58 protein-coding genes are annotated in these 56,135 nt (G+C 69.3%); 33 read left to right on the forward strand and 25 right to left on the reverse strand.

Translation table 11 applies throughout. The features are described 5' to 3' along the window. Positions 1-146 precede the first annotated feature (146 nt). Both ON21_RS27390 and ON21_RS27395 read left to right on the forward strand, forming a co-directional pair. Positions 147-545, forward strand: coding sequence for a winged helix-turn-helix transcriptional regulator (locus tag ON21_RS27390; protein ID WP_039802460.1), 399 nt, complete (start codon positions 147-149; stop codon positions 543-545). Positions 546-585: 40 nt separating this feature from the next. Next, on the forward strand, positions 586-1,014 hold the full coding sequence (locus ON21_RS27395; protein WP_039802463.1) for a PPOX class F420-dependent oxidoreductase: 429 nt from the start codon (positions 586-588) through the stop codon (positions 1,012-1,014). Between the two features lie 164 nt (positions 1,015-1,178). On the opposite strand, the gene ON21_RS27400 is transcribed toward ON21_RS27395, so the two are convergent. From ON21_RS27400 to ON21_RS27410, 3 genes are all read right to left on the reverse strand, one after another. Further along, positions 1,179-1,886, reverse strand: a complete 708-nt coding sequence (locus tag ON21_RS27400) for a polysaccharide deacetylase family protein (RefSeq protein ID WP_039802465.1) — start codon at positions 1,884-1,886, stop codon at positions 1,179-1,181. Between the two features lie 126 nt (positions 1,887-2,012). Beyond that, the gene (gene lpdA / locus ON21_RS27405; protein WP_039802467.1) at positions 2,013-3,416 is read right to left on the reverse strand and encodes a dihydrolipoyl dehydrogenase; all 1,404 of its coding nucleotides are present in this window, start codon (positions 3,414-3,416) and stop codon (positions 2,013-2,015) included. Between the two features lie 121 nt (positions 3,417-3,537). Next, positions 3,538-4,512: a dipeptidase gene (locus tag ON21_RS27410; protein ID WP_039802469.1), complete on the reverse strand. Its 975-nt coding sequence runs from the start codon at positions 4,510-4,512 to the stop codon at positions 3,538-3,540. Between the two features lie 210 nt (positions 4,513-4,722). Here ON21_RS27410 and ON21_RS27415 point away from each other — a divergent pair, with 210 nt between their 5' ends. Together ON21_RS27415 and ON21_RS27420 are read left to right on the forward strand one after the other, a co-directional pair. Next, on the forward strand, positions 4,723-5,265 hold the full coding sequence (locus tag ON21_RS27415; RefSeq protein WP_039802631.1) for an AMIN-like domain-containing (lipo)protein: 543 nt from the start codon (positions 4,723-4,725) through the stop codon (positions 5,263-5,265). A 33-nt stretch (positions 5,266-5,298) separates the two neighbouring features. Further along, a complete protein-coding gene (locus ON21_RS27420) occupies positions 5,299-7,356 on the forward strand; it encodes a prolyl oligopeptidase family serine peptidase (RefSeq protein WP_039802471.1) in 2,058 nt (685 codons plus the stop codon). Between the two features lie 49 nt (positions 7,357-7,405). Here ON21_RS27420 and ON21_RS27425 read toward each other — a convergent pair whose 3' ends face one another. The 3 genes from ON21_RS27425 to ON21_RS27435 form a co-directional block, all read right to left on the reverse strand. Continuing rightward, positions 7,406-8,263: an alpha/beta hydrolase family protein gene (locus tag ON21_RS27425; protein WP_039802473.1), complete on the reverse strand. Its 858-nt coding sequence runs from the start codon at positions 8,261-8,263 to the stop codon at positions 7,406-7,408. 50 nt (positions 8,264-8,313) lie between these two features. Next, on the reverse strand, positions 8,314-8,946 hold the full coding sequence (locus ON21_RS27430) for a TetR/AcrR family transcriptional regulator (protein ID WP_245562756.1): 633 nt from the start codon (positions 8,944-8,946) through the stop codon (positions 8,314-8,316). Positions 8,947-9,253: 307 nt separating this feature from the next. Continuing rightward, the gene (locus ON21_RS27435) at positions 9,254-10,078 is read right to left on the reverse strand and encodes an HAD-IIA family hydrolase (RefSeq protein ID WP_051021404.1); all 825 of its coding nucleotides are present in this window, start codon (positions 10,076-10,078) and stop codon (positions 9,254-9,256) included. 54 nt (positions 10,079-10,132) lie between these two features. Here ON21_RS27435 and ON21_RS27440 point away from each other — a divergent pair, with 54 nt between their 5' ends. After that, a complete protein-coding gene (locus tag ON21_RS27440) occupies positions 10,133-10,816 on the forward strand; it encodes a ZIP family metal transporter (RefSeq protein WP_039802478.1) in 684 nt (227 codons plus the stop codon). 21 nt (positions 10,817-10,837) lie between these two features. Here ON21_RS27440 and ON21_RS27445 read toward each other — a convergent pair whose 3' ends face one another. After that, positions 10,838-11,158, reverse strand: coding sequence for an ArsR/SmtB family transcription factor (locus ON21_RS27445; RefSeq protein ID WP_218004156.1), 321 nt, complete (start codon positions 11,156-11,158; stop codon positions 10,838-10,840). A gap of 46 nt (positions 11,159-11,204) precedes the next feature. Between ON21_RS27445 and ON21_RS27450 the strand changes: the two genes are divergently transcribed. After that, complete coding sequence (locus ON21_RS27450; RefSeq protein ID WP_051021405.1) at positions 11,205-12,377, forward strand: MFS transporter; 1,173 nt, start codon at positions 11,205-11,207, stop codon at positions 12,375-12,377. A gap of 258 nt (positions 12,378-12,635) precedes the next feature. On the opposite strand, the gene ON21_RS27455 is transcribed toward ON21_RS27450, so the two are convergent. Then, a complete protein-coding gene (locus ON21_RS27455; RefSeq protein WP_245562757.1) occupies positions 12,636-13,088 on the reverse strand; it encodes a MarR family winged helix-turn-helix transcriptional regulator in 453 nt (150 codons plus the stop codon). Positions 13,089-13,210: 122 nt separating this feature from the next. On the opposite strand from ON21_RS27455, the gene ON21_RS27460 reads away from it, so the two are divergent. Continuing rightward, positions 13,211-14,209 (forward strand): SMP-30/gluconolactonase/LRE family protein, encoded by a 999-nt coding sequence (locus ON21_RS27460; RefSeq protein ID WP_039802480.1) that lies wholly within the window; start codon positions 13,211-13,213, stop codon positions 14,207-14,209. Positions 14,210-14,285: 76 nt separating this feature from the next. Here the strand turns inward: ON21_RS27460 and groL are convergent, their stop codons facing one another. Beyond that, entirely contained in the window at positions 14,286-15,911 is a 1,626-nt protein-coding gene (gene groL / locus ON21_RS27465; protein WP_039802641.1) for a chaperonin GroEL, read from the reverse strand. Positions 15,912-16,123: 212 nt separating this feature from the next. Then, on the reverse strand, positions 16,124-16,417 hold the full coding sequence (locus ON21_RS27470) for a hypothetical protein (protein WP_039802482.1): 294 nt from the start codon (positions 16,415-16,417) through the stop codon (positions 16,124-16,126). Between the two features lie 189 nt (positions 16,418-16,606). Between ON21_RS27470 and ON21_RS27475 the strand changes: the two genes are divergently transcribed. Together ON21_RS27475 and ON21_RS27480 are read left to right on the forward strand one after the other, a co-directional pair. Then, positions 16,607-18,664 (forward strand): NAD(+) synthase, encoded by a 2,058-nt coding sequence (locus tag ON21_RS27475; RefSeq protein WP_083880930.1) that lies wholly within the window; start codon positions 16,607-16,609, stop codon positions 18,662-18,664. Positions 18,665-18,724: 60 nt separating this feature from the next. Beyond that, the gene (locus ON21_RS27480; RefSeq protein ID WP_039802484.1) at positions 18,725-19,399 is read left to right on the forward strand and encodes a suppressor of fused domain protein; all 675 of its coding nucleotides are present in this window, start codon (positions 18,725-18,727) and stop codon (positions 19,397-19,399) included. Here ON21_RS27480 and ON21_RS27485 read toward each other — a convergent pair whose 3' ends face one another. The 7 genes from ON21_RS27485 to ON21_RS27515 all read right to left on the reverse strand — a co-directional run bounded on the left by ON21_RS27485 (position 19,400) and on the right by ON21_RS27515 (position 24,705). Further along, the gene (locus ON21_RS27485; RefSeq protein WP_039802486.1) at positions 19,400-19,636 is read right to left on the reverse strand and encodes a hypothetical protein; all 237 of its coding nucleotides are present in this window, start codon (positions 19,634-19,636) and stop codon (positions 19,400-19,402) included. Between the two features lie 5 nt (positions 19,637-19,641). Beyond that, positions 19,642-20,367, reverse strand: coding sequence for a Clp protease N-terminal domain-containing protein (locus ON21_RS27490; RefSeq protein WP_039802488.1), 726 nt, complete (start codon positions 20,365-20,367; stop codon positions 19,642-19,644). A 55-nt stretch (positions 20,368-20,422) separates the two neighbouring features. Beyond that, entirely contained in the window at positions 20,423-21,511 is a 1,089-nt protein-coding gene (locus ON21_RS27495) for an NAD(P)/FAD-dependent oxidoreductase (protein WP_039802490.1), read from the reverse strand. An 81-nt stretch (positions 21,512-21,592) separates the two neighbouring features. Further along, the gene (locus ON21_RS27500) at positions 21,593-22,522 is read right to left on the reverse strand and encodes an RNA polymerase sigma-70 factor (RefSeq protein ID WP_051021406.1); all 930 of its coding nucleotides are present in this window, start codon (positions 22,520-22,522) and stop codon (positions 21,593-21,595) included. 135 nt (positions 22,523-22,657) lie between these two features. Then, the gene (locus tag ON21_RS27505; protein WP_051021407.1) at positions 22,658-23,602 is read right to left on the reverse strand and encodes a CDP-alcohol phosphatidyltransferase family protein; all 945 of its coding nucleotides are present in this window, start codon (positions 23,600-23,602) and stop codon (positions 22,658-22,660) included. Then, positions 23,602-24,330 carry a phosphatidylserine decarboxylase gene (locus ON21_RS27510; RefSeq protein ID WP_039802492.1) on the reverse strand — a complete coding sequence of 243 codons (729 nt, stop codon included), beginning with the start codon at positions 24,328-24,330 and terminating at the stop codon, positions 23,602-23,604. Before ON21_RS27510 ends, ON21_RS27505 begins: the two co-directional genes overlap by 1 nt. Before the next feature lie 102 nt (positions 24,331-24,432). After that, positions 24,433-24,705, reverse strand: coding sequence for a GlsB/YeaQ/YmgE family stress response membrane protein (locus ON21_RS27515; RefSeq protein WP_039802494.1), 273 nt, complete (start codon positions 24,703-24,705; stop codon positions 24,433-24,435). A 219-nt stretch (positions 24,706-24,924) separates the two neighbouring features. Between ON21_RS27515 and ON21_RS27520 the strand changes: the two genes are divergently transcribed. Next, positions 24,925-25,953, forward strand: a complete 1,029-nt coding sequence (locus tag ON21_RS27520) for a beta-ketoacyl-ACP synthase III (protein WP_039802496.1) — start codon at positions 24,925-24,927, stop codon at positions 25,951-25,953. A 64-nt stretch (positions 25,954-26,017) separates the two neighbouring features. Here the strand turns inward: ON21_RS27520 and ON21_RS27525 are convergent, their stop codons facing one another. Beyond that, complete coding sequence (locus ON21_RS27525; RefSeq protein WP_039802498.1) at positions 26,018-26,473, reverse strand: SRPBCC family protein; 456 nt, start codon at positions 26,471-26,473, stop codon at positions 26,018-26,020. Positions 26,474-26,681: 208 nt separating this feature from the next. Between ON21_RS27525 and ON21_RS27530 the strand changes: the two genes are divergently transcribed. The 13 genes from ON21_RS27530 (at position 26,682) to mnhG (ending at position 40,855) form a co-directional block, all read left to right on the forward strand. Beyond that, a complete protein-coding gene (locus ON21_RS27530; RefSeq protein WP_039802500.1) occupies positions 26,682-26,882 on the forward strand; it encodes a hypothetical protein in 201 nt (66 codons plus the stop codon). A 53-nt stretch (positions 26,883-26,935) separates the two neighbouring features. After that, positions 26,936-28,603, forward strand: coding sequence for an NAD(P)/FAD-dependent oxidoreductase (locus tag ON21_RS27535; RefSeq protein WP_039802502.1), 1,668 nt, complete (start codon positions 26,936-26,938; stop codon positions 28,601-28,603). A gap of 13 nt (positions 28,604-28,616) precedes the next feature. After that, positions 28,617-30,119, forward strand: a complete 1,503-nt coding sequence (locus tag ON21_RS27540; protein ID WP_039802504.1) for an ATP-binding protein — start codon at positions 28,617-28,619, stop codon at positions 30,117-30,119. Further along, positions 30,116-30,469 carry a UBP-type zinc finger domain-containing protein gene (locus tag ON21_RS27545; RefSeq protein WP_039802506.1) on the forward strand — a complete coding sequence of 118 codons (354 nt, stop codon included), beginning with the start codon at positions 30,116-30,118 and terminating at the stop codon, positions 30,467-30,469. The genes ON21_RS27540 and ON21_RS27545 overlap by 4 nt, the downstream gene beginning before the upstream one ends. 71 nt (positions 30,470-30,540) lie before the next feature. Next, positions 30,541-30,981 carry a hypothetical protein gene (locus tag ON21_RS27550; RefSeq protein ID WP_039802508.1) on the forward strand — a complete coding sequence of 147 codons (441 nt, stop codon included), beginning with the start codon at positions 30,541-30,543 and terminating at the stop codon, positions 30,979-30,981. Between the two features lie 75 nt (positions 30,982-31,056). Continuing rightward, positions 31,057-33,321 carry an AAA family ATPase gene (locus tag ON21_RS27555; RefSeq protein WP_039802510.1) on the forward strand — a complete coding sequence of 755 codons (2,265 nt, stop codon included), beginning with the start codon at positions 31,057-31,059 and terminating at the stop codon, positions 33,319-33,321. A gap of 92 nt (positions 33,322-33,413) precedes the next feature. Beyond that, complete coding sequence (locus ON21_RS27560; RefSeq protein WP_039802512.1) at positions 33,414-34,715, forward strand: hypothetical protein; 1,302 nt, start codon at positions 33,414-33,416, stop codon at positions 34,713-34,715. A 109-nt stretch (positions 34,716-34,824) separates the two neighbouring features. Next, complete coding sequence (locus tag ON21_RS27565; RefSeq protein WP_039802648.1) at positions 34,825-37,728, forward strand: Na+/H+ antiporter subunit A; 2,904 nt, start codon at positions 34,825-34,827, stop codon at positions 37,726-37,728. Then, positions 37,725-38,102 carry a Na(+)/H(+) antiporter subunit C gene (locus tag ON21_RS27570; RefSeq protein ID WP_039802514.1) on the forward strand — a complete coding sequence of 126 codons (378 nt, stop codon included), beginning with the start codon at positions 37,725-37,727 and terminating at the stop codon, positions 38,100-38,102. Before ON21_RS27565 ends, ON21_RS27570 begins: the two co-directional genes overlap by 4 nt. Further along, positions 38,099-39,703: a Na+/H+ antiporter subunit D gene (locus ON21_RS27575; protein WP_039802516.1), complete on the forward strand. Its 1,605-nt coding sequence runs from the start codon at positions 38,099-38,101 to the stop codon at positions 39,701-39,703. Before ON21_RS27570 ends, ON21_RS27575 begins: the two co-directional genes overlap by 4 nt. Then, on the forward strand, positions 39,700-40,266 hold the full coding sequence (locus tag ON21_RS27580; RefSeq protein ID WP_051021408.1) for a Na+/H+ antiporter subunit E: 567 nt from the start codon (positions 39,700-39,702) through the stop codon (positions 40,264-40,266). The genes ON21_RS27575 and ON21_RS27580 overlap by 4 nt, the downstream gene beginning before the upstream one ends. After that, positions 40,263-40,523 (forward strand): monovalent cation/H+ antiporter complex subunit F, encoded by a 261-nt coding sequence (locus ON21_RS27585; protein WP_039802652.1) that lies wholly within the window; start codon positions 40,263-40,265, stop codon positions 40,521-40,523. The genes ON21_RS27580 and ON21_RS27585 overlap by 4 nt, the downstream gene beginning before the upstream one ends. Beyond that, on the forward strand, positions 40,520-40,855 hold the full coding sequence (mnhG, locus tag ON21_RS27590) for a monovalent cation/H(+) antiporter subunit G (RefSeq protein WP_039802518.1): 336 nt from the start codon (positions 40,520-40,522) through the stop codon (positions 40,853-40,855). The genes ON21_RS27585 and mnhG overlap by 4 nt, the downstream gene beginning before the upstream one ends. 14 nt (positions 40,856-40,869) lie before the next feature. Here the strand turns inward: mnhG and ON21_RS27595 are convergent, their stop codons facing one another. From ON21_RS27595 to napA, 5 genes are all read right to left on the reverse strand, one after another. Continuing rightward, entirely contained in the window at positions 40,870-42,228 is a 1,359-nt protein-coding gene (locus ON21_RS27595) for a phosphatase PAP2 family protein (protein WP_039802520.1), read from the reverse strand. A 76-nt stretch (positions 42,229-42,304) separates the two neighbouring features. Then, positions 42,305-43,450: a glutamate--cysteine ligase gene (locus tag ON21_RS27600; RefSeq protein ID WP_039802522.1), complete on the reverse strand. Its 1,146-nt coding sequence runs from the start codon at positions 43,448-43,450 to the stop codon at positions 42,305-42,307. A gap of 12 nt (positions 43,451-43,462) precedes the next feature. Then, positions 43,463-44,149 (reverse strand): superoxide dismutase[Cu-Zn], encoded by a 687-nt coding sequence (gene sodC, locus ON21_RS27605; protein ID WP_039802524.1) that lies wholly within the window; start codon positions 44,147-44,149, stop codon positions 43,463-43,465. 160 nt (positions 44,150-44,309) lie between these two features. Further along, a complete protein-coding gene (locus ON21_RS27610) occupies positions 44,310-44,867 on the reverse strand; it encodes a LytR C-terminal domain-containing protein (protein WP_039802526.1) in 558 nt (185 codons plus the stop codon). Positions 44,868-44,915: 48 nt separating this feature from the next. Then, on the reverse strand, positions 44,916-45,260 hold the full coding sequence (napA, locus tag ON21_RS27615) for a nucleoid-associated protein NapA (RefSeq protein ID WP_039802528.1): 345 nt from the start codon (positions 45,258-45,260) through the stop codon (positions 44,916-44,918). 182 nt (positions 45,261-45,442) lie between these two features. Here napA and ON21_RS27620 point away from each other — a divergent pair, with 182 nt between their 5' ends. From ON21_RS27620 to ON21_RS27660, 9 genes are all read left to right on the forward strand, one after another. After that, positions 45,443-46,033, forward strand: a complete 591-nt coding sequence (locus ON21_RS27620; protein WP_039802530.1) for a peptide deformylase — start codon at positions 45,443-45,445, stop codon at positions 46,031-46,033. Beyond that, positions 46,023-47,024 (forward strand): N-acetylglutamate synthase, CG3035 family, encoded by a 1,002-nt coding sequence (locus tag ON21_RS27625; protein ID WP_039802532.1) that lies wholly within the window; start codon positions 46,023-46,025, stop codon positions 47,022-47,024. Before ON21_RS27620 ends, ON21_RS27625 begins: the two co-directional genes overlap by 11 nt. 32 nt (positions 47,025-47,056) lie before the next feature. Beyond that, the gene (locus ON21_RS27630; RefSeq protein ID WP_039802534.1) at positions 47,057-47,887 is read left to right on the forward strand and encodes an exodeoxyribonuclease III; all 831 of its coding nucleotides are present in this window, start codon (positions 47,057-47,059) and stop codon (positions 47,885-47,887) included. Between the two features lie 71 nt (positions 47,888-47,958). Further along, positions 47,959-48,585, forward strand: a complete 627-nt coding sequence (locus ON21_RS27635; protein WP_039802536.1) for a TetR/AcrR family transcriptional regulator — start codon at positions 47,959-47,961, stop codon at positions 48,583-48,585. A 65-nt stretch (positions 48,586-48,650) separates the two neighbouring features. Beyond that, the gene (locus tag ON21_RS27640; RefSeq protein ID WP_039802538.1) at positions 48,651-49,847 is read left to right on the forward strand and encodes a homogentisate 1,2-dioxygenase; all 1,197 of its coding nucleotides are present in this window, start codon (positions 48,651-48,653) and stop codon (positions 49,845-49,847) included. Continuing rightward, on the forward strand, positions 49,844-51,022 hold the full coding sequence (gene fahA, locus ON21_RS27645; RefSeq protein ID WP_039802654.1) for a fumarylacetoacetase: 1,179 nt from the start codon (positions 49,844-49,846) through the stop codon (positions 51,020-51,022). The genes ON21_RS27640 and fahA overlap by 4 nt, the downstream gene beginning before the upstream one ends. A gap of 134 nt (positions 51,023-51,156) precedes the next feature. Beyond that, on the forward strand, positions 51,157-51,603 hold the full coding sequence (locus ON21_RS27650) for a hypothetical protein (protein WP_039802540.1): 447 nt from the start codon (positions 51,157-51,159) through the stop codon (positions 51,601-51,603). Positions 51,604-51,885: 282 nt separating this feature from the next. Then, positions 51,886-53,538: a phosphomethylpyrimidine synthase ThiC gene (gene thiC / locus ON21_RS27655; protein ID WP_039802542.1), complete on the forward strand. Its 1,653-nt coding sequence runs from the start codon at positions 51,886-51,888 to the stop codon at positions 53,536-53,538. 312 nt (positions 53,539-53,850) lie between these two features. Continuing rightward, positions 53,851-54,336, forward strand: a complete 486-nt coding sequence (locus ON21_RS27660; protein WP_218004157.1) for a nitroreductase/quinone reductase family protein — start codon at positions 53,851-53,853, stop codon at positions 54,334-54,336. A gap of 94 nt (positions 54,337-54,430) precedes the next feature. Here the strand turns inward: ON21_RS27660 and ON21_RS27665 are convergent, their stop codons facing one another. Continuing rightward, positions 54,431-54,838 carry a VOC family protein gene (locus ON21_RS27665; protein ID WP_039802544.1) on the reverse strand — a complete coding sequence of 136 codons (408 nt, stop codon included), beginning with the start codon at positions 54,836-54,838 and terminating at the stop codon, positions 54,431-54,433. 57 nt (positions 54,839-54,895) lie between these two features. On the opposite strand from ON21_RS27665, the gene ON21_RS27670 reads away from it, so the two are divergent. Next, the gene (locus ON21_RS27670; RefSeq protein ID WP_039802546.1) at positions 54,896-55,357 is read left to right on the forward strand and encodes a MarR family winged helix-turn-helix transcriptional regulator; all 462 of its coding nucleotides are present in this window, start codon (positions 54,896-54,898) and stop codon (positions 55,355-55,357) included. Between the two features lie 202 nt (positions 55,358-55,559). On the opposite strand, the gene ON21_RS27675 is transcribed toward ON21_RS27670, so the two are convergent. Then, positions 55,560-56,117: a TetR/AcrR family transcriptional regulator gene (locus ON21_RS27675; RefSeq protein WP_039802549.1), complete on the reverse strand. Its 558-nt coding sequence runs from the start codon at positions 56,115-56,117 to the stop codon at positions 55,560-55,562. Between the last annotated feature and the right edge of the window lie 18 nt (positions 56,118-56,135).

Here is a 56,135-nt window from a genome sequence, read left to right on the forward strand (position 1 = left end):
ACAACGAGTCGGCCCAGCTGTCCACTGGCTCCGGTCACCGCGACGGTCATGACTACCTCCAAGTTCGGCATCTACGAATAGTACTAACTATTCGTAAGCACTATGCATTCCGCGGCCACTTTGGTCAAGTTGGGTACCATCAAGGTATGTCCACCCAGCGCATTGCCTCGGCGGACGGCGACGATCCCACGCTGGAAGCCGACGTCTTCGCCCGGAACTGCACCTCGCGGCCGGTTCTGCAGAACGTCGCCAGTCGCTGGGGCACGCTGGCGCTGGTCGCGCTGCGGGAGGGGCCGTACCGGTTCAGCGCGTTGCGGCGGCGGGTCGACGGCGTGAGCGAGCGCATGCTGTCGCAGACCCTGCAGGCACTGGAACGCGACGGCATGGTGCACCGGGAGGTGCAGGAGACCATCCCGCCCCGGGTCGAATACACCCTCACCGACCTGGGCGCCGAGGTGGCCGACCGCCTGGAGGGGCTGATCCGGGTGCTGGAAACCAACATGCCGCGCGTGCGCGCGGCGCAAGCCGCCTACCACCGCGACTGACCGGCGGGAAGAGACCAGCGCGGGCCGGAGTTACACGAGCATGGAACTCGCCGCCGCAGTCGATTTCGCCCGCGACCACAGCAGGTCCGTACTCACCACCATCCGGCGCAACGGACGCCCGCAACTGTCCAACGTGCTGCACGTCGTCGGCGCCGACGGCCGCATCCGCATCTCCATCACCGCCGACCGGGCGAAATATCACAACCTCGTCCGCGACCCGTGGGCGGCGCTGCACGTGACCCGCGACGACTTCTTCGCCTACGCCGTGCTCGAAGGCACGGTGGAACTCACTCCCGTCGCCGCCGCGCCCGACGACCCCACCGTCGACGCGCTCGTCGAGTACTACCGCACCGCCAACGGCGAACACCCCGACTGGGACGAGTACCGCAACGCGATGGTCACCGACCGCCGCGCCTTGGTGCTGTTCACCCCGACCAACGCCTACGGCATGCTCCCGGCTGCCGGTTAGCCGAACGAATCTCGCGCCGCGAACACAAACCTCCGGCGCATCATCCCTGAGGTCGCCTTGGACACGGCCCGCTCGCCGCTGGCTCCATTTCGCCCGACCGACCACGCTCAGTCCGCCCCGCGCCCGACCACCGTCGATGACGCCCGCGCGCCGGGCCGGTCGGATCAGCGCGACATCAAATCGGACACCGTGACGAATTGGTATCCCGCGGCGCGCAATTCGCCGACGATGCGAGGGATGGCGGCGATCGAGGGCTCGGCGTTGCCGTGCATGACGTGCAGCAGGATGATCGAACCCGGACGGACCTTGCCGAGCGTCTCGGCGACGATGTCGTCCGCGGTGACGTCCGCCCGGCCGGAATCGGGCTCGACGTCCCAGGTCACGGTGACGCGGTTGTGTTCGGCGAGGTAGTGCGGCAGCACCCACAGCTTCTTGCCGTAAGGCGGACGGAAGGTGATCGGGCCGACGTATCCGGTCTTCATGATCTCGGCGTCCGTGCGCTCCACTTCGTCGCGCACCGTGCCGGGCGTGACGAAGACCATCCGGCGATGCGAATAGGTGTGATTGCCGATCTCGTGGCCCGCCGCGGCGATCGCCCTGCCGTACTCCGGGTGTTCGGCGAGATCACGCCCGTTCAGGTAGAAGGTGGCCGGAACCTGCGCGTCGGCGAGCACTCGCAGCACCTCGGGCGCACGATCGGACGGCCCGTCGTCCAAGGTCAGCGCGACCACCCGCGCGTCGGTGTCCACCCGGCTGACCACATGACCGGCCAACTGGAAGGTGCGCGCCTTCATCAGATAGAAGGTGCCCGTCCCCAGCAGCACCACCACGACGAGCACCGGCACACTTCCGATCAGCCACCTGCGAAACATGCACGCTGTATAGCAGAACGCTTGCCCCCATGCCGACCACCGGCGGACCTACCGGCGCGGAAACCCTTGCCGGACAGACGAAAAGGGCGTGCGATCGCAGACCGCACGCCCTTCTACGCGACAGGATCAGAAGTTGATCATGTGGCCGGCCAAGCCGTGGAAGGCTTCCTGAAGGGCCTCGCTGAGCGTCGGGTGGGTGTGCACGTTGCGGGTCAGCTCGTTGACCGTCAGATCCCACTTCTGCGCGAGGGTGAGTTCGGGCAGCAGTTCGGAGACGTCCGGGCCGATGAGGTGCCCGCCGATCAGCTCGCCGTACTTGGCGTCGGCGACGAGCTTGACGAAACCGGTCGGGTCGCCGAGGCCGTGCGCCTTGCCGTTGGCGGTGAACGGGAAGGTCGCGACCTTCACGTCGTAGCCCTCGTCGCGGGCCTGCTGCTCGGTCAGGCCGAAGCTGGCGACCTGCGGCTGACAGAAGGTGGCGCGCGGCATCATCCGGTAGTCGCCGAGGGGGACGGTCTCCGCGCCGGCGATGGTCTCGGCCGCGACCACGCCCTGCGCCTCCGCGACGTGGGCGAGCTGCAGCTTGCCGGTGACGTCACCGATCGCGTAGATGTGCGGAACGTTCGTGCGCATGTAGTCGTCGATCCCGATCGCGCCGCGGTCGGTGACCTGCACGCCGGTGGTCTCCAGGCCGTAGCCGTCGATGCGCGGGGCGAAGCCGACGGCCTGGAGCACCTTGTCGACGGTGACGGTCTCGATCGAGCCGGTCTTGTTGTCCTTGATCGAGACGGTGACCTTGGCGCCGTCGTCCTCGATGGACTGCACGGCCGCACCGGTGGTGATGGTGATGCCGAGCTTCTTGTACTGCTTGGTGATCTCCTTGGAGACGTCCGCGTCCTCGTTCGGCAGCGCCCGGTCGAGGAACTCCACGATGCGCACGTCGACGCCGTAGTTCTTCAGGACGTAGCCGAACTCCATGCCGATCGCGCCCGCGCCCACGATGAGGATGGAGCCGGGCAGGTCACGGGTGAGGATCTGCTCCTCGTAGGTGACCACGTTGGCGCTGAGCTGGGTGCCGGGCAGCAGTTTGGTGACGGTACCCGCCGCGATGATCGCGTTGTCGAAGGTGATCGTCTCGGTGCCGCCCTTGGTGAGCTCGACCGAGAGCGAGTTCGGGCCGGTGAAGGTGCCCTTGCCGTCGAACTCGTCGATCTTGTTCTTCTTCATCAGGAAGTGGACGCCCTTGACCCGGCCGTCGGCGACCTTTCGGCTGCGGTCGAAGGCGACTCCGAAGTCGAAGTTCACCTCACCGGAGATGCCGAAGGTCTTCGCCTCCTTGGTGAAGATGTGGGCGAGTTCGGCGTTGCGCAGCAGCGCCTTGGACGGGATGCAGCCGACGTTGAGGCACACACCACCCCAGTATTTCTGCTCGACGATCGCTGTTCGCAGGCCGAGTTGAGCGGCGCGGATCGCGGCGACGTATCCGCCGGGACCAGCACCGAGAACGACGACATCGTAGTGGGAAGTCACGCCTCGAGCCTAACTCCGTACCGCAAACTCCACGCACCCGTCCCCCTGTGATATCTCGCGGGTGGCACGTGGCTGCGGCAAAACGCGAGTAGCCCCTCCATGGTGTGCCACTCGCGGAGGGTCAGGGGCGCCAGACCTGGGTGGCGACGCGGCGGAAGTTGGCGCCGAAGATCGCGGCTCGGTCGGCGGGGGTGAATCCGCGCTGGGAGAGGACTTGGTCGAGGGTGGGGGTGTCCGAGGGGCCGAGGAGGTCTTCGGGTGGGGTCCAGTGGAGAGGGCCCCATTGGGTGTAGGCCTCGGAGAAGGCGTGGGGGTTCTGTTGGAGCTCGGCGTTGAAGTCCTCGGCGTCGAAGGAGTAGTCCGAACCTATGCCGATGTGGTCTATTCCGACCAGTTCCGCGCCGTATTCGAGGTGGCGGGCCATTGCCGCGATTCGCTCGGCGCGCTCGTGCGGTGCGTTGCGGCCGAGGAAGATGCCGACGCCGTTGATCCCGATGACGCCGCCGGTCGCGGCGCAGGCGCGTGCCTGGTCGTCGGTGATGTTGCGCGGATGGTCCCACAGCGCGGCGAAGTTGGAGTGGCTGTAGATCATCGGGACGACGCTCAGTTCGGCCAGCTCGAGCCCGGTGCGCCGGGAGCAGTGCGAGCCGTCGGCGAACATGCCGACTTCGTTGAGCGCGTGGACCAGATCGCGACCGTAACCGGTGAGCCCGGTGTCCTCGGTGTCCAGGCAGCCGCAGCCCGCGGCGTTGGCGTGGTTGTAGGTGGGCAGCAGCGAACGCACGCCGAGCTGGTAGAACCGCGCGACGTTGTCCAGGTCGCCGCCCAGCGGCCCGGCGTCCTCGAGATCGAAGGCCAGCGCGATGGTGTCCGCGGCACCGATGTCGGCCACGGTCTCGACCAGACGGAACCGACCGTCGGCCAAGGCGTCTCGGCGGAATCGATCCAGCAGCGCCAGGGAGTCCGCGGTCGACTGCCGGGAGTAGCCGACGTTCACCGACAAGTACGATCCGGCCGGGTAGCGCGCGAGGTCGCCGATGCGGGCGGCGGGCGACAGCGGCAGACAACAGTGCTGCTCCCACAGAAACGGTGGCAACCTCGAACCTCCTGATCGGATCGGCCTCGCCGGCAGCGATCCTACTGTCCACGCCGGGCGGGCATCCGGACGCGGCGAACGGCGAGCCACCGGGCGCCGCGCCGTGGCCGAGTTGCCGCGACAGCCAACACTTTTCGCCGTAACAGGGCACCCACCTGGACCGATGCACGTTATACATCAATCCCTCCCGTGCCCGAAGGCGGTGCGACCATGCGTCGCTTGCTTCTCCTGTTCGTTTCGTTCGTGACCCTCGCCGGCCTCTTCATCGCCCCCGCCCCGGCGTCCGCCGCCCCGGAGTGCGCCTCCGGCTGGGGTTCGATGCCCAAGGTGAACCGAGCCAGGACGCTCGCGCCGCTGACCGGTGTGCGCGCCGGGCGGCACGACTGCTTCGACCGTTTGGTGCTCGATATCGCCGGGCCGGTGACCGGCTATCACGTCGGCTACGTCGAGCGAGTGGTCATGGACGGCTCCGGCGCACCCGTCCCGCTGCGCGGCGGGGCGTTCCTGAGCATCGCCGTCTACGCCCCCGCCTACGACGACGCGTACCACCCCACCTACACCCCCGCGAACCGGGCCGAGCTCACCGACGTGCGGGACTATCGGACCTTCCGCCAGGTGGCCTGGGCCGGTTCCTTCGAAGGACAGACCACCATCGGCGTGGGCACACGCGCGCGATTGCCGTTCCAGGTGTCCACCCTCGACGGGCCGGGCAGCGGATCGCGCATCGTGATCGACGTAGCGCACTCCTGGTGACCCCGCGCCGCGCGGCTCGGCAACAATGTGGGGATGAGCGGCGTTGAGCGGAATGTGACCGATCCCTACCTCTGGCTGGAAGAAGTGACCGGCGAGCGCGCTCTGGACTGGGCTCGCGCGCACAACACGGTCGTACACGCCCGGTTCGCCGACTCCGATCGCTTCCGCGACCTGGAGCGGCGCATCCTCGACATGCTCGACACCGATACCAAGATCGCCTATCCGTCCCGCCGCGGCCCCTGGCTCTACAACTTCTGGCGCGACGCCGAGCACCCGCGCGGCCTCTGGCGGCGCACCACGTTCGCCGAGTACGCCGAGGACGCGCCGGACTGGGACGTGCTGATCGATCTGGACGCGGTGGCCGCCGACGAGGACGAGAACTGGGTGTGGGGCGGGGCGACGGTGCTGCGCCCGGAACAGTCCCGCGCGCTGATCAGCCTGTCGCGCGGCGGTGCGGACGCGAAGGTGGTCCGCGAGTTCGACCTGGAGCGCAGGGTGTTCCTCGACCCGGCCGACGGCGGGTTCTTCCTGCCCGAGGCGAAGTCGGAGATCCGTTGGATCGATATCGACTCGGTGTACGTGGGCACCGACTTCGGCCCCGGCTCACTGACCGATTCGGGCTATCCGCGGATCGCGAAACGCTGGCGGCGCGGTACCGCGCTGGCGGAGGCGACCACCGTCTTCGAGGGCGAGAGCAGCGATGTCGCGGTCTCCGCGGGCTACGACCGCACGCCCGGTTACGAACGGCACTACGTCGGGCGCGCCACCGACTTCTTCAACGAAGAGGTCTATCTGCTGGAGGACGACGGCGCCCTGCGGCACCTCGACATCCCCAGCGACGCCAGTGAGTCCTGGTACAAGGACTGGCTGCTGGTGCGGCTGAAGTCGCCGTGGGAGGTCGGCGGCACGAGCTATCCCGCGGGCGCGCTGCTGGCCACCGACTTCGAGAAGTTCCTCTCCGGCGCACGGGAATTCGAGGTCGTCTTCACCCCGGACGCGCACACCTCGCTGCACGGCTACGGCTGGACCGAGAACCACCTGTTGCTGATCACGCTCGAGGACGTGCAGACCAAGCTCTACGTGCTGACGCCGGGATCGGACGGCTGGCGCCGCGAGCCGCTGGCCGACACCCCGCCGATGGCCACCACCAGCGTGCTGAATCTCGACCCGCTGGAGAGCGGCGACGAGTTCATGCTCAGCACCAGCGGCTTCACCACCCCGGCGACGCTGCTGGCCGGCGCGGTCGGCGGACGCACCGAGCGGCTCAAGCAGGAGCCCGGGTTCTTCGATGCCGACGGGGTGGAGACCGAGCAGTTCTTCGCCACGTCCGACGACGGCACCCAGGTGCCGTACTTCGTGATCCGCCATCGCGACCGGAAGGACGTGCCCGGTCCGACGGTGATGTCCGGCTACGGCGGTTTCGAAGTGTCGCGCACCCCCGCGTACAGCGGCGCGTCGGGCATGGGCTGGCTGGAGCGCGGCGGGACCTGGGTGATGACGAACATCCGCGGCGGCGGCGAGTACGGGCCGCAGTGGCACACCTCGGTGCAGAAAGCCAACCGGCACAAGGTGTACGAGGACTTCTCCTCGATCGCGAAAGACCTCGTCGCGCGCGGCATCACCACCGCCGACCAGCTCGGCGCGGTGGGCGGCAGCAACGGCGGCCTGCTCATGGGCGTGATGCTGACCCGCTACCCCGAATTGTTCGGCGCGATCGTCTGCCAGGTGCCGCTGCTGGACATGAAGCGCTACCACCTGCTGCTCGCGGGCGCCTCCTGGATGGCCGAGTACGGCGACCCGGACAAGCCGGAGGAATGGGAGTACATCGGCAAGTACTCGCCCTACCAGAACGCTCGCGCCGACCGGCCCTACCCTCCGATCCTGCTCACCACCTCGACCAGGGACGACCGGGTGCATCCCGGCCACGCCCGCAAGATGGCCGCGCTGCTGGAGGAGCAGGGCCACGAGTTCTGGTACCACGAGAACATCGAAGGCGGCCACGGCGGCGCGGCCGACAACAAGCAGTCGGCCTTCCAGGCGGCGCTGATCTACGAGTTCTTCACCCAGATGCTCATCGAACGACGGGCCTGACCCGGGAGACGCGGAGTACGCACAACGCGCGGCCGTGGCGGAGTCACGCTCAACGGTCGCGCAACCACTTCTCGATCTGGTCGACGGTGCTGGTGTACTGCCGGATCCAGCCGTTGTGGCCCAGCGGCTCCGGCTGACGCCAGCGCGTCACCTCCGCGTTGGGCAACTTCTCCAGCAGGTGCTCCGCGGAGCTGGGCGGGGTCAGGTCGTCGCCGGCGATCGTGATGGACAGCACCGGGAGTTTCAGCCGCGCGATGCGCTCCTCGTAATCGATGTCCGCGCCGACCGGAACGAACCGGCCGGTGCGCGCCAGCCGCGCCCAGTCGGAGATCAGCACCTTGGACTGGCGACCGAAACCCATCGAGACCCGGTCGCCTGGCCAGAAGCCGGCCAGGTTGGCCGTCAGCGAGACCGCCGCGGTGCCGACCAGCATGCCGGGACCCGAAAGTCCCCGGTAGCCACGGTAATACGGGGTGCCGGAAGCGACCAGGATCAGCCCGCCGAGTCTGCCACGGACGCGCGCGGCGTACATGACGCCGAGCTGGCCGCCCATGCTGTGACCGAGCAGGTACGGCGTGCTGTCCGGGAACTGCTCGCGCACCACCTCGAAGATCGCCGGGAAGTCCACCGAGACCAGCTCGTGGTAGCCGAAAGTGCTGGCGGAGCTCGGCTTCGGCCTGCTGTCGCCGTTGCCGCGCAGCTCGCCGATGGCCACGTCGAACCCGCGCGCGGCCAGGCCCGAGGCGAACAGTTCGTAGTAACCCCCCGGAACGCCGAGCCCGGGCACGATCACCAGCACCGGCCGCGGCGCGTCCGGAGTGACCGTGTGCCGGTGCGGACCCCCGGCGGGGATCAAGCGCACCGGAACCGTGGTGCCGTCCGGCATCTGGATCGGAACTGTCTGCATCCCCGCACGTTACCGCGCTGATCGTCCCCGGTCTCGCAGGCCGGAGACGCTTATGCGCGGACCGCGCCGATGATCACCCTGCTGAGCACCCGGATCACGTCGTCGAGCGGCGGACGCGGATCCGCACCGCTCCACGAGTCGACCACGTAGTTGACGCCGCCGATGATGGCGAGCATCCGCATCTCGTAGTCGCCCGCGGGTATCTCGCCGTGCAGGGCGGCGTCCTCGGCGGCGCCGGCCAGCAGCGAACCCCACTCCCGGCGCACCGCGAGGCGGAACTTCTCCACCTTCGGTCCCGCGCCGACCACTTCCACCAGGGCGACGCGCGCCTTGCGCGGGTCGGAACCGATGGATTCGACGTAGGCGCGCACGGCGGCGTCGATGACGTCCAGCGCCTTCGCGCCGGACTTCGCGTCCAACGCCTTCTTCACGGCGTCCCGCGACTCCCGGTCGATCTGCTCGTACAGCTCTAGGAGCAGGGACTCGCGACCGGTGAACTCCTCGTAGAACTGTCGGGAGGAGAGTCCGGCGTCCTTGCATATGGCGCCGACCGAACTGTTGGCGTAGCCGTCCCGCGCGAAGACCGTCAGGCCTGACTCCAGAAAACGCGCACGCCGCTGACGTTGCCGGTCCTCCACGGGTTGCCCGGCATACATTCGACCCGTATTCGCATCCTGTGACATTGGGGCAGACAATACAGAAGGGCCCGAACTCATCGTCATCGATCGGGCCCTTCGTTACAACCCTCGGCCGACTGCGGGTTAGCCGAAAGTTGGCTGAGCAGTTGCTACCTCATCAAATGGTCGCCGGACAGAAGCCCGGCGACCATAGTAGCTTGCGCGCAAGCACACTTTTCCACGGATCGAGCATTCGGCAACTCCGATCTGGCCGTAGGAGATTCTCTGTCACTGGCTATTTGCCGGAACAGACGATACCTAGCGACTCTACGCTTGCGGGCAATTTTAGAGGGAAACTGTAGAATTTTTTGTTTCATTCCGATTCGTCGGTTACGGCGGATTCGCCCGCTCCCCCGGAACCGGCCAGCAATTCCGGCAGATCGGCCACGGAATCGATGAGGTGATCGGGCGCGCGATCGGCCGACGCCAGCACGCCGGACCGGAATTTTCCGGTGCGCACCAGGACGCCGGTCAGCCCGACATCTTGCGCGGCAAGCACATCGGAGTACAGATCGTCACCGATCATCATGACCTCCGCGGGCTCCAACCGCATCAGCGCCGCGGCGGTCCGGAAACCGGGGGCCGCGGGCTTGCCCACCACCTCGATGCGGGCGTTGCCCGCCGCCTCCAGGCCGGGCAGATACGCGCCGGCGTCGATGCGCAAACCGTCCGCGGTCGCCCAGGTCAGCCCGCTGTGCATGGCGACGACGGGCACGCCGTCCAGCATCAGTTCCACCACCCGGCTCAGCGCAGCATGGGTGAATTCCGCTCCGGCACCGCCGATCACGACCACATCCGGATGATCCTCGTCGAGCCGGAGGCCGGCGAGGTCGGCTTCGATGTCGCCGTGGTTGAGCACCCAGACCGCGGCGTCGGGGTATCGCCCGCGCACGAACTCCACGGTGAGCCTTGCGGCGGTGACGATCTCGGCGGGTTCGACCTCGATGCCGGTGCCGCACAGGCGTTCCGCGATCTCGGCGCAGGTGCGCGAGGTGGTGTTGGTCAGGAACGCCCGGCGCAGTCCCCTCTCCCGGATCCGGCGCACCGCGGCGGCAGCGCCCGCGATCTCCCGCCAGGAGGTCACCAGGACGCCGTCGATGTCGTAGAGCACGCCTCGGATCCGACCGCGGTCAGGCATGGCTTCAGCCTACGGCCGACGCGCGAACCGGGCAGGCCGACTTAAGGTGTTCCCATGACGGAGGCGCTGCTCTACGGACTCGGCACGGCCGTGCCGCTGATCCTTGGCGCCGCCATCGGATTGCGGTGGCGACTGCCCAAGGCGGTGCTCGCCTCCCTGATGGCCTTCGGCGCGGGCACGATGATCGCCGCGGTGTCCAGTGAGCTCTTCGAGCCCGCCTTCCGCCAGAACGCGACCATCGCGGCGATCGCGCTGTTCGCGGGCGCGGGGGTCTACGTGGTCGCCAACCATCTCATCGAGAACAAGCTCGGCCCCCGCGCGCTCGGCTGGGCGCTGATGCTCGGCGCGGTGCTGGACGGCGTCCCGGAGAACACGGCGCTCGGCGTCACACTGGCCGGTGGCGGCGGACTGGTCCTGCTGGTGGCGGTGGCCGTGGGCAACGTGCCCGAGGCGATCAGCGGCGCCGCGCTGATGCGCGACCAGCATGGTGTGGCGCGGCACCGCACCCTATGGCTGTGGACCGCGACCGGCGCGGTGCTCGTCCTGGTCACGGTGCTCGGTAACGCGTTGTCGGACAACTTGTCCCAGACCCATATCGGCGCGGTGCAAGCGTTCGCGGGCGGCGCCACGATCGCGGTGCTGGCCGACTCGCTGATGCCCGAGGCCTACCGGGAAGGCGGTTGGTGGGTCGGAATGGCCACGGCGGCCGGGTTTCTCGTGGCCTTCATACTGCATTGACGCCGCGCATCGGCGGCCTGCTCAGCGCCGCGCGCCGCTGATGACCGCGTCCAGCAGGCCGGGGAAGCGCTGATTCAGATCCTCGCGCCGCAATTGGACCAGCCGGTTGCGGCCGGAGACGAAGGTCGTCGTCACGCCCGCGTCTCGCAGCACCTTCCAGTGGTGCGAAGCGGTCGCCGCCGTGATCTCCACGTCGAACTCTCTGACGTTGCAGCTCAACGGTTCTCGCTCCCCGGCGAGCGCGCGCACCAGTTCCAGCCGCACGGGGTCGGCGAGCGCGCTCAGCACGCGGACCAGATCGATGTCGGCGGTACTCGGCTGCGGCAGCGGGCGCATCTCCATTCTCCGATCGTTTGACAACGATCGAATTATATCCCACCCTCATCCTATGATGCTTCGACAACCATCGAACAATCTCTACCGATCGCTCCTACCGCTCGCCGTGGGCACTTTCGTGCTCGGCACCGACGGCTTCGTGCTCAGCGGACTCCTGCCACTGATCGCCGCCGACCTGCACGTCTCCGTATCTACGGCAGGGCAGCTGACCACGATGTTCGCTTGGACCTACGCCATCGCCTCGCCACTGATCGCCGCGGCGACCGGATCCTGGGATCGGCGCGTGCTACTCGGCGGCGGCGCCGCGCTCTTCGTGATCGGCATGATCGGTCAGGCCGCCGGGGAGAGTTTCGGCGTCATGGCCGCGGCACGCGTCGTGGCGGCCATCGGGGCGGCGGCCTTCCAGGCCAACGCGTTCGCCGTCGCGGGTGTCGTCGCCGATGACGCCCACCGGGGGCGGGCCCTGTCGATCGTGACCGCGGGCATCACGCTGTCCAGCGTCGCGGGCGTGCCGATCGGCATCTTCGCCGAGCGCTGGATCGGCTGGCGCGGCGTGCTGTGGGGCATCGCGCTCGGCGGGGCGGTAGCGGCGTTGCTGATCTTGCTGCTACCCCGGGTGACGCTGCCCAGCACGGGACTGCGCGCCCGGATCGGCGTGCTGATCCGGCCGCCGGTGCTGCGGGTGCTGATCGTGACGACAACGCAGATCACCGCCGTCTACACCACCATCGTCTACCTGCCCGTTGTGGTCGCGGCATCGGTGCCGCAGAGCATGCTCGCCTGGCTGCTGCTGGCCATGGGCGTCGGCCAGGTGATCGGCAACGCGCAGGCCGGACGGGCGGTCGACCGCTACGGCCCGCAGCGCACGCTGACCGTGGGACTCACGGGCGCCTTGGCCGGCCTCGCACTGCTGGGCGTGGCCGTCCATGCCGCGTGGGCGGTGTTCGTGGTGCTCGCCCTGACCGGGCTGTTCGGCTCGGCGATCCTGGTTCCGCAGCAGCATCGCCTGTTCGGCATCGCCTCGGACGCGCCCACCGTCGCCCTCGGCCTGAATGGATCGGCCATCTACCTCGGTGCGGGAATCGGTTCGATAGTCGGTGGGACCGTGCTGGATTCCTCCGGCAGCCAGTGGCTCCCGTGGACCTCTACGCTCATCGCCTGCCTGGCCCTGGCGCTCGCGCTGCAGAAGGCCCCGTCCTCCGCCAAGAGTCCGGTCCCGGCATGACCTACCCGCCGGCGGCGCGGCATCGACCCGCGCCGCCGGCGATTCGCTCGTCGCCGGACCGTAGCACTGAGATCCGGTTATCGATGACGATGGCGCACAGGCCACTTCACTCCGCCGACGAGGCCACTGGTGACTCACCGACAGACGTGAGCCGCAGCCGACCGGGCGTCCTGGTGGCGACTCCGATATCCCGCCCAGTACGGGTACGAAGCAGCGAGATGGCCGAGATCCGGGGCGCTCGGCATCGCCGCGTCCGGGCTAAGCGGCGGGGCCCGGGCGGATCGAATCCAATCGGTCGGCGCAGCGAGTGAGCAAGTCCTGCAAGGTCGCTCGCTCGGCGTCGGTGAATTCCTCGGCCAGGGCGCGTTCGACGCGGACGGCGCGGGCATCCGCGTCGCGCATGACCGCCGCGCCCTCGTCGGTCAACGTGGTCTCCAGGACGTTCTTGTGCCACGGGTGCGGGGTGCGCTCGATGAGCCCGCGTTCCTGCAGGTTGCTCAGCACGGTGTTCATCGACGGCGGTGTGACGCCGCAGAGCCGGGCCAGAGCGGCGGCGGAGATACCGGGATTCTCGGCGAGGAACAGCAATGCGGCGTACTGGGGCACGGTCACGCCCGCCGGTTTCAACGCGGCGTTCTTGGCCGTGTTGAGGGATTGCTCGGCACGTTTCAGATACGAGCCGATCCGTTCGGCGGCGGGCATGGACGTCATAAGCGCATGGTATCCGCACGTTCATCCATTCGGGCCTTGACCGATATTAGAGTTCTAACTTAGATTCGTGTCTGTTGCTCGATGTGAGCACATTCGACTGCATGATTTCTAAGAGGTAACCGATGCCCCACGCCCTGCCCCTCCGCCTGCTGTCGAGCCTGGCCGCAGGCAGCGCGTGTCTCGCGCTCGCCGCCTGCGGCACGAGCGACGCGCCGAGCACCGCCGTCCACACCGCCTACGAGCTGCCCGGCGACCGGGCCTACCCCGAGGGCATCGCGGTGGACGCGCGGACAGGAGATAGCTATGTCGGCTCCTACACCACCGGCGCCGTCTATCGCGCGACCCCGAACGCGCACCGAGCCGAGGTCTTCCTGCCCGAAGGCGCCGACAACCACAAGACCGCCAACGGCTTGAAGGTCGACGCGGCCGGACGGCTGTGGGTCACCGACTCGACCACCGGAGTCGCGGTATACGACATCGCGACTCGCGCGCTGCTCGCCGACTTCACCGTGCCGGGAAGCGACCCCCGCTTCGTGAACGATCTCGCCATCACCCCGGACGGCACGGCGTATCTGACCGACAGCACACGGGCGGTCGTCTACCGCGTCACCCCCGACCAGTTCGCCGCCGCCCGCGCACAAGGCGGTCGCGGAGAACTGACCCCCCAGTTCGACCTGCACTCCGTGCTGCCGCCGATCGAGCCGGGCGGCTTCAGCCTCAACGGCATCGTCGCCGATCCGGCAGGCCGTTATCTGCTCACGGTCGACATGCCGCGCGGCGACTTGTACCGCATCGCGCTCACCCCGGAACCGACACCGATCCGCAAGGTGACCTTGCGCGGCGGCGATCTGCGTCAGGGCGACGGACTGGAACTGCGCGACAACACCCTGTGGGCCGTGCACAACACGACCAACACCATCAGCCGCTGGACCCTCTCCGACGACGGCGCCACGGCGACGCTCGCCCAGCAGCGCACCGACGAGGCCCTTTCCATCCCCACCACGCTGGCCCGCGCCGGTGACCGCCTCCTGATCGTGTCCTCCCAATTCGACAAGGGCGGTCCGATGGGACCGGGCAGCCCGAAGACGCCGTTCGCCGTCGTCACCCTCGACGGCATCTGACGCCGAAACGCCGGAAGCCGGCCCACCTCGCGGTGGACCGGCTTCCGGTTCGAAATGCGTTGCCCAGGGGCAGGACTCAGAAGTCCATGCCGCCCATGCCACCGGTCGGGTCGCCGGCGGGAGCGGCGGCCTTCTCCGGCTTGTCGGCGACAACGGCCTCCGTGGTCAGGAACAGAGCCGCGATCGAGGCCGCGTTCTGCAGCGCCGAACGGGTGACCTTGACCGGGTCGGCGACACCGGCGGACAGCAGGTCCTCGTACTCGCCCGAGTCGGCGTTCAGGCCGTGACCCGCGGGCAGGTTGGCGACCTTCTCGGCGACCACGCCGGGCTCGAGGCCCGCGTTGAACGCGATCTGCTTCAGCGGAGCCGACAGCGCGACCTTCACGATGTTCGCGCCGGTGGCCTCGTCACCGGTGAGCTTCAGCTCCTCCAGCGCCGGAGCCGACTGCAGCAGGGCCACGCCACCACCGGCGACGATGCCCTCCTCGACGGCCGCCTTCGCGTTGCGCACGGCGTCCTCGATGCGGTGCTTGCGCTCCTTGAGCTCCACCTCGGTGGCCGCGCCCGCCTTGATCACCGCGACGCCGCCGGCCAGCTTGGCCAGACGCTCCTGCAGCTTCTCGCGGTCGTAGTCCGAGTCGGAGTTCTCGATCTCGGTACGGATCTGCGCGACCCGGCCCTTGATCGCCTCCGCGTCGCCCGCGCCCTCGACGATGGTGGTCTCGTCCTTGGTGACGACGACCTTGCGCGCCTGGCCGAGCAGCTCGACGCCCGCGTTCTCCAGCGACAGGCCGACCTCTTCGCTGATGACCTCGCCACCGGTCAGGATGGCGATGTCGGCCAGCTGCGCCTTGCGGCGGTCACCGAAGCCGGGAGCCTTGACGGCGACCGACTTGAAGGTGCCGCGGATCTTGTTGACCACCAGGGTGGACAGGGCCTCGCCCTCGACGTCCTCGGCGATGATCAGCAGCGGCTTGCCGGCCTGGATGACCTTCTCCAGCAGCGGCAGCAGGTCCTTGACGGTGGAGACCTTCGAGCCGACCAGCAGGATGTACGGGTCCTCGAGGACCGCTTCCTGACGCTCCGGGTCGGTGACGAAGTAGCCGGAGATGTAGCCCTTGTCGAAGCGCATGCCCTCGGTGAGCTCCAGCTGGAGGCCGAAGGTGTTGCTCTCCTCGACGGTGATGACGCCTTCCTTGCCGACCTTGTCCATGGCCTCGGCGATCAGCTCACCGATGGACGCGTCGCCGGCCGAGATACCGGCGGTGGCGGCGATCTGCTCCTTGGTCTCGACCTCCTTGGCGGTGTCGAGCAGCTTGGCGGTGACGGCCTCGACGGCCTTCTCGATGCCGCGCTTCAGGCCCAGCGGGTTCGCGCCGGCCGCGACGTTGCGCAGACCCTCGCGCACCAGCGCCTGGGCGAGCACGGTCGCGGTGGTGGTGCCGTCGCCCGCGACGTCGTCGGTCTTCTTGGCGACTTCCTTGACCAGCTCGGCGCCGATCTTCTCGTACGGGTCCTCCAGCTCGATCTCCTTGGCGATGGAAACACCATCGTTGGTGATCGTGGGGGCGCCCCACTTCTTCTCCAGGACAACGTTGCGACCCTTGGGGCCCAGCGTCACCTTGACCGCGTCGGCGAGGCTGTTCAGACCCCGCTCGAGGCCGCGGCGGGCCTCTTCGTCATACGCAATTGTCTTGGCCATGGCGTTGTTGAGATCCTCCATGTGTATGGCTGACACACAGGACGACCGCCGGTTGGGTCGCCCCAGTTACGCTGGCCAGGTTCGGTGCCCGCGACGGACGACCGAGGGTGTCTACGGAACCCGGTCTCACCGTCCCGACCTGGCACTCACAGGTCGAGAGTGCCAAGAGCATTTTTAGCACTCTGGGGTGGCGAGTGCAAGGTCCGCGAGTCCTAGTGACGGTCGTCGACGCGGAGCACAAGCGCGACGAACGCGTCGGTACGGCGTTCCTCCGGCGTGCGGGGCTCGCCCTCCTCGACGGTGACGAGCTCGGCGTCGTGCAGCAACAGCTCCGCCTCCACCCGCATGATGGCGCGAATGAACGGCGGGGCGACGTCGGGCGGCAGATCGCCGTTCACCACGTAGCTGCCGTCCGGTTGGGACTCGGTGGACACATACGAAAGCGCGCGCAGCAGATCTGCGCGCCGTTCCCCCGCTATTAGGTCGGAATCCGTGTCATCCGCCATTGCTATAGCTTAGCCGCCGGCACTTCACATCTCCGGCCGGAGAATTCGCCGTACTCGAATCGGATGACAAAGGGGCAGGTCAACGCCCCGCTTACGCGATCTTCCGACATCCGCCGCCGCCCCAGCGCGCCCGCGGCGGCGTAGATTCCGGGTGGACCATGATCAACCTCATCCCGGAAGGGGACGCGGGTGGACGACCTGCCGTTCGATTCGCTCTACCGGCACGGCTTCGCCCGGGTGGCGGTCGCGGTGCCCCGGGTCAGGGTGGCCGACCCCGCCTACAACGCGGAACAGACCGTGGAGCTGGCCACGCAGGCCGCTGCGGCCGGGGCGGTGCTGACGGTGTTCCCCGAGCTGGGCCTCTCCTCCTACACCGCCGACGACCTGTTCCATCAGGACGCGTTGGACGCGGCGGTGGAGGCGTCGCTCGCCCGGCTGGTCGCGGCGAGCACGGACATCGACACGGTGCTGGTGGTGGGCGCGCCGGTGCGCGTGCACCACCGGTTGTTCAACTGCGCGATCGCGATCTGCCGGGGCATCGTGCTCGGCGTCGCGCCGAAGAGCTACCTGCCGAACTATCGGGAGTTCTACGAGAAGCGCCAGTTCGCGGCGGCGCGGGAGGCGCTGGACGACCACGTCACCATCGCCGGGCACCACGCGCCGTTCGGATCCGATCTGCTGTTCCGCGCGAGCAATCTGGACGACTTCGTCTTCCACCTGGAGATCTGCGAGGACGGCTGGGTTCCCCTGCCGCCGAGCGGCTTCGCCGCATTGGCCGGGGCGACCGTGCTGATCAACCTGTCCGCGAGCAACATCGTGATCGGCAAGGCGGACTACCGGCGTTCGCTGTGCACCTCCCATTCGGCGCGCTATCTCGCGGCGTACCTGTACTCCGCCGCGGGGACCGGCGAGTCGACCACCGACCTCGCCTGGGACGGGCAGGCTCTGATCTGCGAGAACGGCGACCTGCTCGCGGAGGGCGAGCGTTTCTCCGATCATCCCCAGCTGATCACCGCCGACCTCGACCTGCGCCGCCTCGTCGCCGACCGCCTGCGCACCACCAGCTTCGCCGACAATGTGCAGGACCACCGCGACCGGCTGGCCGCGCTGCGCCATATCGATGTGCGGCTGCCCGTCCCCGAGGCCCCGGTCACGCTGGAGCGCGAGATCGCGCGCTTCCCCTACGTCCCCGCCGACCCCGCCCTACGCAACGAGCGCTGCGCCGAGGTGCACCACATCCAAGTGGAGGGCTTGAGCACGCGACTGCGCGCCACCGGCACCGAGCGCGTGGTGATCGGGGTGTCCGGCGGCTTGGACTCCACCCAGGCGCTGATCGTCGCGGCCAAGACGATGGACCGGCTCGGCCTGCCGCGGGAGAACGTCCTCGCCTACACCATGCCCGGCTTCGCGACCAGCACCAGGACCAGAACCGACGCGCACCGCCTGATGGCCGCCCTCGGCGTGACGGCGCACGAGATCGACATCAGCCCATCGGCCACGCAGATGCTGCGCGACCTCGGCCATCCGGCCGCCGACGGCGCGGCGGTGTACGACATCACCTACGAGAACGTGCAGGCGGGCGAGCGAACCTCGCATCTGTTCCGGCTGGCCAACATGCACGGCGCGCTGGTGATCGGCACCGGCGATCTCAGCGAACTCGCGCTCGGCTGGTGCACTTTCGGCGTCGGCGATCACATGGCGCACTACAGCGTGAACGCGTCGGTGCCCAAGACGCTGATCAAGTACCTGATCGCATGGGCGGTGGACACCGAGCAGTTCGGCGCCGACGCGAACGAGGCGCTGTCGTCGATCCTGCGCACCGAGATCTCGCCCGAGCTGATTCCGCACGAGGACTCCTCCGCGCCCGCCCAGAGCTCGGAGGCCACGGTCGGCCCGTACGAATTGCAGGACTTCCACCTCTACTATCTGTTGCGTTTCGGCTACCGGCCCAGCCGCGTCGCGTACCTGGCCAGGCACGCCTGGTCGGATTCCGCGACCGGCCGCTGGCCCGACCTCGTCCCCGCCGACCAGCGCAACGCCTACGACCTCGCCACGATCAAGCACTGGCTCGGCGAGTTCCTGCGCCGGTTCGTGCAGACCAGCCAGTTCAAGCGCTCCACGCTGCCGAACGCACCGAAGGTCGGCTCCGGGGGTTCGCTGTCGCCGCGCGGCGACTGGCGCGCGCCGAGCGACGCATCGGCGGCGGCCTGGCTGGAGGAGCTCGACCGCAACGTGCCGGACGCCTGACGCATCGCCGCCTCCGACACCCCGGAAAGGACCGGACGCACTCCTGCCTATGGTGGCTGCGTGAGTGAGAGAACCGGCTGGGATGCCATCGACGATGCGTTGCGGCCGCTGTACGGCGAGATCGAGCCTTTTCATTGGGCGTCCGACCACCCGTGGTCGCTGGGCGGGCCGGACCCGCTCGACGGGATCAGCGCCTACTCCCGCACCGATCCGGTGCCGCACTGGCACTACATCAGCTACGGGATGACCGAGCTGTACGAGAAGGAGTGGGACAACGCGGCGGAGTCCGGCTGGGGCTTCGAGTTCACCTTCCGGTTGGCGCGCAGGCCCGAGGACACCGAACCGCCCGCGTGGCCTGCGAACTTCATGCAGAACCTCGCCCGCTACGTCTTCCAGTCCGGCAAGTGGTTCGAACCGGGCCACACGATCAAGACGAACGGGCCGATCGCGACGGATCGCGCGGACTGCACCAATCACGCCGTCTGCTTCACGACGGACCCGGAACTGGGCGCCATCGACAGCCCGCACGGCCGCGTGCGGTTCTTGCAGATCGTCGGACTGACCATGCGGGAATACCGCGCGGCGCAAGGCGGACGCGCCCTCGCGCTGCTCGCCGAGTTGGAACCGCGACTGCCGCTGTTCGTCACCGACATCCACCGCGAACCGTTGGTTCCCGAGCCGAAACCGCAAGCCCGCTGGCCCCGATGGGGCGGAGGCCTGGCCGGACGAGGGTGATCAGGCCGCCCGGGTCACGCGGTGCGCGACCGGAGCGGCCCGGTGCGGCCCGCGGGTACCGGCTCCCCGCGTGCGCAGCGCCCGGCGATGGCGCGCCCGCGCGGCGTGCGCGCCACGCAACCCGTTGACGACGTTGCGGATGTCGTGCGCGGCACCCGATCGCCTGGCCACGCCGATCGCCAGCAATGGCAGCGCGAGGGCGAGCGCGCTCCGCGCACGGAACTTCCCGTCGCCCATGGGAATCAGGACTTCTCGGTCTTGATGGACGCGAGCAGCTCGACCAGATGCGCTTCGGCGCTCGCCTTGTCGACGCCGAGATCACTGAGCAGGCCTGCGCCGTTCTCCTGTTCCAGCAGCGCCAGCAGCATGTGCTCGGTACCGATGTAGTTGTGCCCCAGCCGGAGTGCCTCACGGAAAGTGAGTTCGAGGACCTTCTTGGCCTCCGCGCCGAACGGAATCAGCGCGGGGACGTCGCCCTCGGCAGGCGGCAGGGACGCGGAAGCGGCGGCGGAGATCACATCGACGGCGACGCCCTGGTGGACGAGTTCGTGCACCGCCAGGCCTTGCGGTTCGGTGAGCAGCCCCAGCACCAGGTGCCCGAGGGAGATCTCCCGGTTGCCCGCGGTGCGCGCGGCCTCCTGTGCCGCCATCACGACCGCCCGCGCGCGCGGGGTGAAACGGGCGAAGCCCGCGTTCGGGTCCATGGCCGCCGCCGCGGCCGGGTCGGGCACCTTGGGCACGAACCGCTTCTGCGCGGCCTGCTTGGTGACGCCCATACTGGCGCCGATATCGGTCCAGGAGGCGCCGGAGCGGCGAGCCTGGTCCACGAAGTGGCCGATCAGGTGATCGGCCACTTCGCCGAGGTGATTCGCCACGACGACGGCGTCGGACAGTTGCTCGAGCACGTTGTCGGGACGGGCCTTCTTGATGCCATCGATCAGGTCGTCGAGGCGGAATTGTTCGGTCATGCGTCAACCATAAGTTGACGATGCAGACCCGTCAACCACTAGTTGACGATGCCGTTCACGGGCGCGCCGACCAGGCCGCGCCGCGCACGATGCGTTCCTTCACCCACGCGGCCGCGCGTCCGGTCAGCACCGTCCTGGCCGGTGCGTCGTCGGCGTGCACGACCTGGACGACCCCGTCCCCGCGGCCCAGGCTGAGGCACTGCAGCACATAGCGGAAGCGCAGCTCACCCGGCTCGCGACCGCGCATCCGGGCGACGGCGCCGTCCGCCGCGTGCTTGCCGGTCGGCAGCGCGGTGGCACACGCCATGCGCAGATCGCGCCCGCCCGGCCCCGCGACCACGGCGGCGTCACCCGCCGCGAAGACGTCGGGGTGCGACACCGAACGCAAGGTGGCGTCGGTCAGCACCCGGCCGTCGGAATCCACCGCGAGACCGGAACGAGCGGCGAGGCCGGGCACCCGGAAACCGGTGGTCCACACCGTCGCCGCGGCTTCGACCAGCGTGCCGTCGGCCAAGCGCGGCCCATCGGCCGTCACCTCGATCACCTTGGCGCCGGACCGGATCTCGACGCCGAGCCGCTCCAGCGTCCGCGTGATGTGCGCCCGCGCCTTCGCCGACAGCCAGGCGCCCGGCTCCTCTGAACCGAGGAGCACCACCCGCGACTCCGGATGCGATTCGGCGAGTTCCGCCGCCAGCTCGATGCCGGTCGCCCCCGCGCCGACGATCGCCACCGGCCCGCCCGCCAGGGCCGAGGCGCGCACGTCTTCCTGCGTGGCGATAGAACACGCGTGTTCGGCGACGCCGGGGACGCTCTCGAGATCGGCGACGCTACCGAGCGCGTAGATCAAGGTGTCGTAGTCGAGCGCGGGCGCCGCGTCGAGCACCACTCGACGCGCGACCGTATCGATATCGGTCGCCCGAGCGCGCACGAAATCGATTCCCTTGCCGCTCAGCGCTTCCCGCAGATCCCATGCCGCGATCTGCTGCCCGGCCGCCCGCTGATGCAGTCGTACGCGCTCGACGAACGACGCGTGGGCGTCCACCACGGTGATCCTGGCGTCCCGCGCCGTGCGAGCGAGCCTGCGGGCTGCCGCCAGTCCCGCGTACCCCGCGCCGAGAACGACGATCCGATGCTGTCCGGTCATGCTGAGGCTCCTTTCGATCGGCCATCACCCCTCAGACCGGACAAGACCCCGATTACTGACAGACCGGTGCCGTGAAGCGCGTCACAGCGAATGGCGGCGCCGGTCCGGCACTGCGCCCAGCGCGCCATCGGACCCGTTCGCGCCGGCGAGATAGGCCAGCTTGTCCGGATTCACGATCAACCGCAGCGCGGTGACCGCGCCCTCGGCCACATCGACGCCGACCACGAGCAGCGGCGCGCCGTCCACCCGCGCGACCGCGGCGGGCGCGCCGTTGATCTCCTCCACGACCAGCCGCATGCCCGGCACCTCCCAGCGCATCAGCCCCACGAGGTAGCGCGCCACCTGCGCCGCACCACGCACGGGGCGCCGCGCCGCGTTCACCTTGCCGCCGCCGTCGGCCGTCGCGCTCACGTCGGCGGCGAGCATCCGCTCCAGCGACGCGATGTCGCCCTCGCGCGCCGCCTTCAGGAATCGCTCGATCAGCTCGCGGGCATGATCGGGCGTGATGCCGAAGCGGGGGCGGCCTTCGCGCACGCGCAGGGCCGCCCGGCGGAAGATCTGCTGTGAATTGGTCTCGGTGATGTCGAGCATGTCGGCGATCTCGCGGTGCGCGTATCCGAAAGCCTCCCGTAGCACGAAGACCGCGCGCTCGATCGGGGTCAGCCGCTCCAGCGCGGTCAGCAGCGCGAGCGAGACCTGTTCGCGTTCCTCGACGGTCTCCAGCGGGCCGAGCTCGCCGCGCGCGGTCGACACCGGCTCGGGCAGCCACGGCCCGACGTAGCTCTCCCGCCGGGCCCGCGCCGAAACCAGCCAGGAACGGCAGAGATTCACCAGCGCGGTGGTCAACCATGCCTCGGCGGAGCGGATGCTGCCGCGGTCGGCCCCGTCCCAGCGCAGATAGGTTTCCTGCACCGCGTCCTCGGCCTCACCCGCCGAGCCGAGCATCCGATAGGCGAGCGCGAACAGGCGCGGTCGGTGCCCCTCGAACTCTCGTAAACCGTCCGGCTCCATACGCACCTTCCTCCACCCGCCCGACGGATATGACCGTACCGCTCCCAGCGGAGCGCGCGGGGGTGCCGGTGCGCCGATCCGACGAGACGGCGCGATGGCTCGGCGATGCGGCGGCGGCCGGTCCGGAAGCCGCCGCTAGAGCTCCGCCCTCGGCGGCTGATCGCCGTTCTGGCGTTGCTTCGCCCCAGGTCGGCGCAGCCGCAGACGGGCCGAGCCGCGGATCGCAGGACGCGGGATCGCCGGCCGGGGGATGGCCGGCCGACGGATGGCGGTCAGCCGCCGGTCCGCCCGTCGTTGCGCCCGCCGCTCAGCGGGTTTGTGCGTCCAGGTCTCCGGACGCGCGGCTACCCAGCGCTGGGAATGCCAGGCGAACGGGATGTGGCCCAGGTACAAGGCGACCAGCACCAGCAGCAGCACGATCGGATAGGTGACCAGCGCCGCGGCGGCGAGCGCGACCAGCACCAGCAGCCCGGCCGCGGCCTGCGGCGCCACCGACACCGATTTCATGGCCAGCGTCGGGATGGTGCTGACGCACAGTGCGGCCGCGAACACCGTCCACGCCGCGACCTCGTAGAAGCCGACCCACCAGCCGTCGCCGAACTGCACGTACAGGGCCACCGGCACCACCGCGATGAGCGCGCCCGCCGGGGCGGGCACACCGACGAAGTACTCCCTGGCCCAATCCGGCCTGGTGTCGTCGTCCATCAGGGTGTTGAACCGGGCCAGGCGCAGCACGATGCTGACCGCGAACAGCAACGCGACGATCCAGCCGACGCTGTTGCTGCTGAGCAAGGTGACGTACAGCACCAAGGCGGGGGCGACGCCGAAGGAAATGGCATCCGACAGCGAGTCCAGCTCCGCGCCCATCTTCGTGGTGGCGTCGAGCATCCTGGCCAGCCTGCCGTCGAGGGTGTCCAGCACGGCGGCCGCGCCGATCATGGCCAGCGCGATACCGAGTTTGCCGTCGAGGCCGAATTTCACCGCCGACAGCCCGGCGCACAGCGCCAGGATGGTGACGATGCTCGGCAGCAGCCGGATGCTCCGCCGCCTGCGCCGCTGGGTGGGTACCGCCGCCTCCATCACGCGTCAGCTGATGTGCCGAGCACGGCGAGCACGGTTTCGCCGCCGATGGTGCGCTGGCCGGGCTGCACGAGCAATTCGGTGCCCGCGGGGAAGTAGGTGTCGACCCGCGAGCCGAAGCGGATCAGGCCGTAGGTGTCGGCGATGGTCAGCACGTCGCCGACCTGGGCGTCGCAGACGATCCGGCGCGCGAGCAGCCCGGCGATCTGCACCACGACGACCTGCTCGCCCTCCGGCGTCTCCAGCACCATGCTGTTGCGCTCGTTCACCGAGCTCGCCTCGGGCAGGTCGGCGGAGCGGAATTGGCCCGGCTGGTGCAGCACGGTGCGCACGACGCCGGAAACCGGTGTGCGCTGCACATGGACGTCCAGCACGGACAGGAAGATGCTGACCCGCGGCAGCGGCGCTTCGCCGAGGCCCAGCTCCACGGGCGGCGCGGCCGTGTCGACCAAGGCGATCTCGCCATCGGCGGGGGCGACCACGACGCCGGGCCGATTCGGCGGCACGCGATGCGGGTGACGGAAGAAGGTCGCGCAGGCCGCCGCGGCGAACAGTCCGGTTCGCCGCACCCATTTACGCTTGCCGCCGACTACGGCGACCGCCAAGGGTGCGGCGACGAACGGAAGCCCGGCGGGATGCAACGGCGGGATCGCGTTGCGGACCAGATCGACGACGTGGCCGACTCCGGTGCGTTCAGGCGTGCCGGGCGGGGTGGGACGGCGGGCCACAGGCTCCTCTTTCGTGCTCGATGCAGACGGTTCGCGCCCTTCAACGATAGGTCGGGCGCAAGCGTTCACACCTTACGGGAAAGGAGCCTGTGGCACGCGGCGTCAGGACCTGACTCGGGCGCCCGTGACCAGTCGAACCAGGAACAACAGGATGACCGCGCCACCAAGGCAGGTGAAGAAGCTGAACCACAGGCCGCCGCCCTCGACGTCGACTCCGAGCAGCTTCAGCAGGAAGCCGCCGAGCAGGCCGCCGATCACCCCGACGATGATATTGAGCAAGATGCCCTGTTGGGCGTCCGTCTTCATGATCTTGCTCGCGATCCATCCGGCGAGACCGCCGATGATGATCCATCCGATAATCCCGAGACCGAGCATGTTGTCCTCGCATTCAGTTGGGCCACGCCTCGTGCAGCAGTGGCGTGCTTCGACGAGATACCCACCGATTGTCGGAATACGCGCGGCAGATGAGCGACTTCCAAGCTAATATGAGGAAGCCTCATGTCTATTCGCCAATGGACAGTGGCTGATGAGGGACCGATTTCGATGCTTCGGGGAACCCCCGGCGGCGCCGCCGCAGGTACATAGGAGACGCAGATGGCTGCTCGAATCGCCCAGACCACCGGGGCAGAGCACACGGCGATCCTCGGGCTCGGCGTTTACCGCCCTGCTCGAGTGGTCACCAACGACGAGGTGGCGGGTCCGATCAACTCCAGCGACGAGTGGATCAGGACCAGATCGGGCATCAGGACCCGGCGGTTCGCCGACGAATCGGAGACGATCCAGAGCATGAGCGTCGCCGCCGCGCGCGGTGCGCTGGAATCCTCCGGCATCGCGGTCGACCAAGTCGATTGCGTGATCGTTGCTACATCCACCCACCTGTTGCTGACACCGGCCGCCGCCCCGCGCATCGCCACCGAACTCGGCATGAACGGCGCCGCCGCCTTCGACGTCTCGGCCGGCTGCGCCGGCTTCTGCCACTCGATCGCGCTGGCGTCGGATCTGGTCCGGGCGGGCACCGCCGCGCACGTGCTCGTGATCGGCGTGGAGAAGCTGACGAACACGGTCAATCCGAAGGACCGCTCCACCGCCTTCCTCTTCGCCGACGGCGCGGGCGCGGTGATCGTCGGCCCCTCCGACGAGCCGGGCATCGGCCCCACCGTGTGGGGCTCTGACGGCACCCAGCACCACGCCATCCGGCAGGACAAGGACTGGATGGAGTTCTTCCACGAGATCGACGAGAAGGGCTTGGACGCGGTGCGGCCCTATCTGGCCATGGAGGGCACCGCGGTGTTCCGGTGGGCCGCGCACTCGCTGGAGAAGGTGTGCCGCGACGCCATCGACCGCGCGGGCCTGTCCCCCGAGGATCTGGACGCGATGATCCCGCACCAGGCCAACGGCCGGATCATCGAGATCATGGCCCGGGTGTTGAAGCTGCCCGAGCACTGCGCGCTGGCCAACGACATCGAGGAGGCGGGCAACACCTCGGCCGCCTCGATCCCGCTGGCCATGGAGGCGCTGCTGCGCAAGGGCGAGTCCAAGCCGGGCGACACGGCGCTGCTCATCGCGTTCGGCGCGGGCCTGTCCTACGCGGCTCAGGTCGTGAACCTGCCGAACTGGAAGTGACGCTCCCGCTCGCCGCGCTCCGGTCACGACATCTCGTGGACCGGCCGCGGCGAGCATCGCGCGCTCAGGAGCCGGCTTCGACCGCCGCCTTGACCTTGGCCAGCGTCTCGTTCATGCCGCGCACCAGCGCCTCTTCGAACGGGATCTCGCCGCCCAGCGCGGCATCGATCGCCTTGCGGGAGAACCAGGTGGTGCCGTTGGGCACGTCCCGCCGCTCGATCAGCCGCGTGCCGGACTCGGTCGGCTCCAAGGTGTAGCTCCACACGGTGCGGTTCTCGGTGACCCGGAAGGCGAACGCCCGGTTCGGCTCGAACCGCACGATGCGGGACGTGGTCGGCCAGAACTTCTTGCCGTCGCGATTGAGGTTGATCGTCCAGGTGCCCGTGTCGAGCGAGCCCAGCGCCACCATGCGCACGCACTGCGGGCTGAACTCCGGCATCCGCTTCAGATCGGAGACCACCGTCCACACCCGCTCCGGGGGCGCGGAGATGTCGATGCTGGCTTCGAGATTTTTCGGCAACGCTGCCTCCGGGATACGAGCGACGGACCGACGAACATCCGTCCGAACGCGGTGGTACGAGTCGCGCACATTTTAGGCGCGCCGACAGTTGCGTCACATTTTCGCTACTCGCGCACCTGCCGGTGTAATGATCGGCGCAAAATAACAGATACATGAAGCACAGACACCGCCTCCAACATTTCGGCGTCCCAACGTGAGGTGATCGGCCGTGAAACTGCGCTCCCTGCTCCATCGTCGACCGGCGGACCGGGTTCCGCTGCTGCCCGCGATCCAGCCCGAGGATGGGCGAAAGACGCACGGCGCGTCCGTATTCCCGCCACATGGGACGCGCGGGGCCGCGCAGGAAGAACGCCTGGAGCGTCTGCTCACTCCGCGTGAACTCGATCTCGTCCTGCACCACCGGCTCTGAGCCCTGGGCGAACGCCCACGACAGACCGCGCCGAGAGGCTCCATACTCGTCAGGTGACTTCACCCGCTGCTACGAAACCGGCCATCCTGAGCGTCGACGACGACCCGGGCGTATCCCGGGCGGTCGTCCGCGACCTGCGCCGCCGTTACGGCGCCGATTACCGGATTCTGCGCGCGGAATCGGGTGCGCAAGCGCTGGACGCGCTTCGCGAGATGAAGCTGCGCGGTCAGCCGGTCGCCGTGCTGATCGCCGACTACCGGATGCCGGGCATGGACGGCATCGAATTCCTGGAGCAGGCGATGGACCTGCACCCTTACGCGCGCCGTGTGCTGCTGACCGCATACGCCGACACGAACGCCGCGATCGACGCGATCAACGTCGTCGACCTCGATCATTACCTGCTCAAACCATGGGACCCGCCGGAGGAGAAGCTCTATCCCGTGCTGGATGTGCTGTTGGACGCCTGGCGCAGCAGCGAGCACCGGCCCGTCACCGAGACCAAGGTGGTCGGCAATCGATGGTCGCCGCGGTCGTCGCAGGTGCGCGAATTCCTGGCCCGCAACCAGCTGCCCTACCGGTGGTACCTGGCCGACGAACCCGAGGGAGCGCGGTTGCTGGAGGCGGCGGGAGCCGATCCCGAACGCTGCCCGGTGGTGATCACCTCGGCGGGCGAGGCGCTGGTGCAGCCCACCGACAGCGAATTGGCCCAGAACGTCGGCCTGACCGTCGCCCCCGCGGGTGAGTTCTACGACCTGATCGTGGTGGGCGGCGGTCCCGCCGGTCTCGGCGCGGCGGTCTACGGCGCGTCCGAGGGGCTGCGCACCGTGCTCGTGGAGCGGACCGCCACCGGCGGCCAGGCGGGGCAGAGTTCGCGCATCGAGAATTATCTCGGCTTCCCCGACGGCTTGTCCGGCGCGCAGCTGGCCGACCGGGCCCGGCGGCAGGCGGCGAAATTCGGCGCCGAGGTGATCACCACGCGCGAGGTGGTCGGACTGGAGGTGAACGGGTCCGCGCGCACCGTACGGTTCGCCGACGGCGGCACGCTGTGCGCGCACACCGTGATCATCGCGACCGGCGTCGACTACCGCCGCCACCCGGCGCCGGGCGTCGACGACTTCACCGGGCGCGGCGTGTACTACGGATCGGCCATGACCGAGGCGTCCGAGTGCGCCGATCACGAGGTCTACATCGTCGGCGGCGCGAACTCCGCGGGCCAAGCCGCGGTGTTCCTGTCCCGCAACGCGCGCACCGTGCATCTGGTGGTCCGGGCGGATTCGCTGGAACAGTCCATGTCGCATTACCTCATCCAGCAGATCGCGCAGATCGCGAACATCGAGGTGCACACCAACACCGAGGTGATCGCCGCCGACGGTGCCGATCACCTCCAGCAGATCGTGCTGCGCAACAACAGGACCGGCGCCGAGGAGAAGGCCGACGCGGAGCGGTTGTTCCTGTTCATCGGGGCCGCGCCGCAGACCGATTGGCTCGACGGCGTCGTCCTGCGCGACAGCGCCGGTTACGTGCTCGCGGGCCCGGATCTGATGGTCGAGGGCGCGCGTCCCGCGGGCTGGGAATTGTCCCGGCCACCGCATCATCTCGAGACCAGCGTGCCCGGCGTGTTCGTGGCGGGCGACGTGCACGCCGAGTCGGCCAAGCGCGTCGCGTCCGCCGTCGGCGAAGGCGCGATGGCCGTCATGCTCGTGCACCGCTATCTCGCGTGACCAGGAGGCGCAGATGACTTCGAACCAGACCGCGGACCGCAGCAGCCGTTCGGTGTGCGACCCCGCCGAACTGCGCGCCTTGTTCCTGTTCGAGAAGCTGAACGACGAGCAGCTGGAGTGGCTGTGCGCCGACGGCAGGATCGAGACGATCGAACCGGGGGTGGTCTTCCGCGAAGGCGACCCGGCCACCTGCTTCTACGTCCTGATGGACGGTGAGCTGGTGCTGACCAAGCAGTCCGGCGGCGCGGAGATCGAATTGGTCCGCACCGAGCATCACGGCGCCTACGCGGGCGCCTGGATGTCCTACATCGGCGACAAGGTCGACCAGACCTACAGCGGGACGATGCAGGTGACGCGTCCGTCGCGGTTCTTCGTGCTGGACGCCGAGATCTTCTCCCGGATGATGCACGAGTGGTTCCCGATGGCCGTGCACCTGCTCGAAGGGGTGTTCTTCGGCAATCGCAACACCAACGCCCGCATCGGTGAGCGGGAACGGCTGCTCGCGCTCGGTTCGCTGTCGGCGGGCCTCACCCATGAGCTGAACAACCCGGCCGCCGCCGCGGTGCGCGCCACGTCGGGCCTGCGCGAGCGGGTCGCGGGGATGCGGCACAAGCTCGCCATGATGGCGGAGGGCAAGTTCGATCCGTCGTCCCTCGGCTCGTTGGTGCGCCTACAGGAGGAGGCCGCCGCCCAGGTCGCGAAAGCGCCGGAGCTGACGCCGCTGGAAGCCGCCGATCGCGAGGACATGCTCGGCGAATGGCTGGAGGACCACGGGATCACCGACGGCTGGAACCTCGCGCCGAACTTCGTCCAGGCCGGATTCGACACCGACTGGCTGGAGCGGGTGGCCGCCACCCTGGAGGGCTCGACGGAGCAGGTGTTCCAAGGGGCGATCCGCTGGCTGAACTACACCATCGAGACCGAACTGCTGATGAACGAGATCGCCGACTCGACGACGCGCATCTCCGCGCTGGTCGGCGCCGCGAAGCAGTATTCCCAGATGGACCGGGCGCCGTTCCAGGTGGTCGACATCCACGAGCTGCTGGACAGCACCTTGGTGATGCTCAGCCGCAAGATCGGCGACGGCGTGCACGTGTTCAAGGAGTACGACCGGACGCTGCCGGACGTGCCGTGCTACGCGGCCGAACTCAACCAGGTGTGGACCAACCTGATCGACAACGCGGTGTACGCGATGAACGGCGAAGGCACGCTGACCATCCGCACCAGGCACGAGAACGACTGCGCGGTCGTGGAGATCGGCGACACCGGGCCCGGCATCGCACCGGAGGCCCGTAACCGCATCTTCGAACCGTTCTTCACCACCAAGCCGATGGGCGAGGGCACCGGTCTCGGACTGGACATCTCGTTCCGCATCGTGGTCAACAAGCACAATGGCGACATCCGGGTCGACTCGGAGCCGGGCGACACCAGATTCACCGTCTGGCTGCCGCTGCGCCGCCCCGAGCAGGATCGGATCGACGCCGTCGCCGGAACCGACACGGAAGGGCAGTCATGACCGAGCAGATCGCGGGCATCGATCCCGCGGTACCGCCGAGTGGACCGGGGTGCGTGGAGTGCGAGCAGCACTCCGGCTGGTGGGTGCATCTGCGCCGCTGTGCTCAGTGCGGGCATGTCGGCTGCTGTGACACCTCACCGGCGCAGCACGCCACCGCGCACGCGAAGAGCACCGGTCACCCCTTCATCCAGAGTTTCGAGCCGGGCGAGGACTGGTACTACAACTTCGAGACCGAGGAGATGTTCAGCGGCGGACCGGAATTGGCGCCACCGCACAGTCATCCGGCCGAACAAGGCGTGCCCGGCCCGCGCGGGCGGGTCCCAGCGGATTGGCAGGCACACATCCACTGACCCGCCGCAACCGGTACGCTGCTGCGGACGCCGGGGCCTCCGGCGCCACGATCCACCCGGGAAAGCACGGTATGAAACGAACTTCCGCCATCGTCCTGATCGCCGGGACGGTGGGTTTCCTGCTGGCAGGCTGCGGCGGAGGGGACGAGTCCACCGACGCGAACGGACTGCGCAAGGGCTCGGCGACCGCGACCGCGGCCGCATCGGCCGCCCGCACCACGACCGCTCCCGGCACCGCGACGCCGAGTTCCCCGGCGGATACCGACGCCCCCACCACGACGAAGCAGCGCGACTCCGCGCTCGGTCCGGCGTCGAGCACCACCTGCGGTGAGTTCCGCAAGCTCGACACCGACGCGGAGAAAGTCCTGATCGAGCAGATCTTGGCGGAGAACCCGGGCGGCCCGTTCGAGGGAAGCCCGAATGTCGCGCTCGGCACCGCCAAACTGGTGTGCCTGGCGCCGAGCGTCGCCGACAAGCCGGTCGCGACCGCCGCCGGACTGGTGAAGAAGTAGCCGACAGCGTCGTCATCTGGAGTTCCCGGACGACGGACCGTGACCGATGGCGGGGCCGCGCGGCACAATGGCACAGTGGCAGAACTGGCACTCACCGCCCGCCTGAACCCTTCGGCCGCCGATGCCCGGCGCGGGGTCGTCCGGCTGCATCCGGAGGCGCTGACCGCACTGGGGCTGCGCGAATGGGACGGAATCATGCTGGTCGGCTCACGGCGCACGGCCGCGGTGGTCGGCGTCGCCCGCCAGGGCACGCCAGCGGGCGTGGCCATGCTCGACGACGTCACGCTCTCCAACGCCGGACTGCGCGAGGACTCGACGGTGGTGGTCTCCCCCGTGACCGTCTACGGCGCGAAGCAGATCACGGTGAGCGGTTCGGTGCACGCCACCCGCACGATTCCGGCCGCGACGCTGCGGCAGGCGCTGCTGGGGAAGGTCGTCACCGTCGGCGACGCGGTCTCCCTGCTGCCGCGCGACCTCGGCCCCGACATCAGTTCCACCGCGGCCACCCAGGCACTGTCGCGCACCTTCGGCATCGCCTGGACCACGGAGTTGCTCACCGTCACCGGCACCGATCCGCGCGGGCCGGTGAGCGTGCAGCCGAATACCGCGGTGAGCTGGGGAGCGGGGGCGGTCGCCGCGCGGGACGCCGCCGATCTGGCCTGGGCCGGAACCCCGATCCCGGTGGGTGAGGCCTCGCGAGCGGCTACCGAAGCCGCCGCGTTCGACACGGCCGCGGGTAACAACGGCGCCGCGATGGTCCGGGCCACGGCGGCCGTCGACATGCAGAGCGTCTCGGTCGAAGTCCTGGCGGGCGGGCGCAGCCAGGCCGCGAAGCTCGAGGAGTGGCTCAGCCTGGCGCTGGACGAGCCGGAGCTGTTGCGCACGCTGGGCGCGCGCCCTCATCTCGGCGTGCTGATCACCGGCCCGGCCGGCGTCGGCAAAGCCACGCTGGCACGCGCGGTCGCCGGATCGCGGCGACTGGTGGAGCTGGATGGTCCCAGCATCGGCGCGGCCGAGAGCGGTGCGCGGCTGCGCCAGGTCGCCGAGGCGGTGGCCGATATCGGCTGTGGCAGGGGCGGCGTCCTGCTGATCACCGACATCGACGCGCTGCTGCCCGCCGACCCCGAACCCGTCGCCACACTCATCCTCGACCAGCTCCGCGCCGCGATCGCGGGCCCCAGCGTCGCGTTCCTGGCGACCACGGCGCACCCGGCAGGCGTCGACCAGCGCCTGCGCGCCCCCGACCTGTGCGATCGCGAACTCGCGCTGCCGCTGCCCACCGCGGGCGTGCGCAAGGCCCTGCTGGAGTACCTGCTGCGCCGGGTGCCGACCGCGGAGCTGGAACTCGACGAGATCGCCTCCCGCACGCCCGGATTCGTGGTGTCCGATCTGGCGGCGCTGTGCCGGGAGGCCGCGCTGCGCGCGGCGTCGCGGGCCAGGGAGCACGGCGAGCCGCAACTCACCCAATCCGACCTGCTCGGCGCGCTCGAGGTCATCCGGCCGCTGTCGCGCTCGGGCATGGAGGAACTCGCCATCGGCAGCCTGAGCCTCGACGACGTCGGCGACATGGCGGAAACCAAGCAGGCGCTGACCGAGGCGGTGCTGTGGCCGCTGAAGCACCCGGACTCCTTCGCCCGCCTCGGCATCGAACCACCGCGCGGAGTACTGCTCTACGGCCCGCCCGGCTGCGGCAAGACCTTCCTGGTGCGCGCGCTGGCAGGCACCGGTCAGCTCAGCGTGCACGCGGTCAAGGGCGCCGAACTGCTGGACCGGTGGGTCGGCTCGTCGGAGCGGGCGGTGCGCGAATTGTTCCAGCGTGCGCGTGATTCCGCGCCCTCGCTGATCTTCCTGGACGAGGTGGACGCGCTGGCCCCGCGCCGCGGGCAGAGCGCCGACGCCGGCGTAGGCGACCGAGTGGTCGCGGCGCTGCTCACCGAACTCGACGGCGTGGAGCCGCTGCGCGACGTGGTGGTGCTCGGCGCGACCAACCGGCCGGACCTGATCGATCCCGCGCTGTTGCGCCCTGGCAGGCTCGAACGGCTGGTGTTCGTACCGCCGCCGGACGCCGCCGCCCGCCGGGAGATTCTGCGCACCGCGGGCCGCGCGGTACCTTTGGCCGACGACGTCGACCTCGACGCTCTCGCGGAGGAACTGGACGGCTACTCCGCCGCCGACTGCGCCGCGCTGCTGCGCGAGTCCGCGCTCGCGGCGATGCGCCGGGACGTGCACGCGGCCGACGTCACCGCCGCCGACGTGCTCGCCGCCCAGACGGTGGTGCGCCCCTCGCTGGATCCATCGCAGATCGACACGCTGCGCCGGTACGCGGACAGCCGCGGGTAGACCGCCGCTCCGCTTCCGGCACAGGAGACATTCCGGGGCAAATTTTCGGCAATCACAAGATCGCGCGCGCACCCCGGGTAAGTTCGACAATCGTGCGCAGGGTCGGCGACATTGTCGACGCGACCACGGCCTTCACCGGAGCCGCGGTCGCGGGCGTCACGCTGTTCCTGCCGGTCACCGTCAGCACCAAAGGCGCTTCCCCCTCGTACCGGATCGCCGGGCTGCTCAACAGCGTGCCGCGCAGCGCGGCGCTCGGCGTGATCGTGGCCGTTGCGGTCGCCGTGCTGGTCGCCACCACCTCGCGACCGCTGACCGGGTGGGCGACCGCGACGGCGGGCGCGCTGGCGCAGCTGATCAACCACTTCGCCGGACGCCACGTGGCCACGGCCGAGTTGCTGACCACACAGAACTACATCGACTCGATCTGCGCCGCGGTGCTGCTCGGCGGGCTCGGCGCCGTGGTGCTGCGCAGACCGCTGCCCGCCGCGGCGTTCGCGGTGGGCGGCGTCGGCTTCTTCGGCTTCGGCGATCTGGCCGACCTGCTGGACATCAACGCGGATCCGTACGCGGTCCTGGAGACCCCGACGCGCTGGATGATCGGCGTGAGCTTGGTCCTGCTGATGATCAGCACCCTGCACAACTGCAAGCGCACCGAGGACGCGAAGGAGCCGCACATGGCGATCGCGCTGCCGGTGACGCCGATCCTCGCCGCCATGGTGCTCGCGCTGGTGGTCCTGGCCGGCACCGAATGGCTGGGCAGGCAGTACAGCAAACTGCCGGGGGAGGGTCACGCGGTGGAGATCGTGATCGTCGTCGCGGCGACGATCGTCAGCGCGACCGCGGCCGCCATGCTGCTGCCCGGCCGCGACGGCACCGGTGTGTACCTGGCCGTGAGCCTGACCGCGGCGGTCGACGCCGTGGGTTACGCGGTGCGGCCCGGCTGGACCTCCGCGGTGCTCATCGCGTTGACCGCGGCCGGACTCGTCATCGGCGCCAGGATGCCGTCGACCGCTCTCGCCATCCTGCTGCTGACGGGTATCTCGGTATTCGCCCTCGTCACCTCGACATCCGCGAGCACCGTCGCGTTCGCGGTGATCAGCGGGGTCATCGCGTTGACAGCGGGGTACTGCTGCGCCACCGCGCGTCCGCACTACGCGCCGAGCGGCGTGCTCGCGCTCAGCGCGCTGTATCTGCCGTCCGCGGTCTCGGTGATGCCGGACCGGGTCAAGGATTGGCGTGCGGACGTGGCCACGCACGACGCGACTCCGGGCGCCACCGCGCTCGCCATCGTCATCGGCAGCGCCGTCGGGCTCATCGTGCTGCGCAAACTGCGGCCGCGCAGCAAGCCGCAAAGGAAAGGGCAACCAGAGAGCGAATCATTAGCGGACATATAGCTTCGGTCCGGGCGGATGGCGGACACCATACTCACGCATTCCACGGAAAACGCACGCTTTCCGTAGGCTTGTGCCGGACACCCCGCCGCCACTACCCGACGGAGTGAGTTTGCTCGCAATCCTGCTCGTACATGCCGCAGCCGCCCTGGTGGCTCCGCTGTGGGTGCGGGCACTGGGGCGCAACGCTTTCTACCTGCTCGCTGTGGTCCCGCTCGGCGGCTTCGTCTGGGTGATCGCGAATTGGTCCGCATCCCAGAGCGTTCGATCGACCTGGGCGCCGAGCATCGCCCTGAACATCGATCTGCGCTTCGACACGCTCGCGGCGGTGCTGTGCGCGCTCGTGCTGGGCATCGGGGCGCTGGTCCTGGTCTACTGCGCCCGGTACTTCGAGGACGACGAGCCGCGGCTCGGTGTATTCGCCGCCGAGCTGGTCGCGTTCGCAGGCGCCATGTTCGGGCTGGTCACCAGCGACAACATGCTGCTGCTCTACGTGTTCTGGGAAGCGACGACGGTGCTGTCGTTCCTGTTGATCGGGCACAACGCCGAGCAGGCGGCCAGCCGGAGGTCCGCGATCCAGGCGCTGCTGGTGACCGGCGCGGGCGGACTGGCGATGCTGGCGGGCATCGTCGTGCTCGGCACCGCGAACGGCAGCTACCTGCTGTCGGATCTGCTCTCCGGGACCGGTCAGAGCGGGACGGCGGTGCAGGTCGCGGTGGCTCTGATCCTGGTGGGCGCGCTCACCAAATCCGCCGTGGTGCCGCTGCATTTCTGGCTGCCCGGCGCGATGGCCGCGCCGACCCCGGTGAGCGCGTATCTGCATGCCGCGGCGATGGTGAAGGCCGGGGTGTATCTGATCGCCCGGCTGGCACCGGCGTTCGCGCAGAGTCCGGTGTGGCATCCGCTCGTGCTGACCCTCGGTCTGGCCTCGATGCTGCTGGCCGGGCTGCGCTCGCTCCAGGTGGTGGATCTGAAACTGGTGCTGGCCTTCGGCACGGTGAGCCAGCTCGGATTCCTGATCGTGCTGGTCGGCATCGGCACGCCCGACGCAGCGCTGGCCGGAGTGACGCTGATCGTCGCGCACGCGCTGTTCAAAGCGTGCCTGTTCCTGGTGGTCGGGATCATCGATCACGGGGCGGGAACGCGCGATCTGCGCCGGTTGTCCGGGCTCGGCCGGCGCGCTCCGGTGCTGTGCGCCACCGCGGTGCTCGCCGCGCTCAGCATGGCGGGCATACCGCCGCTGCTCGGCTTCGTGGGCAAAGAGAGCGCGCTGAACGCCGTTCTGGACGCGGACGTGCTCACCGTGCCGGTACGCGGTGTGGTGTTCACCGGGGTTGTGCTCGGCTCGATGCTGACCGTCGCCTACAGCATCAGGTTCGTCTGGGGCGCCTTCGCGGCCAAGGACCTCGAGCCGGAACCCGCGGCCGGCTCCACGCCCGTCGCCCACCACCCGAGCGAGGTACCGGTCGCCGAGAACCAGCCGGAAGCCGAAGGGCGTCTCCGCTGGCACCCGCCGGGCGCGCTCTTCCTCGCGGCGCCGGTGATCCTCGCCGTCGCGAGCCTCGCGGCCGGTCTCGCCCCGTCCTGGCTCGACGCCCGATTGCGCCCCTATGCCGAAACGCTGTCCGGACCTTCGCTTTCGCATCTGGCGCTGTGGCACGGATTCGATCCCGCGCTGGCGTCGACGCTGCTGATCGTCGCGGTCGGCGTCGTGCTGTGGCGGTTGCGCGACCGCTTCGCCGAATCGGCGCACCCGCGCCTCGGCAACGCCGACCGCGCCTACGACGCCACACTGCGCGCGATGGACACCCTCTCGCTGCGGATGACCGGCGCCGTGCAGCGCGGGTCGCTGCCGCTGAGTCAAGCCGCGATCCTGGTCACGCTCATCGTCCTGCCGACCGTCCTGCTCGCCCTCGGCACTCGCACGGGAGTCGCACTGCGGCTGTGGGATTCGCCGCTGCAAGCGGTCATCGGCGCGATCATGGCGGTGAGCGCGCTCGCCGCGACGGTATTGCGCAACCGGCTGGCGAGCGTGCTGGTCGTCGGGGTGACCGGATATGGCAGCGGCGTGATCTTCGCGCTGCACGGTGCGCCCGACCTCGCGCTCACCCAATTCCTGGTGGAGACGCTGACGCTGGTCATCTTCGTCCTCGTCCTTCGCGCTTTTCCCGCGACGATCGAGGCGAGCCGGACGGCCGCGTTCAAGGTGCGCAGGGCGATTCTGGCCGCGGGAACCGGAACGGTGGTCGCGGTCCTGGCCGGGTTCGCCGTGGCGGCACGCACCGCCGAACCCGTCTGGCCCAGGATTCCCGATGCCGCCTACGAATTCGGCGGCGGGAAGAACGCCGTCAACGTCCTGCTCGTCGACCTGCGGGCCTGGGACACGCTCGGCGAGATCTCGGTGCTCGTCGTCGCCGCCACCGGGGTCGCCTCCTTGGTGTTCCGCAGCAGGCGGTTCGGCAGCGCGCCGCGCGCGACGGACTCCCCCGACTACGATCCGGAGCTGGTGAGCTGGCTGCCCGCGGGCCGGTTGGTCGCTCGGGCCGAACGGTCCATGGTTTTGCAGATCACCACGCGGCTGGTGTTCCCGACCATCATGGTGCTGTCGGTCTACTTCTTCTTCTCCGGTCACAACGCGCCCGGCGGCGGGTTCGCGGGCGGGCTCACCGCTGGACTCGCGCTCACCCTGCGGTATCTCGCGGGCGGCCGTTACGAATTGGGTGAGGCACTGCCCGTCGACGCGGGCCATATCCTCGGTGCGGGTCTCACCTTGGCCGCGGGCACCGCCGTGTCGTCGCTGCTGCTCGGCGCGCCGCCGCTGTCCTCGGCGATCATCGAGGTCTCGCTGCCGGTGCTCGGCCACGTCAAGGTGGTCACCGCGCTGCTGTTCGATCTCGGCGTCTATCTCATCGTGGTCGGCCTGGTGCTGGACGTGCTGCGCAGCCTCGGCGCGCGCCTCGACAGCGAGCTGGCCGATGCCGAGACGTCCTCGGCCAATGGAGGTTCCAGGAGATGACCGCGAATCTGACCCTGCTGGTGGTGATCGGCATCCTGGTCGCGTGCGGGGTGTACCTCATCCTGGAACGGGCCGTGTCGAAGATGCTGCTCGGGCTGATCCTGTTCGGCAACGCGGTGAACCTGCTGATCCTCACCGCGGGCGGCGGCGACGGGAAACCGCCCATCCGCGGTACGGCCGACACCGGGGAGATGGCCGATCCGCTGGCCCAGGCGATGGTGCTCACCGCCATCGTGATCACGATGGGCATCGCGGCATTCGTGCTCGCCCTCGCCTACCGCGCCTACATGCTCACCACCAGCGACGACGTCGCCAACGACCAAGAGGACGTGGATGTCGCCCGGCGTCGCGCCGGAGAGGACCCGGAGACGTGAGCCTCTCACCCGGCCTGCTGCCGGTCCTCGCGCCGCTACCGGTGCTCGTCCCGCTGCTCGGCGCCGCGGCCACACTCGTCTTCGGCCGCAGGCCGCGCATCCAGAGCGCGGTCAGCGTCGGGTCGCTCACGGGTGTCGTGATCATCTGCGGGTTGCTGCTGTTCCTGGTCGACCGGGACGGCACCACCGCGTTGCAGGTCGGCGACTGGGCGGCCCCGATCGGCATCACGCTGGTGGTCGACCGCCTGTCCGCGGCGATGCTGCTGGTCTCGTCCATCGTGCTGCTGTCGGTCAACCTCTACGGCGCGGGCCAGAACATCCGCGACGGCGACGAGCGGCAGCCGACCTCGATCTACCGGCCCACGTATCTGGTGCTCACCGCCGGTGTTTCGGCCGCGTTCCTGGCCGGTGACCTGTTCAATCTCTTCGTCGGCTTCGAGATCCTGCTCGCGGCGTCGTTCGTGCTGCTCACCGTGGGCGCGACCACCGAACGCATCCGCGCGGGCGTGGCCTACGTGATGGTCTCCATGGTGTCGTCGCTGATCTTCCTCACCGGCATCGGACTGACCTACGCCGCGACCGGAACGCTGAATCTCGCCCAGCTCGCGACCCGGTTCGGCGCCGTGCCGGAGGGCACGCGCACGGCGATCTTCGGGGTGCTGCTGGTGGCGTTCGGCATCAAGGCGGCCGTCTTCCCGCTGTCGAACTGGCTGCCCGACTCCTATCCGACCGCCCCGGCGCCGGTCACCGCCGTGTTCGCCGGCCTGCTCACCAAAGTGGGGGTGTACGCGATCATCCGGACCCACTCGCTGCTGTTCCCCGACGGCGGCTTCGACTCGGTGCTGCTGGTGAGCGGCCTGCTCACCATGCTCATCGGCATCCTCGGCGCCATCGCGCAGAGCGATATCCGTCGTCTGCTGTCGTTCACGCTGGTCAGTCACATCGGATACATGGTGTTCGGGGTCGGGCTGGCCAACGCGGCCGGGCTGTCGGGCGCGGTGTTCTATGTGGCGCACCACATTCTGGTGCAGACCACGCTGTTCCTGGTGGCGGGCCTGATCGAGCGGCAGGCCGGATCCACCTCGCTGCGCAGGCTGGGCGGGCTCGCCGCGGCCAGCCCGCTGCTGGCCGTGCTGTTCCTCGTCCCGGCACTGAATCTCGGTGGGATACCGCCTTTTTCCGGGTTCATCGGCAAGGTGGCGCTGTTGCGGGCTGGCGCCGAGCGCGGCAGCGTGCTGGCCTGGGTGCTGGTCGGTGGCGCTGTGCTGACCAGCCTGCTCACGCTCTACACCGTCGCCAGGGTATGGAGCAAAGCGTTCTGGCGACCCCGGGAGGACGCGCCGGAGGGCCATCTCACCGCGGCCAAGCCGCCGACGCTCATCGAGGAAGCGACCGACGTGCACTACGACGAGCGCACCGATCCAGGTCGAATGCCGCCTCTGATGGTGTTGTCCACCGCGGCGCTGGTGGCGGTGGGATTGTGCCTGACGGTGCTGGCCGGGCCGATCCTCACGATCGCCGACCGGGCCGCGGTGGACCTGCGCGATCCCGGCGTGTACATCGGCGCGGTGCTGGGCGATTCGCCGGGCGGCCCGCGATGAGCGTCGAGCGGGGACGCGGGCGCGACACGGCCGTCCGCGTCGGCATCCTCGTGTGGCTCACCGTGGTCTGGCTGGCCCTGTGGGGCGATCTCAGCATCGCGAATGTGCTGGGCGGTGTGGTGGTCGCCGCGCTGATCATGGTGGCGCTGCCGCTGCCGCGTGTGCCGGTGTCCGGTCGGCTGAACCCGCTGCCCCTGCCCGAATTGATCGTGGCGAGCGCGTACTACGCGCTGGAGTCGAGTCTGCAAGTCGCGTGGCTGGCGATCCGCCCGCGGCCCACCCCGGTGTCCGGGGTGCTGCGGGTGTACTCCGGCACACGATCGGATCTGGTCCTGGTGCTGTGGACCGACCTGCTCAACCTGATCCCCGGCACCATGGTGCTGGAGATCGACCGCAGGCGCTGCGTGGTCTACGTGCACGTTCTCGACGTCGGCAGCGACGCGGCCGTGGACAAGTTCTTCCGGACCACCCGGCGGCTGGAACGCCTGCTGATCGAAACGTTCGAACGCCCGACCGGATGGCCGTACTCCCGCCCGCCCGCACCCCCGGAGGTGGCATCGTGACCGTCGTCGCCGTCCTCGCCGCCGTCATCCTGGCCGCGGCGGCACTGCTCACCACCTACCGCGTCGTCATGGGGCCGAGCACGCTGGACCGGGTGGTCGCCGTCGACTCGCTGATGGCCATCGCCGCCTCCGGACTCGCGGTCTGGGCGGCCTACAGCGCCGACACCACCGTGGTGCCCGCGATCGTCGCGCTGGCGCTGGTCGGGTTCCTCGGCTCGGCCGCGGTGTCCAGATTCCGGGTGCGGGACGACACATGAACCTCTTGCACGCGCTCGCGGGCACCCTGATCCTGTTCGGTTCGACGCTGGCGCTCACCGCGGCGATCGGGCTCGTGCGCTTTCCCGACACGCTGACCCGCATGCACGCCGCCACCAAGCCCCAGATCATCGGACTGATCCTGGTACTCGCGGGCGTCGCGATCCAGCTCGGCGGACACGGCAACGTCTGGGCACTGGTGCTGGTCGGGCTGTTCACCCTGCTCACCGCCCCGGTGATCGCGCACATCATCGGCCGCACCGCCTACCGCGAGCAGCGCCACCGCGACGGCCTGTTGCGCGTCAACGAGATGCGCGACGACGACGTCGGATAGCCGCGCGACCGGCCTCAGCGCGCGACGGGCTCGGCCTCGCGCACGACCTGCCGCGGCTGCCGCACGGTCGCGAACCACGTCGCGTGGAACGCCGCGGCCAGTCCGGCCAGCAGTCCGAGTACCACCGTGCCCGCGAGCACCGGATACTCGGCCATCGGCACGGCGAGGTACCGGTAGGACAGCAGCAGCGCGGCAAGCACGACCGCGCCGGAGCCGACCAGGCGGATCCGGAACCATCCCCAGCCGCGCTCCGGCTCGCGCAGCGCCGACTCGACGGTGAGGCACAGCACCGCGCCCGCCACCAGGTCGACGCCGTAGTGGTAGCCGAACCCGAGAGTCGCGGCGAGGGTGGCCAGCAGCCAGAACGCGCCACCCCAGCGCAGCCAGCGCGGAGCGTGCTCGCCGTCGCCGTCGCGGCGGGTGTGCAGGAACACCGACAGCGCCCATGCGGTGTGCATCGAGGGCATGCAGTTGCGCGGAATCGCCGCGTCGAACGGCAGCGGCAGCGGAGTCCGATCGATCGGCGGCACCACACCCGGCCAGTAGTTGCCCAGTTGCAGCCCGTTGCCGTCCGGCCCGTACGCGAACATCGGGCCGACCACCGGGAAGAGCAGGTACACCAGGGGACCGATCAAGCCGAGCACCAGGAAGGTGCGCACCAGATAGTGCGACGGCCACCGGCCCGACGACACCACTCGGCGCAGCTGCCACACCGCCACGACGATCGCCGCCACGGGCAGCTCGATGTAGACCCAGTGCAGCACCGCGTAGACCACCGGCCCGAGCGTGTCCACCGCCCGCCCGAGCACCCACGACGGATCGCCCAGCGCATGGTCGGCCAGGATCACGTATTCGTCCAGCACCGTCGGTCGGCCGATCACGGTGATGTGCAGCCAGACATCGCCGACCTTGGTGGCCAGGACGAGCAGCGCGCCGAGCGCGACCGCGTGCAGCGCGTCCCGCCGTTCGGCACCGGACCAGCGCAGCCAGGCAACCAGCGCCAAGCCGGTCAGCACCAGCACGGGCCCGTTTCCGATCGCGAACGGCTCTCCCGCCAGCAAGCGGACGGCCGCCCACACCACGTCGACCGCGACCGCCGCACTCACCGCGATCACCCGGCGCCGGGCCGAGATGCCCACCAGCGCGAGGACCAGTCCGGCCCAGGGCACCGACATGGATTTGGGTGTCCCGATGTAGTCCCGCCCCAGGCTCTCCAGCGGCCCTTCGAATCCTTGCCACATGGCGACGCCCTGCAACACGATCAGCAGGACCGGCACCGCGGCCACCGCCGCGACGACCCGGATCCGAGTCTGCGGTACGCGGCGGCGCGAGACCGCGCTTCCTACTCTGGATCCCGGGTTTTCGACAAGCATCCGACCATAGTAAACGGGGGGTGAACGCCATCCCCCTGGCCAGCTGAACAGCAACCGACCTGTACCCGGACGATCGCTACTGTTTCAGCTCCTCGACCAGCGCGTCCACCACCGCGACCAGATCGCCCTGCGACGCCGCGGCAACCCGGCGCTGCCGCTGATAAGAGGCTCCCCGCTTGGGGATCTCGGCGACGAGCGCGAGTTCGTCCGCGCAGCCGAGCCGCGCCGCCGTCGGCTCCAGCCGGTTCAGCAGATCGTCCAGATCGTCGGTGACCAACCGCTCATTGCTGTCGGCGTCGGTGATGATGATCGCGTCCAGCCCGTAACGGGCGGCGCGCCACTTGTTCTCCTGCACATGCCACGGCGGCAGGGTGGGCGGCTTCTCGCCGTTCTCGACGCGGCGGTCGAGGTCGACGATCAGGCAATGGATGAGCGCGGCCATCGCGGCGAGCTCCGCGCGCGTGGAGATGCCGTCGCAGACCCGCACCTCGATGGTGCCCCACTTCGGCGCCGGGCGGATGTCCCAGTGCATGCCGCCGAGCTGCGTGAAGACGCCGGTCTTGCGCTCGTCGTACACGAAACGTTCGAATTGGGTCCAGTTCTCGAACTGGAACGGCAGGCCCGCGGTCGGCAGCTGCTGGAACATGAGGGTTCGATTGCTGGCGTAGCCGGTATCCGATCCCGCCCACATCGGCGAGGCCGCCGACAGCGCGAGCAGATGCGGATACGACAGCAGCAACGAGTTGAGGATCGGAAACACCTTGTCGCGGTGGGACACTCCGACGTGCACGTGCACGCCCCAGATCATCATCTGGCGCCCCCACCACTGCGTGCGCTCGATCAGCTCGTCGTAGTGCTCCGACCGGGTCAACTGCTGGGCCGACCACTGCGCGAACGGATGGGTACCCGCGCAGAACAAGTCGACGCCGAGCGGGTCGGCCGCGCGCCGCACCGTGTTCATGGTGCCGGTGAGATCCTCCAGCGCCGCGCCCACGGTCTCGTGCACGCCGGTGACGAGTTCCACTGTGTTTCGCAGCAATTCCTTGGTGACCTGCGGCGTGCCGTCGTGGGCACGGAGATCACCGAGGGAATCGAATACCGCCGCAGCGGTATTCGACAGGTCGCGAGTCGCCTTGTCGACCAAGGCGATCTCCCATTCGACCCCGATGGTGGGCCGGGGCGAACCTTCGAAGGGAACGTGCTCGATTCCTGCCCCGGCCATATACCACCCGCGCTACTGGATCACGCCACAAGCGACACGGCCGCCCGCGTCGCCCGTCGCTAGGGTCGACTCATCGGGACCCGCGACGCCATCGGCACGGGAGTAACGGTTGGGAATGTTGCCGAAGTTGTCGGCGTCGGCGTGGATGATCAGGGCCTTGCCCTTGACGTCGTCCAGGGTCACCGCGTCGGTGGTGGTGACCAGCTTGGCGACGCCGTCGCCGCGCACCTCCAGCGAGGTCAGATCACCGCTGGCGGGATGCGCGTTGGCGCTGCCGACCTGGAGGTGACCACCGGCCGACAGGAAATCGCCCGCCGGGCCGCCGGTCGGCGCCACGGAGTTCGGCTCGCACTTGCCGACCTGGTGCACGTGCAGGCCGTGGAAACCGGGACGCAGCCCGTGCGCCTCGACGGTGAGCTGCAGGTGGTTGCCGTCCTTGGCGAAGTTCGCGGTGCCGACCGAGGCGCCCGAGGGGTCCTTCAGCTGCACGTTCACGCCCTGCTCGGCGTTCGGCGAGCCGCCGTGCTCGGTGCTCGACTGCCCGGCCGGAGCGGGCGACCCGCTCCACACCGGCGGGGTCGTTCCCTGGACGTCACTCGACTCCTGGCTGTTCGAGCAGGCAGCGAGGCCGAAGACCGCGACCGCGAGCACCGGGGTCACAGTCCGCCAGGACGGGCGTCGAGTTGTGGACGGGGCCATCGGGGAACTCCTTTACGAGTACCGAGTTTACGAGTAAGGGTGGGTGGACACGTTCGTTACCGGACAAGATGATGCCACGCCGTCCCGCCGTGTCCCCGACAGGGCGGCGCGCCCTCACCTGTGCTCGCTGGTCCGAGCGTGCGACCAGCGGCCACACGGGTCAGTTACCCGTGACGATCACCGTTACACCCGGCGCGGTATCCCCGATCGCACTCGATTTCGGTGCCACCGACGCGCCGAGCTGGTCCGCGATGGCCTGCGCGGCCTCCTTGTCACCGGACGAATCGCCGTAGTACACCGTGGTTTTGGCGATGGTCGCGCCCGGGTAGTTGCCCGTTTCCGCGATCGTCCACCCACTGGCCTCGAGCTGGCTGGCCGTTTTCGCGGCGAGTCCGGCCACCATGCTGTTGTTGAGCACACGCACCGGGACCGAACGCGCCGCCGTGGTGGTCGCCGCGGCGGTAGTGGTCGCGGACGTCGCGATGGAGGAGGACGCGCCCGAGGTCGGCGCCTTGGGCGCGGTCGTGCTCGCCGGGACCTGGGGCGCGGCGCTCGCGCTCGAGGTCGGCGCTGCGTTGGTTCCCGAGGCGTCGGAGTCGGCATCGGAACTCGACAGCGACATCGCGCCGAGACCGGCGAAGACGATGGCCAACGCGATCAGCACCATCGCAAGGGCGCGCAACGGTGGCCCACCGGAGGTGGGATTCGGGTAGCTCACGTTCGCGAGCCTAGTCGCACGGGACGGGTCCGGGTCCGCATCGCCGGGTCAGACCTGGAATCCCAGTCGCCGCGCCGCGCGCGCCTTCTGCCTGCTCGCTCGCAGCCTGCGTAGCCGCTTGACCAGCATCGGGTCGGCCGCCAGCGCCTCCGGCCGGTCGACCACCGCGTTCAGCACCTGGTAGTACCGGGTCGGCGACATGGCGAACAGCTCGCGGATCGCCTCTTCCTTGGCCCCGGCGTATTTCCACCACTGCCGCTCGAAGGCCAGGATGTCGAGTTCGCGACGGCTCAGTCCGTCGCCGTCGGCCGCAGCGGGCTCCGTCGTGCCATCTTCGCTCGCGGAAGGGCCGTTGTGGGTCGCGGAAAGATTCCGTGCCGCTGCGCCGTCCATCTCGCTCCCTCGCCGAGTGACCACCAGACGAAAATGGTGCTTGTACGTCGCGGAACATTCAACCACGCACGCGCGGAATCGCCCGGCGCACGGCGCGGCGTGTTCGCTACCGGCCGGTAGTTCCGCTCTCCGCTTCGGCACCCGAGGAGGTGTGACGTGGCGCCCACGGCAATAATTGGCCCATGGCAATCCTCCCGATCGTGATCGTCGGCGACCCGGTTCTGCACAACCCGACCGAGCGGGTCAACCGATCGCCGGAGGAATTGGCTCCGCTCATCGCGGACATGTTCGAGACGCTCGACGCGGCGCACGGCGTCGGGCTCGCGGCCAACCAGGTCGGCGTTCCGCTACGGCTGTTCGTCTACGACTGCCCCGACCTCGGCGCGGACGGCACCGCTACCCGCCGCCGCGGCGTCGTGGTCAATCCGGTGCTGGAGACCTCGGAGATCCCGGAGACCATGCCCGATCCGGACGACGACGAGGAGGGCTGCCTGTCGGTGCCCGGCGAGCAGTTCCCCACCGGCCGCGCCGAATGGGCGAAGGTGACCGGCACCGACGAGCACGGCGAGCCGGTGGAGGTGGAGGGCAAGGGCTTCTTCGCCCGCATGCTCCAGCACGAGGTCGGGCACCTCGACGGGTTCCTCTACGTGGACGTGCTGATCGGCCGCAACGCGCGGGCCGCCAAGAAGGCGATCAAACGCAACGGCTGGGGCACACCCGGTCTGAGCTGGCTGCCCGGCACCGACCCCGACCCGTTCGGGCATGACGACTGACCCCGCCGCCGGCCTGCCCGATATTCCGCTCGGCCGCCGCGTGGTGCTGCGCTATCAGCTGCCCGCGGGTTATCCACAACCGCTGACCGACGTGATCGGCGAACTCGTCTCCCTCGACCCGCCGACCGTGCGCGGCGCGGGCGGGGAACTCGTCTCGGTGACGCCGGAGCGCGTGATCGCGCTGAAAGCCATCGGTCCGCGGCCGATACGCGTCAGGGAGATCCGCGCGCTGGAGGCCGCGGCCGCCTACGGCTGGCCGGGCGTCGAGCACGCGTGGATCGACGGCTGGCTGGCGCGCGCGGGCCACGGATACACCGGGCGCGCGAATTCCGCTGTGCCGCTGGGCGACTCCGATGGCCCAGCCACCGTGTCCGCGGAGACGCTGCACCGGATCGGCGAGTGGTACACCGCGCACGGCCTGCCCGTGCAGCTCGCGCTGCCCGATCGGCTGGCCCCGGTGCCGCCCGGCTGGCACAGCTGGCGGGAGACGCTCACGCTCGCCATCGATATCGAGAATTTCGTACTGCCGCAAGGTCCTTCGATGGTGCGGATCGCACCCGCTCCCGACGCCGCCTGGCTGGAGATGCACCGTTACAGCGGCGAAGACCCTGGCGCGCAGGCGATTGCCGCGCCCGATCCGGAGATACTGACCGCGGTTATCGGCGGCGAACTCGGCTTCGCCTCGCTGGGCCTGCCGCGTCCCATCGCGATCGGCCGCGGCGCGCTCACCACCGCCCCGGACGGACGACACTGGATCGGTCTGTCCTGCGTGGCCGTCGCCGCGGCGCACCGCAGGCACGGACTGGGCTCGCTGGTCTGCGCCGAACTGATCCGCTGGGGCCGCGACCGCGGCGCGACGCACGCCTATCTCCAGGTGGAAGCCACCAACGAACCGGCCCGCGCGATGTACCGCGAACTGGGCTTCATCGAACATCACACCTATCGCTACGCCGCGCCGGAACCGCTCGCCGGGCCCGGCGGCCTGCGGTAGAACAGACCTGTCACCCGCGAAGGAAGGCCGCAGTGCGTCTCGCCACCTGGAACGTCAACTCCATCCGCTCCCGGCTCGACCGCGTCGCGGACTGGCTCGACCGCCAGGACATCGACGTGCTGGCCATCCAGGAGACCAAGTGCCGCGACGACCAGTTCCCGTTCGAGCGCTTCGACGAGCTGGGCTACGAAGTCGCCCACCTGGGGATCAACCAGTGGAACGGGGTGGCGATCATCTCCCGCGTCGGCCTCTCCGACGTCGAGTTGGCCTTCCCCGGCCAGCCCGGCTTCGACAAGGACGCGGGCGAGTCGCTGATCAGCACGCCGGTCGTCGAGTCGAGGGCGATCGGGGCCACCTGCGGCGGCGTACGGGTGTGGAGCCTGTACGTGCCCAACGGCCGCACGCTGGGCGATCCGCACTACGCCTACAAGCTGGAATGGCTTGCCGCGCTGCGCGACAACGGCGCGCGCTGGCTGGCCGAGGACCCGCAGGCCAAGATCGCGCTGGTGGGTGACTGGAACATAGCGCCGACCGACGACGATGTGTGGTCCGTGGAGTACTTCGCCGAGAAGACGCACACTTCGCAGCCGGAGCGCGATGCCTTCCAGGCCGTCGTGGACGCCGGGTTCGCGGATGTCATGCGTCCGTTCGCGCCCGGGCCGGGCGTCTACACCTACTGGGACTACACCCAGCTGCGGTTCCCGCGGAAGGAGGGGATGCGCATCGACTTCATCCTCGCCTCCCCGGCGCTCGCCGCCACCGCGACCGACGCGATGGTCGATCGCGAGGCGCGAAAAGGCAAGGGCGCCAGCGACCACGCTCCGGTGATCGCCGAGTTCGCCGACGAACCCGGGCCCGCGTGACCCGCCCGGCGCAGCCGCCCTTCCCCCGCCGCAGCAGCGGTAACCGGACCACCGGCGGCAGGCTGGGCGGTATGAGCACCGACCCGGCCGTGGGGCATCGGCAGCGGGCACAGCACCTCGGTCCGGAGCGCCGCCGCCCGCAGGTGCTCGACACCGCGCTCGCCATCGCCGTGGAGGACGGCATCGCCGCGGTCACCATGGCCGCGATCGCGGAGCGGATGAACGTGACCAGGCCGGTGGTCTACGCCTGCTTCGCCGATCGCGTCGAGCTGATCGAGGCGCTGATCCAACGTGAGGAGGGCTACCTGGTCAGCGGCGTGCTCGAGGTGGTGACGCCGCGGGACGTCGACGCCGACGAAACCGTGTTCGTCCAGGGGTTCCGCGCCCTGCTGACGAAGGCCGCGATCCGGCCCGACGCCTGGCGGTTGGTCTACGGCAATCCCGACCCCGCCGTCGCGAAATCCTTCGGTCGCGGCCGCGCGCTCGTCATCGAGCGCTGTACCAAGCTCCTGCGCCCGACGCTGCGCGCCTGGGGCACGGTGGACGCCGAACGCAAGCTGCCCGTGCTGGTGGAGCAGTGGGTGTCGGCGGGCGAGGCCGCCGTGCGCGCGCTGCTCGCGGACCAGGACGGCTGGACACCGGCGGATCTCGGCGCGTTCGTCGGGGCCGCGGTCTACCGGGCCATGCGTAACGCCTGAGGGACGAGCCTGCCGCACTACGATGGTGATCAACTATCCGACCACCGGCTGGCGGAGGAACGGTCATGGCGTTCTATCGGCAAGTGGGTGCGGTACCGCCGAAGCGGCACACCCAGCATCGTGACGAGCAGGGCCGGCTCTACTACGAGGAGCTGATGGGCGAGGAGGGCTTCTCCGGCGACTCCTCCCTGCTCTATCACCGCGGCCTGCCGCCTGCCCTGGTCGACTCGACGGTCTGGGAGCTGCCCGATCAGCGGACCACGCCGAACCATCCGCTGCGTCACCGCCATCTGCGCCTGCACACGCTGTTCCCCGGCGACATCCCGGCCGAGACCGATCCGGTGACCGGCCGCCGCCTGCTGCTCGGCAACGCGGACGTGCGCATCTCCTACGTCGTCGCGAAGGGCGGATCGCCGCTGTACCGCAACGCGATCGGCGACGAACTGGTGTACGTCGAGTCCGGCGCGGCAGTGGTGGAGACGGTGTTCGGCGCGCTGCCCGCGCGGCAGGGCGATCAGGTGCTCATTCCGCGTGCCACGACGCACCGCTGGCGGCCCACCGGCCCGGAACCGTTGCGCGCGTATGTGATCGAGGCGACGGGTCACATCACGCCGCCGAAGCGCTATCTGTCGAAGTTCGGCCAGTTGCTCGAACACGCCCCGTATTGCGAGCGCGACCTGCACGGGCCCACCGAGACGATCACCGCGACCGGCACCGAGGTGGAAGTGCTGGTCAAACACCGTCCCGGCGGCCAAGTCGTCGGGACGCGGATGGTCTACGCCACCCACCCCTTCGACGTGGTCGGCTGGGACGGCTGCCTGTATCCGTGGACCTTCAACATCGCCGACTTCGAACCGATCACCGGTCGCATCCATCAGCCGCCGCCCGTCCATCAGGCGTTCGAGGGCGGCAACTTCGTCGTCTGCAACTTCGTTCCGCGCAAGGTGGACTACCACCCGCTGTCGATTCCCGTGCCGTACTACCACTCCAACGTCGATTCCGACGAGGTCATGTTCTATTGCGGCGGCAACTACGAGGCACGCAAGGGCTCCGGGATCACGCAGGGCTCGGTGTCGGTGCACCCCGGCGGCTACGCCCACGGTCCGCAGCCCGGCGCCTACGAGAACAGCATCGGCATCGAGTACTTCGACGAGTTGGCCGTCATGGTGGACACCTTCCGCCCGCTGGAACTCGGCGAAGGCGCGTTGGCCTGCGAAGACCCGACCTATGCGTGGACCTGGTCGGGGCGGGGCCCCGCGTGAGGACCAGGGTCGAGGTAGCGCCGGAGTCCTTGTTCGGACCGGACAACCTGCCCTACGGGGTGTTCGCGCCGAGCGGAGCCGGTCCCCGCGTGGGGGTGCGGCTCGGCGAGCATGTCATCGATGTGGCTGTGCTGCTCGATGATTCGGTTTTCGCCGAGCCGAGCCTGAACGGCTTCCTTGCGCAGGGACCCGCACGCTGGCGCGCGGTGCGCGACCGGATTCGCGAGGCGGTCGACGGAGAACTGGACGACGCCGCGGTGCACCGCCTGTCCGAGGTGCAGTTGCGGCTGCCCGTCCGCATAGGCGATTACGTGGACTTCTACGCGAGCATCGATCACGCGACGAACCTCGGCCACCTGTTCCGGCCGGACGGTGAGCCGCTGCTGCCGAACTGGCGCCATCTGCCGGTGGGCTATCACGGACGGGCGGGCACCGTGGTGGTGTCGGGCACCGATGTCGCCCGGCCGTGCGGACAGCGCAGGACCGACTCCGGCGCACCGGATTTCGGCCCGTCGCGACGGCTGGACATCGAGGCCGAGCTCGGCTTCGTGATCGGGGTCGGCTCACCGCTCGGCGTGCCGGTCGGGATCGACGAGTTCGCCGACCGGGTCTTCGGCGTCGCGCTGGTCAACGATTGGTCCGCCCGCGACATCCAGGCCTGGGAGTACCAGCCGCTGGGCCCGTTCCTCGGCAAGTCGTTCGCGACGTCGATGTCACCGTGGATCACCCCGCTGGCCGCCTTGGAGTCGGCGCGGATACCGCTGCCCGAGCAGTCGCCCACGCCATTGCCCTACCTGCTCGGCGCGGAGCGCTGGGGGCTGGACATCGAGCTCACCGTGACCTGGAACGGGCAACCGGTCACCTACCCGCCCTACTCCCGGATGTACTGGTCACCGGCGCAGATGCTGGCTCATCTCACCGCGAACGGCGCATCGACGCGCACGGGTGACCTCTACGCCTCGGGCACTATCTCCGGCCCCGAAACCGACCAGCGCGGTTCGTTCATCGAGCTGTCCTGGGGCGGCAGCAGGCCGGTCCTGGTCAACGGGCGGGAACGCACGTTCCTGGAGGACGGCGACGCGGTGACCATCATGGCGTCGGCCCCCGGTCCGCATCCGGCACGCATCGGGCTGGGCGAGGTCACCGGACGCATCCGCCCCGCCCGCGTGCGCTGAAACCGGTTCGGCCAACGCTCGCTGACGCGGTCGCCGGTGAGCTCGCCACCTCGTGGCAACCTGCTGGTGCTTGACCTCCCCGGCATCGGGGTAAGCCCTCGCTACAGCCCCCGACGCGGACAAGGAGCGAGGTCATGACCGACCGCCCGGCCGCTCGTCACCGCAGGCCCGACGGCGTCGCCGACAGCACCGTCGCCGCCACCGGCAAACTCTCGGAAGCACTGGAGATAGTCGAACGCGCCCGCGGCCACCTGTACGCCTTCCACCAGCTGACCGGAGGAGCCGATCTGGCGCTCGACATAGCGGTGGAGCTGTTCCGCGCGGCAGGTCACGCGCACATCGCCGACCGGATCGCAGCCGAATTGATCGGCCGGAACGTGCTGGCCGGACGCTGGACATTCCAGATCGTCGAGGAATACGACGACGGCTACTACAACCTGTTCCGCGATATCGAGCGTGCCGCCCGCGACGAACTACTCGGCGGCCGCCGCCACATCTACGAGGCCGAGATGAAAGAAGCTCGCCGCACCCACGGCGCGCCGGGACATTCCGCCACGCCGGAAACAGTGGAGGACGCCTGATCGCGCCCGTCCTTCCGGCGGAGTCGCCGCCCGGTGCGCATCCGACGCTGTCCGCGCTGGGCATGGTGGACACCTTCCAGCGCTGACGCCGCTGCCTGCGAGTTCGCCCGATCCCGCCGAATCGCCGAGCAGGCGACCGGGCGGTCCGGGTATGGTCGGGCGGGAAAATTTCACAGACCAACGGGGGCTCGCACCAGCGGGCTGAGAGGACGGCTAGCCGAGAGGCGTCAGGGCCGTCGACCGTATGAACCTGACCGGGTAATGCCGGCGTAGGGAGGAAACATGGCACGCGCCGCTGCGTCCGACGGCGGATCCGCACCCGTCGACAGCGTCACCACCGGCCCGATCGAGGGCAGCGTCAAGCACTATCTCGAGGTCGATGACCTGCGCATTCCGGTGCGCCGGATCAATCTGACCAATGGCGAGCACTTCGACGTCTACGACACCTCGGGCCCGTACACCGACGAGTCGGCGACGATCGATCTCGAAGGCGGGCTACCGAAACTGCGCGACACGTGGACCAAGCCGCAGGGGGCGGGTCCGCGCACCCAGCTCGCGTGGGCCCGCGAGGGCATCGTCACGCCGGAGATGCGCTTCATCGCCGCGCGGGAAGGCGTCTCGCCGGAGCTGGTGCGCGAGGAGGTCGCCGCGGGTCGCGCGGTGATCCCGGCCAACCACAAGCATCCAGAGCTCGAGCCGACCATCATCGGCAAGAAGTTCCTGGTGAAGATCAATGCGAACATCGGCAATTCGGCCGTGTCCTCCTCGATCGCCGAGGAGGTGGAGAAGATGGTGTGGGCCACCCGCTGGGGCGCGGACACCATCATGGACCTGTCCACCGGCAAGAACATCCACGAGACGCGCGAGTGGATCCTGCGCAACTCCCCCGTTCCGGTCGGCACCGTGCCGATCTACCAGGCGCTGGAGAAGGTCAACGGCGACCCGACCGCGCTGACCTGGGAAATCTATCGGGACACCGTGATCGAGCAGTGCGAGCAGGGCGTGGACTACATGACCGTGCACGCGGGTGTGCTGCTGCGCTACGTTCCGCTGACCGCCAAGCGGGTGACCGGCATCGTCTCGCGCGGCGGGTCGATCATGGCGGCCTGGTGCCTGGCGCATCACCGGGAATCGTTCCTGTACACGCACTTCGAGGAACTCTGCGAGATCCTGGCCCGCTACGACGTCACCTTCTCCCTCGGTGACGGCCTGCGGCCCGGTTCCATCGCCGACGCCAACGACGAGGCGCAGTTCGCCGAACTGCGCACCCTGGGCGAACTGACCAAGATCGCGAAATCGCACGGCGTGCAGGTGATGATCGAGGGCCCGGGGCACGTGCCGATGCACAAGATCGTGGAGAACGTGCGGCTCGAGGAGGAGCTGTGCGAGGAAGCGCCGTTCTACACCCTCGGCCCGCTCGCCACCGACATCGCCCCGGCCTACGACCACATCACCTCCGCGATCGGCGCCGCCATCATCGCGCAGGCGGGCACCGCCATGCTCTGCTACGTCACGCCGAAGGAACATCTCGGCCTGCCCAACCGCGACGACGTGAAGGTCGGCGTGATCACCTACAAGATCGCCGCCCACGCCGCCGACCTGGCCAAGGGCCATCCGCACGCGCAGCAGCGCGACGACGCGCTGTCCAAGGCCCGCTTCGAATTCCGCTGGCGCGACCAGTTCGCGCTGTCCCTCGACCCGGACACCGCCCGCGAATACCACGACGAGACACTGCCCGCCGAACCCGCCAAGACCGCACACTTCTGCTCCATGTGCGGCCCCAAGTTCTGCTCCATGCGGATCTCCGCGGACGTCCGCGAGTACGCCGAGCGTCAGGGCTTGAACGAGGCCGAGGCGCTGGAGGCGGGCATGGCGGAGAAATCCGCCGAGTTCGCCAGCCGCGGCAACGCGGTCTATTTGCCCGTCGTCTCGTAATCACCGCCCGCTGCCCGCCGCATCCCGACGATGCGGCGGGCGCTGGGACGGTACTGACGCCGGTTCATCGCAGGGGTTCCCGTGGCGGCCGCACTGTGCTGATCCCCCACCGAATCAGTCGATCGGAAGCCGGCAGTCGAGCCCGCCGCTGTGGCCGTGCACGGGGCCGAGGACAAAGGGGGGTCGAAGATGCGTAGTAGGTCGAATGCTCTGGCGCAGTGCTGGATTGATGTCGGAGTGGGAGAACCGCGGTGACGGCGGACATTCCGTACTGTTTGCAGTGCTGCTGGCGCACATGAGGTAGGTGGATGTATGGACAGCGTGCGGGATCTGCTTTTTGCGGCGAAACGCCGGATGTATCGGGGCAACCGGCCGGGTACGTTCGCCCGGGCGCTGAACCGGGCGTCGGAGTGGATGTATTCGGCGGGTGTGCTGTCCCCTGGCTACGCCATGACTCTCGAAGTGGCCGGTCGGCGCACCGGGCGTCCGGTGACGCTGCCGATAGTGGTCGCCGAGTACGAGGGTCGGCGTTACCTGGTGTCTATGCTGGGCCGGGACGCGGGGTGGGTGCGCAACGTCTCCGCGGCTCAGGGCCGGGCGTTCCTGCACCGGCGCGGCCGCGAAGCGGTACGGCTCACCGAGGTGGAGGTGGGGGAACGGGCGCCGATCCTGCGCCGCTACCTCGCCGTCGCTCCCGGTGCCCGCCCGCACTTTCCGATCGACCGCACCGCCTCCCTCGACGAGTTCGCGCGGATCGCCGACCAATACCCGGTCTTCCGGGTAGAACCCGCAGGCTAGCTCGCGCAGGCAACCGCGCCCGGAGGCGGGCCGCACCGCCTGAGGTCGATCGCAGGTGCCGCTCACCGCATGAGCGCGTCCGATCTTCGAGTGCTCAATAGGACTGGAGTTCGATCAGCGTGCCCTCCGGGTCACGCAGGTGGGCGGTGCGCAGCCCGGGGCCCCACTGCGGGCGATCGGCTGGGCCCGCGACAACGGTAGCGCCGTGCTCGGCGCACAGCTGCGCGCCCGCGTCGACGTCGCGCACCCGGCAGACGAACATGATCGCGTCCTGGGACGGCGCTGCGTGCTCCGGCAGCGCTGTCGTGCCCACGACCTCCGCCATGGCGGTGCGATCGAAGAGCACCAGTGCGCCTTGGTCTCCGACGTCCCAGTTCGCGTATGGGCCTGCGGGAGTTCCCTTGATCAAAGTCGCCCCGATCAGCTCGGGTAACACCGCCGCGTAGAACTCGAAGCAGTCGGCGAAGCGGGTGACCAGGAGTCTCGGATGCAGCGCGTCCACAGCGGCCTCCAATTAGTTGGTTCCAACCTATTGTAGGTGTAGCCCTACAATAAGCCCATGGATACCGGACGCGCACTCCCACCGAGCCTGCTCGGCCTGGACATCTACCTACTGTCGCGGGTCGGCAAGGCGGCGCGCACCGGATTCACCGACCGCCTCGCCGCCCGGGGCCTGCGCCTGTGGCACATGGCGATCCTCGCCGCGCTCGCCGACTTCGGCCCGCATGCTCAGCGCGACTTGGCCGAGCGCCTGAGCATCCACCCCAGTGACGTGGCCAAGGTCGTCGACGAACTCGAAGCCGCCGGTCAGGTGGAACGTGCGCGAGACGAGCGCGATCGTCGCCGCATCACCGTGCGCCTCACCAGGGCGGGCCGTACCGCGTTGCGTTCCCTCGCTCGCGAAGCCGGTCAGGTCGGCGACGAGATCCTCGCCCCGCTCGACCCGGCGGAGCGAGAGCAGCTGCATGCGATGCTCGAACGCCTCTTCGCGCATGCGTACCCGGAGTCCCGCACCGAGTGATCGCCTCCGCGCGAGACCATCCGGGCGAGGCGAGCAAATCCGATCACCCCGCCCTCGTCGCAATGCGAGTCGCACGCGTGGGGCCAGGGCGGTGCCGCGCAGCAGCGCCGGCGCGGGAACACCCGGTTCGGCGTGGCCCGGGGTCGTCACTGGCCGCACCACAGCTCGGACGCCGCTCACTGCCGATGCGCCGATAAGACGGTCAGCGCACGGTCTGTTCGATCAAGCGGCGGGCCGCGCGATCGGTGCGCTCGACCTCGCCGGTGATCAGCCGATCCTGCAAGATGCCGCGCAGGCCGGAAATCAGCAGCGTGGCGACGATTTCCGGGTCATCGACGGAATCGAGGCCGCGCAGTCCGTCGGCCAGCGCCGATACGAAGACGGCGATGGCCGAGTTGGCGTAATCGGCATACGGACTGCGTGGGGCACAGGCCGCGCCGAGCACTTGGAGCATCACCCGGACGCTCGTGCGGCTGTCGCCCGCGGCGTTGGCGGTCCAGAAGTCCCACAGCCGCTCGCGCAGGTCCGAAGCGTCGCCGATGTCGGCGAATACGGCCTCGATGTCGGGGCGCTGCGTCGCCAGCGCCTGGACCAGCAGCTCCTCCTTGGTCGTGAAGTAGTAGATCAGCATGCGCGAGCTGGTGCCCAGCTCGGCGGCCAGCGGGCGCAGCGACAGGTCCGCGAGGCCGTAATCGGCGATGTAGCGCACGACGGCGGCGAGCAGTTCGGCGCGTTTGGCGTGGTCGAGGGGGCGGGCCATGAGTTGACTGTAGCGATC

The organism is Nocardia araoensis NBRC 100135 (genome assembly GCF_000308435.1).
GTDB lineage: Bacteria > Actinomycetota > Actinomycetes > Mycobacteriales > Mycobacteriaceae > Nocardia > Nocardia araoensis.

Coding starts and splice junctions, on each gene's coding strand:
- ON21_RS27390 (WP_039802460.1), top strand. CDS start 147: ATGTCCACCCAGCGCATTGCCTCGGCGGACGGCGACGATCCCACGCTG.
- ON21_RS27395 (WP_039802463.1), top strand. CDS start 586: ATGGAACTCGCCGCCGCAGTCGATTTCGCCCGCGACCACAGCAGGTCC.
- ON21_RS27400 (WP_039802465.1), bottom strand. CDS start 1,886: ATGTTTCGCAGGTGGCTGATCGGAAGTGTGCCGGTGCTCGTCGTGGTG.
- ON21_RS27415 (WP_039802631.1), top strand. CDS start 4,723: ATGCGTCGCTTGCTTCTCCTGTTCGTTTCGTTCGTGACCCTCGCCGGC.
- ON21_RS27420 (WP_039802471.1), top strand. CDS start 5,299: ATGAGCGGCGTTGAGCGGAATGTGACCGATCCCTACCTCTGGCTGGAA.
- ON21_RS27425 (WP_039802473.1), bottom strand. CDS start 8,263: ATGCAGACAGTTCCGATCCAGATGCCGGACGGCACCACGGTTCCGGTG.
- ON21_RS27430 (WP_245562756.1), bottom strand. CDS start 8,946: ATGTCACAGGATGCGAATACGGGTCGAATGTATGCCGGGCAACCCGTG.
- ON21_RS27435 (WP_051021404.1), bottom strand. CDS start 10,078: ATGCCTGACCGCGGTCGGATCCGAGGCGTGCTCTACGACATCGACGGC.
- ON21_RS27440 (WP_039802478.1), top strand. CDS start 10,133: ATGACGGAGGCGCTGCTCTACGGACTCGGCACGGCCGTGCCGCTGATC.
- ON21_RS27445 (WP_218004156.1), bottom strand. CDS start 11,158: ATGGAGATGCGCCCGCTGCCGCAGCCGAGTACCGCCGACATCGATCTG.
- ON21_RS27450 (WP_051021405.1), top strand. CDS start 11,205: ATGATGCTTCGACAACCATCGAACAATCTCTACCGATCGCTCCTACCG.
- ON21_RS27455 (WP_245562757.1), bottom strand. CDS start 13,088: ATGACGTCCATGCCCGCCGCCGAACGGATCGGCTCGTATCTGAAACGT.
- ON21_RS27460 (WP_039802480.1), top strand. CDS start 13,211: ATGCCCCACGCCCTGCCCCTCCGCCTGCTGTCGAGCCTGGCCGCAGGC.
- groL (WP_039802641.1), bottom strand. CDS start 15,911: ATGGCCAAGACAATTGCGTATGACGAAGAGGCCCGCCGCGGCCTCGAG.
- ON21_RS27470 (WP_039802482.1), bottom strand. CDS start 16,417: ATGGCGGATGACACGGATTCCGACCTAATAGCGGGGGAACGGCGCGCA.
- ON21_RS27485 (WP_039802486.1), bottom strand. CDS start 19,636: ATGGGCGACGGGAAGTTCCGTGCGCGGAGCGCGCTCGCCCTCGCGCTG.
- ON21_RS27490 (WP_039802488.1), bottom strand. CDS start 20,367: ATGACCGAACAATTCCGCCTCGACGACCTGATCGATGGCATCAAGAAG.
- ON21_RS27495 (WP_039802490.1), bottom strand. CDS start 21,511: ATGACCGGACAGCATCGGATCGTCGTTCTCGGCGCGGGGTACGCGGGA.
- ON21_RS27500 (WP_051021406.1), bottom strand. CDS start 22,522: ATGGAGCCGGACGGTTTACGAGAGTTCGAGGGGCACCGACCGCGCCTG.
- ON21_RS27505 (WP_051021407.1), bottom strand. CDS start 23,602: ATGGAGGCGGCGGTACCCACCCAGCGGCGCAGGCGGCGGAGCATCCGG.
- ON21_RS27515 (WP_039802494.1), bottom strand. CDS start 24,705: ATGCTCGGTCTCGGGATTATCGGATGGATCATCATCGGCGGTCTCGCC.
- ON21_RS27520 (WP_039802496.1), top strand. CDS start 24,925: ATGGCTGCTCGAATCGCCCAGACCACCGGGGCAGAGCACACGGCGATC.
- ON21_RS27540 (WP_039802504.1), top strand. CDS start 28,617: ATGACTTCGAACCAGACCGCGGACCGCAGCAGCCGTTCGGTGTGCGAC.
- ON21_RS27545 (WP_039802506.1), top strand. CDS start 30,116: ATGACCGAGCAGATCGCGGGCATCGATCCCGCGGTACCGCCGAGTGGA.
- ON21_RS27550 (WP_039802508.1), top strand. CDS start 30,541: ATGAAACGAACTTCCGCCATCGTCCTGATCGCCGGGACGGTGGGTTTC.
- ON21_RS27570 (WP_039802514.1), top strand. CDS start 37,725: ATGACCGCGAATCTGACCCTGCTGGTGGTGATCGGCATCCTGGTCGCG.
- ON21_RS27580 (WP_051021408.1), top strand. CDS start 39,700: ATGAGCGTCGAGCGGGGACGCGGGCGCGACACGGCCGTCCGCGTCGGC.
- mnhG (WP_039802518.1), top strand. CDS start 40,520: ATGAACCTCTTGCACGCGCTCGCGGGCACCCTGATCCTGTTCGGTTCG.
- ON21_RS27595 (WP_039802520.1), bottom strand. CDS start 42,228: ATGCTTGTCGAAAACCCGGGATCCAGAGTAGGAAGCGCGGTCTCGCGC.
- ON21_RS27600 (WP_039802522.1), bottom strand. CDS start 43,450: ATGGCCGGGGCAGGAATCGAGCACGTTCCCTTCGAAGGTTCGCCCCGG.
- sodC (WP_039802524.1), bottom strand. CDS start 44,149: ATGGCCCCGTCCACAACTCGACGCCCGTCCTGGCGGACTGTGACCCCG.
- napA (WP_039802528.1), bottom strand. CDS start 45,260: ATGGACGGCGCAGCGGCACGGAATCTTTCCGCGACCCACAACGGCCCT.
- ON21_RS27620 (WP_039802530.1), top strand. CDS start 45,443: ATGGCAATCCTCCCGATCGTGATCGTCGGCGACCCGGTTCTGCACAAC.
- ON21_RS27625 (WP_039802532.1), top strand. CDS start 46,023: ATGACGACTGACCCCGCCGCCGGCCTGCCCGATATTCCGCTCGGCCGC.
- ON21_RS27635 (WP_039802536.1), top strand. CDS start 47,959: ATGAGCACCGACCCGGCCGTGGGGCATCGGCAGCGGGCACAGCACCTC.
- ON21_RS27640 (WP_039802538.1), top strand. CDS start 48,651: ATGGCGTTCTATCGGCAAGTGGGTGCGGTACCGCCGAAGCGGCACACC.
- ON21_RS27650 (WP_039802540.1), top strand. CDS start 51,157: ATGACCGACCGCCCGGCCGCTCGTCACCGCAGGCCCGACGGCGTCGCC.
- thiC (WP_039802542.1), top strand. CDS start 51,886: ATGGCACGCGCCGCTGCGTCCGACGGCGGATCCGCACCCGTCGACAGC.
- ON21_RS27660 (WP_218004157.1), top strand. CDS start 53,851: ATGGACAGCGTGCGGGATCTGCTTTTTGCGGCGAAACGCCGGATGTAT.
- ON21_RS27670 (WP_039802546.1), top strand. CDS start 54,896: ATGGATACCGGACGCGCACTCCCACCGAGCCTGCTCGGCCTGGACATC.
- ON21_RS27675 (WP_039802549.1), bottom strand. CDS start 56,117: ATGGCCCGCCCCCTCGACCACGCCAAACGCGCCGAACTGCTCGCCGCC.